Raw genomic sequence first — 57,671 nt, forward strand, 5'->3', positions numbered from 1 at the left:
TCGATCCATCTCACCGTTCTCGTCAATAGCTTCGTCTCCAAACACTGCTCTTACTTGTTCTAAACCTTTAGATCCTTTCTTAACAGCTTGGCGAGAAGCAATATCAGCATCGACGATTTTAAATCCATGAGCTGATAATAATTTTGAAACGGTAGATTTTCCTGTAGCAATTCCACCTGTTAATCCTATAACTTTAGGCATAATTTCCCTCTTTCTCTATGATTGACATGTGGGACAAAAATGTGAGTTTCTAGTAGCGATAACTTGAGTTTGAATACTATGTCCACATACTTTACATATCGTTTGTTTATATACATTGAGATGTAATTGCATCTCACCACGTGCGCCATCAGCATGTCTGTAACTTGAAACGCTAGTACCTCCATATCGAATTCCTTCTTCAAGAACTTCTCTAATATAGTAGAATAACATCTTTTGCTCTTGAAAATTTAGAGATTCAACTTTTCTTGCTGGATGAATGCCTGCTCTAAATAGTGCTTCACAAGCATATATATTTCCGCACCCTGCTACGACTTTATGATCTAGAATCACATCTTTAATAGGCTTTCGTTGAAATTTCTTTAAAGATAAAATTGAAAGGAAGTGTTCCATTGCTGAAGAATCAAATGGCTCGGGTGCGATCTCTAAGATAGGCGGATAAGCTTCAACTTCAGGTACATTTCTTATTTCTCCAAATCGACGTATATCAGAATACACCAGCATTTTCCCATTATTTAGGTAAAATATTACGTGCCAATGCTTTCTGTAATTTATATCTGCAATGTCATCTAAACTATTAACAATAAAAAAGCCTCCAGCCATGCCTAAATGACTAATTATTATTCGATGGGTGTCATGATTACAAATATTAAATAAAATATATTTACTTCTTCGTTCTATTCTATCGATTGTAAAGCCTTCCGTAAACGTCTTAAAAGTCTCTAATTCGAGACCTTTTATGATCGTTTCTCGTCCTTCACGTTTACCTTCAACTACTTTTTTTGAGAACTCCACTTGATTAATAGTAGCACCTTCAACTTCGGGTACAATGCCCCGCTTAACATGCTCTACTTCTGGTAATTCAGGCAAGACAACACCTTCTTTCTATTTAGCATCATACCACGTGGAACCATAACTTGATTCAACTTTAAGTGGTACATCTAAGTCCATGGCATGTTCCATTATATCTTTGACAAACAAGCTAAACGCTTCTACTTCATCCCTTGGAATTTCAAAAATAAGCTCATCGTGAACTTGAAGTAATAAAGTAGCATTGAACTGAGTGTTTTTAATTTCTCGATCAAATTTCACCATTGCTAGTTTAATTATATCCGCCGCACTTCCTTGTATAGGGGTATTCATCGCAGTTCGTTCAGCAAAACTACGAACGTTGAAATTTCTACTTGTTATATCAGGTAAATAACGACGTCTATTTGATAACGTTTCAACAAATCCTTCAGATTTGGCTTGCTTCTTAATCACACTCATATACTCTTTAACTCCAGGGAAACTGTCTAAATAATCATCTATAAATTTCTTAGCTTCCTTACGACTGATATTTAAACTCTGGCTCAAACCATAATCACTAATACCATATACAATTCCGAAGTTAACCGCCTTAGCTTGGCGGCGCATTAAACTATCAACTTCATCTGCTTCGACATTAAATACCTTCATAGCTGTAGCAGCGTGGATGTCATGATCATTTATAAAAGCATTTTTTAGGCTCTCGTCTCCAGTAATGTGCGCTAAAACGCGTAATTCTATTTGAGAATAGTCAGCGGAAAAGATCACGCTTTCTTTACTTGTAGGTTTAAAAGCTTTTCTAATTCGCTTGCCTTCTTCTAATCTCACCGGTATATTTTGAAGATTTGGATCAACAGATGACAAGCGACCTGTTTGAGCAAGTGTTTGATTAAAGCGAGTATGAATGCGATTGTCTTCACTGATAACTTTTTGCAGCCCTTCAACATAAGTGGATTGCAATTTAGCTAGCTGGCGATATTCTAAGATGTGGTCAATAATAGGATGTTCTCCCTGTAGTTGTTCTAGAACGTCAACTGCAGTAGAATATCCAGTCTTCGTTTTTTTAATTACTGGAAGCTCTAACGTCTCGAACAACACTACTCCCAATTGTTTAGGTGAGTTGATGTTGAATTCTTCTCCAGCCGCTTCGTAAATTTTGTTTACAAGCGCAGTTAGTTTTTCCTTTATTTCTTCTTCCATTTTCTGTAAATCAGCTTTGTCAGTATATATACCTATCTCTTCCATTTTACTTAAGGTATATGCTAAAGGAAGCTCCATGTTATTCAATAAGTCCAATTGATCATGTGATTCTAACTCTTCGACCATCTTTGGTTTAGCTTCTGCTATGCTGTGAAGTATTTTTGCAACATGTTGCGTCAATACTTCGTCGTTCGGCACTGCTCGCTTTTTACCTTTTCCATAAATTTGAATATCAGTATCAACATAATTAAGGTCATACTGACTTACCACTGAACTGACATCATCGATTGAACGAGAAGGATCTATAATATAGCTAGCTAACATGATATCAAAATCGACATTTTGTATATTAATGTTTAAACGGTGCGCAACTACAAAAGTCTTCTTAGCATCATACACTATTTTTTTAGTGTCCTTACGCTCAAGCCAATCGATGAGTCCTTGATGTTTAGTCAGCTCCTCTATACCAACTACCAGATGTTTATCTTTAGCGTAAATACCAAATTTCAGAATGTCATCTTTCAAATAATTCCCGCCGTCTACTTCAAAGTGAATAATGGCGTCATCAAGATTCGAGAATTCTATACCTTCTATTGAAGTAGTTGGATTAATAGTTATGTCAGCAGATGAACTATCACTTGAATGCTCATCCAATTGGTTAAGCAATTGTTTAAACTCTAATTCTTTAAAGAGTTCTATCTTATCTGTTTCATCCTTCTCTTGAGGTAAGAGCGTGTCATCTAAACGTACTTCAAGTGGACTATCACAATTAATCGTCGCAAGTTTCTTACTCATTAAAGCATCATTTTTACTTATTTCAAGCTTCTCTTTTAGTTTTTTTCCTGACACGTCATTCAGATGCTCATATACATTTTCAACTGTCTGGTATTGATTAAGTAACTTAATTGCTGTTTTCTCACCAACTCCGGCCACGCCTGGAATGTTGTCAGAAGTATCCCCCATTAAACCTTTCATATCGATGATCTGAGAAGGCGTTAAACCATTGTATTTTTCAGCAATGAATTGAGGTGTATAATAGTCAACTTCAGTCACACCTTTTTTAGTATAATAAATTGTTACATTATCAGTGGCTAATTGAGTTAAGTCTCGATCACCAGTAACTATAATGGTTTCTAAATTACGCTTGTCAGCTTCTTTACTCAGTGTCCCTATTATGTCATCAGCCTCATAATGTTCAAGCTCATAATGTTTGATTCGATAAGCATCTAATAACTTTCTTAAATAAGGTAGTTGTTCACTGAGTTCAGGCGGAGTTTTTTGACGTCCGCCTTTATATTCTTTATACGTTTGGTGTCTAAAAGTCGTTTTGCCTGCATCAAATGCTACTAAGAAGTGATCCGGTTGTTCCTCTTTCAGAATTTTCTCAAGGAGCATGGTGAATCCGTAAATAGCATTTGTGTGTATTCCGGCTTTGTTCTGCAATAGAGGTAAAGCATAAAAGGCCCGGAAGCTTAAACTATTACCGTCTATTAAGACTAATTTACTCAATCTTTAAACCTCCAACATGGATTTACTTTCATTTTACCATAAACGATAACATGACCGAATACTTTAGCAATTGTATACACTAGTATCTAAATGATAAGCAGTTAAGCCTGGCTTTAAGATAAGATGTAATCAGTAACTAAGTTTAACCTGAAACCTATAAATAGGAGTGAAATTAAGAATGCCAACCATTCAATTCACTCCTATATACTAATATGTTATAACTGCTATTCGTTTTACTTAACTGTTTAACTTCTAAAAGTTACAGATCTCCAAACTTGTAATTGCAGTTCATTTAATAAATTTATTCAATCTCTAATGTTACTCTAAAGGTAGTACCTACTCCGAGTTCGCTTTCTACTTCAATTTGACCATTGTGAGCCTCTACAATATGCTTAGTAATAGACAGACCTAATCCCGTGCCTCCAGAGTCTCGACTGCGTGCTTTATCCACCCTATAGAAACGTTCAAAAATGTGGGCTTGATCCTCTTCGCTAATACCTATCCCTGAATCTCTGACTTCTAGTTTACACTGGTTGTCTTCAGTATAAAGGCTTACTACAACTTCACTGTCCTCTCTAGAGTAACTTATCGCATTGCTAAGCAAGTTGACTATGACCTGAGTTAGCTTAGATTTATTCCCATTAATAATGAGCTGTTGTTCAATATCTTCTTGTAGATGTATGTCCTTTTCCTCAGCTAAGTGTTCAAGGTTCATCATCGTCTCAAGACAGAGTGCTGAAAAGTTAAACTTCTCTTTCTTAATAACATTTTGTTGTTCTATATGAGATAAATCCAATAAATCAGTCACTAGTGATTCTATCCTATCTGACTCTTTATAAATAATACTTAAAAATGAATCTAATGATGTCTCATCATTTTTAGCTCCATCAAGTAATGTTTCTGAAAACCCTTTGATAGAAGTGATAGGCGTTTTAAGCTCATGAGAAACATTCGCTACAAATTCTCTGCGCAAGTTTTCTAATTTTTTGAGGTGAGTAATGTCATGTAACACTACTATCAAACCATATAGATGTTTTCTCGTCGATGAAAGCACAGGCACACATGCCATATCAAAATATTTTTCATGAACTTGAGTTAAATTAAGCTTAATTTGTTTATAAATAGACCTTTCTGTCTTAAATCCTTGAGCGATGTAGCTCTGTAATTCTGTATCTAAATAATCAGTATAACGCTCGTTAATAATATAATTTTTAGGTTTAAAATTATCATAGTACGCTTGATTGGCGACTACAATTTCTCCCTTATTGTTTATCATTAAGATAGAACTCGGTATATTCTCAATTGTAGCTGTTAACCGATGGGCTTGTAACTTTTGTTCATGATTTAAAATTTGCAATCTACGCGCTAAATTATTGGTGGTCACAAAGAGTGCTTTAGTTTCTTTAACGTTACTTTCAGGGATTCTAATATGGTAATGTCCATCTACTAGGAGTGACGTCGCGTAAGTCACTTCATTTATCGGCCGGATATAAGTTCGATGGATATGGCGCACCACGAAATACAGCATAACAAGCACAAACAAGCCAATCATACCGATATACTTCCATACTGCAATCTTTAAATTGTGTATTTTTTCGTCAGTACCACTAATAATTACTTCATAATTTCCTCTAAAAGTTTTTGAAGTAAACCGGTGATTTGAATGGTATTTATCATATAGATAAGTTGAAGGATTCGCTTCATTATTGATTTCTGGATTAACTTTTACCTTTCCTTCCGTGGTAAAAATATCTTTTCCATTTTTCTCAATGTGTATAGTTAACTCTTTATTTTTAGCTATGTTATGTACTTGATTAGTTTTATTATCCTTCACTAAGTCAATATAATGCTGGGCTTCATGATCAAGTTCCCTTTCATGACTATCAGCTACTGTTTGTGAGACAACATGTGTAATGATGAAACCGAGTAAAAGTAAACTTACAATGGTTAATGACCAAAGTAGTATAAGTAAACGCTGATGAAACTTAAGCATTAATTTTTAGGCCTTTCCAATTTGTAGCCAAGTCCTCGCACTGTTTTAATTAAGGTTGGTTGCTTTGGATTTTCTTCTAACTTATCTCTTAAATGACTAACATGTACATCCACGATTCTCGAATCCCCTGCAAATTCATAATTCCATACTGAGTTCAACATATGTTCACGCGTGATGACACGCCCTTGTCGTTCTATTAAATATAGAAGTAACTCAAACTCTTTCGGAGTGAGTTCTAAAAGTTCATCATCTTTGTATACTTCAAAGAAATCAGGTCTAATTCTAATAGAACCTATGATTATATCTTCATCATCATCGTTGTTCTCCATCTCTTTGATCATAACAGCACGCCGTAATATCGCTTTTACTCTAGCAACTACTTCTCTAGGAGAAAATGGTTTAGTCATGTAATCGTCAGCTCCTAATTCTAAGCCGAGAACCCGATCAAATTCATCTTCTTTAGCTGTAAGCATTAAAATTGGAACTAGATTTTTATTAGTTCGAACGTTCTTACATACTTCAATGCCATCCTTTTTGGGTAACATAACATCTAATACTACTAGATCAGGAGCACTGTCATCTATTTTTTTTAACGCTTCTTCTCCGTCATATGCTACTTCCACCTGATAACCTGCTTGTTCCAAGTTATACTTTAAAAGTGTTACTATAGATTGCTCATCATCAACTACTAGAACCTTCTGTGTCATAAGTTACCTCCAAAATTTAAAAATTCTACTATAAGTAAATTTTAATTCAAATTCTGATTACTTAAAATACTATTTACATAATCTTAACAAATGATTATAAAAATTTTATGAGAAAGTTCACATAATATTAATTAACTCCCTCATTAAAGCATTTTAACCTATTTTTAAAGAGAGAACTTATATATATCATTAGATCTTAACACTTTCTTAACAATACATTCGCAATATTAACATTTTTGTATGGATCGTCCCTCTACGGTAGAAGTACATTCTTGAAAGATTAATATTTTTAATATTCTAGTTACCAATCATTTCTGTAGTGAATTGATAAGACCTAAATAGTTCTATACTTGCAGCTTATTTAAATTTTCAAGAAGTTAAGATGAGGTTGAGACATAGGTTTCTGTGCTTTGGGAAAGCAATTAACGGCGTTCCAAAAGCTTGTTTGTCGACAGAAACTTTCACGATGAGATAAAATTTGGACAACAATTTTGCTCATCGTTCAGTTCTACTTAACCCCTAACCGCTCTTATCCCGACCTCGATATGAATATAACTTTTCACAACGTCTTAGCATTTTTTTGTAGTGGGACCCAACTCGCATTGCTTGGCGAAACTGATAAACCAGTTTCTCTGTGTTGGGGCTCCACCCCAACTCGCTTTGCTTGTGGAAACTGATAAACCAGTTTCTTTTTGTTGGGGCCCCACCCCAACTCGCTTTGCTTGTGGAAACTGATAAACCAGTTTCTTTTTGTTGGGGCCCCACCCCAACTCGCTTTGCTTGTGGAAACTGATAAACCAGTTTCTTTTTGTTGGGGCCCCAAACCAAAAACTTCGAGATTTTCGCAATTTTTACGAAAACCTCGAAGTTTTTTCTAATGAGGAGGCTGGGACATAATATAATGTCTCAGCCTCTTCAACATCTTTGCCGGGACGGGACTACGAAATCATTTTATTCAAATTAGATTTCTGCCCCGCTCCCTTTATTATAAACATTGTTATTTAATATTTTTGATTAATGCATCAGCAAATTCTGAAGTTGATACTTCTTCTGCACCTTCCATTAAGCGTGCAAAATCATAAGTAACAACTTTTGAAGCAATAGTAGTCTCAATTGCTTCTGTAATCTTATCAGCAGCTTCTTGCCAACCTAGATGTTCTAACATTAATACTGCACTTAAGATTTCAGATGAAGGGTTAACTTTATTCATATTCGCATATTTAGGAGCTGTACCGTGAGTCGCTTCAAAAATAGCATGACCCGTTTCGTAGTTAATGTTAGCTCCAGGTGCAATTCCGATACCGCCAACTTGTGCAGCTAAAGCATCAGAAACGTAGTCACCATTTAAGTTCATAGTAGCTACTACATCATGATCAGCTGGACGAGTTAAGATTTGTTGTAAGAAGATATCAGCAATTGAATCCTTGATAATTATTTTACCTTCTTGTTCAGCTTTACTTTGCGCTTCGTTTGCAGCTTCTTTACCTTCTTGTTCAACGATTTCATCGTATTGTTGCCAAGTGAAGACTTTATCGCCGAATTCATTATGAGCTAAGTCATAACCCCACTGCTTAAATGCACCTTCAGTAAATTTCATAATATTACCTTTGTGCACTAATGTAACGGATTTACGATTGTTTTCGATAGCATACTTGATAGCAGCACGGACTAAACGTTCAGTACCTTCTTTAGATACTGGTTTAACCCCTATACCTGAAGTTTCAGGGAAACGAATATTAGTCGCGCCCATTTCATTTTGTAAGAAATCAATTAATTTCTTAACTTCTTCAGTACCTTCTTTAAATTCAATACCTGCATAAATATCTTCTGTGTTTTCACGGAAGATAACCATATCTGTGTCTTCAGGACGTTTAACTGGTGAAGGAACACCTTTGAACCATCTCACTGGTCGTAAACATGTAAATAAATCTAATTCTTGTCTTAAAGCCACATTTAAAGAACGAATGCCTCCACCAATTGGAGTAGTTAAAGGTCCTTTAATAGCAATTAAATACTCTTTGATCGTCTCTAATGTTTCGTTAGGCAACCATTCACCTGTTTCATCGTAAGCTTTTTGACCAGCTAGCACTTCTTTCCATTCGATGCGCTTTTCACCGTTGTATGCTTTCTCAACCGCTGCATCGATAACACGACTTGCAGCTTTCCAAATATCCGGTCCAATTCCGTCGCCAATGATAAATGGAATGATTGGTTCATTTGGTACATTTAAACCATTATTTTGCTTAACAATTTTGTCTCCTGCCATGAGTTAAACCTCCACTTTAAATAATTAAAAATCTAGATTAGAGTTATATATTACTTAACTAGCTCTTATTCACGTTCGTCAATTGGTAAATAAGTACGTTCAGTTTCACCAATGTATTGAGCACGTGGTCTCATGATGCGATTATCTCTATATTGCTCTAACATGTGAGCTATCCAACCAGAAGTTCTACTTACTGCGAAGATAGGTGTAAACAAATCGTGTGGAATATTAAGGCTGTGGTAAACTGTCGCACTATAGAAGTCAACGTTTGGTATTAACCCTTTTTCTTCTTTCATTTTATCAGCAATTTTAACTGAAATATCGAAAAGTTCACTTTGATTTGTTTCTTTAGTTATTTTCTTACTCATTTCTTTAAGATACTTAGCACGAGGATCACCATTTTTATAAACTCGGTGACCAAAGCCCATGATCTTCTCTTTATTCTTAATTTTCTCGTCGATGTAGTCATCAACAGCGTCTACAGATTTCACATCTGATAACATGTTCATCACTCGTTCATTCGCCCCACCATGCAATGGTCCTTTTAAAGAACCTACTGCTGCAACTATACCAGAGTACATATCTGATAATGATGAAACAGCACAGCGGGCAGTAAATGCTGATGCGTTTAATTCGTGATCAGCATGTAAGACAAGTGCTTTATTGAATGCTTCAACTTCAACATCTGTTGGAAGTTCTCCATTTAACATGTAAAGGAAATTACCTGCGTAACTTAAATCTTTATTAGGCTTAACTGGTTCTTTACCTTCACGAACGCGGGCGAATGAAGTGACAAGCGAAGCAATTTTCGCTTGGATGCGAATTGCTCTTTCAAATTTCTTATCTTCTCCTTCATCTTCTGCATCAGGATCGAAATGTGCAATATAAGATACTGAAGTACGTAATGCCGTCATAGGGTGCACATGATCTGTGGCATATTCCTTAAAGTGATTATAAACGCGTGAATTTAACGTCATATAATCAAATAACTTATCTTTAAGCTCTTTAAGTTCTTCCTTATTAGGTAATTTATAATGCCATAATAAATAAACAATTTCTTCGAATTGTGCATTTTCAGCTAAATCATCAATATCATAGCCCGCATATGTTAATTGACTATCAATGATTGAACTTACTTTCGTTTCTGCTGCAATTACCCCTTCTAGGCCTCTTTGTAATTCTGCCATGATAAATTCCCCTTTTCTATTTCATAATGAAATGGCTTTCAAACTTATTATATCGAATAAATGCCATTATTGAAACCTTCTTACTTACAAACATTAATAGAAGAATGATTTTTCTCACTTCTTTAAAAGTAAGTAATATCGCTACTCCAGATATACTATATGATAGTTTAAGAGCAATTTATTATGAAATTTTATTTTAAAAGATGGCATTGACTACATATATGTAGCTAGCTATAACTACATTTTAATAGTTCTATACGCTTTGTTCAATTTATCTTCTGTTTTTAATTTATTATCGCTAGTAATAATTAAATCCGAATGTTTAAAAGTGGAATTTTACTCCTTAGTTACAGAAATGATTGTCATATCAACTCAAAAGTATATAATAGAAATAATTACGAATAGATTGAGATTAACTAATAGTTATAGTTTAAATAATTAGTGATTATAATAATTCATAAATCAAGAAATATTACTCTATTCTAGTTATTGATTTAGCTATTAGCTGTTAGCTACTCATTACTATTACACTGTACGTAAACGATTTAAGGGGAGTTTATTTACGGTAAATCTATAAACAAAGGAGATTGCTAAATGGCAAAACAACAGTTACAACGAGAATTAAGTAGTCGCCATGTGCAACTGATTGCAATTGGGGGAGCAATAGGTACAGGGCTATTCTTAGGGGCAGGACAGACGATTAACCTCACAGGGCCTTCCATTCTACTTACATATATCATTATAGGCTTTGTGCTATTTATGTTTATGCGAGGTTTGGGAGAAATTATGGTCGAAAATACGCATTTCAAATCATTTGCAGACGTCACAGGTCACTATTTAGGACCATTTGCCGGCTTTATTACTGGTTGGACTTACTGGCTAAGTTGGGTTATTACCGGAATGGCTGAAGTCACAGCGGTAGCTAAGTATGTAAGTTACTGGTTTCCTGATATACCGAACTGGTTGACTGCGCTATTCTGCGTCTTATTCTTAATGTTCTTAAACTTACTAAGTGCTAAATTATTTGGTGAATTAGAGTTCTGGTTCGCGATTATCAAAGTCGTCACTATTATCGCTTTAATAGTGATCGGTATAGTCATGATCGTATTTGCTTTCAAAACGCCTTTTGGTCATGCTTCATTGGCGAACATTTATAAACACGGTTTCTTCTCAGATGGCTTAAATGGTTTTATGATGTCTTTCCAAATGGCTACATTCTCATTTGTAGGGATAGAACTCATTGGTGTAACTGCTGGAGAAACTAAAGATCCGAAAACGATTATCCCTAAAGCTATTAACAGCGTACCAATAAGAATATTGATATTCTATGTTGGATCGTTAGCTATTATTATGTCAATCATTCCCTGGACTCAAATCAACCCTGATGACAGTCCGTTCGTAAAGCTTTTTGCTTTAATTGGCATTCCATTTGCAGCTGGAATTATCAACTTTGTAGTGCTAACTGCAGCAGCTTCTTCTTGTAATAGCGGTATTTTCTCTAACAGTCGCATGTTATTTGGGTTAGCTAAAAAAGAACAAGCACCTCCTATTTTTGAAAGTACAAATAAAAATGGTGTGCCTAATATTGCAATTATTGCTTCATCATTACTATTATTTATAGCAGCATTTCTAAACTATGTGATACCCAACTCAACATTAGTATTTACTTACATTACGAGCTTATCCACGATCTTATTTATCATCGTTTGGATGATAATCACTTTAGCGTATATAAAGTACCATCGTACTAACCCGAAAGCTCACAAACAAGCGAGATATAAACTGCCGGGTGGTAAGTATATGGGTTATCTCATACTACTGTTCTTCTTAATAGTATTTTGCTTGTTATTTGTGAATCATGACACGCGTATTGGTATTTATATCGCTCCGATATGGCTCATTATTCTAGGTGTTATGTATCTCAGATACAAGAGAGTCAATTCTAGTAAATAAATTATTTAGAGTAATTGTGATTTACGAAATACTCTTGATCCAAGCTCATACTACTGAGCCGATATTGTAGCAAGCTTTAAAAGTTATATCTTAATTTCATTCAGCATATTCTAATACCCATTAGCTAAATTTAAGCCAGCATCCAGTTAGAATGCGAGAGTTCAATTTACTCTGTACACTAACTAAATGCTGGCTTTTATATATATTTTAAATATAGAAAGCTGTAGTATGGATATGACAGTAGTAAATATTGACTAAAATAAAAACCCCTACTTAGACAACTTCTATTCATTATCTAAGCAGGGAGAATTATATAATATCATCCGTTTATTTAAAGCACATTAGCGTAACCTTCAAACACTTTACCTTGGTTAGCATCTACAGTAACAAGTGCGTCAGCATCAATAATCTCTATTGCATTGTTCACTCCTACTACAGTAGGAATGCCTTTTTCTAACCCTATTATCGCACTTGGTGAAGTAATACCATTTTCTTCTGTAACTAGTCCTTTCGCTTGTTCAATATATGGCACTAGTGATTCATCTACCGAAGTAGTCACGATTATAGCATCCGTTAAATCTTTATTTTCAAGGTCACTTGCATCTCTAGCGATTACAGTGCGACCTACTACCGAACTACGACCCACACCTTGACCGCTAGCTAATTCATCGCCAACTAAATGAAGCTTCATCATGTTCGTAGTACCCGGCTCACCAGTCGGTACTCCGGCAGTAATAATGATAAGGTCACCATTTTTAACGCGCTCAGTTTCTACCGCTGTAGCGACTGCATTATTGAGTAGTGAGTCTGTTGTTTTACGACCTTCTTTAACTACAGGATGGATACCCCATACAATGGCACTTTGACGTGCTGTCTCGGGATGAGGTGTTACTGCAATTATATCTGAATGTGGTCTGTATTTTGAAATTGTACGTGCCGTTGAACCACTTTCAGTAGCTGCCACAATTGCCTTAACATTAAGATTAAGCGCAGTATGAGCAACAGAAACACCGATTGCATTAACTAAAGATGTTTCTACTAATTCAGTTCTATCGGATAATAGCTTTCTATAATCCTGAGCTCCTTCAGCTGAAATAGCGATGTTGCGCATTGTTTTAACCGCTTCTTCTGGATAGTCACCAGCAGCTGTTTCCCCAGATAGCATAACTGCGTCAGTACCATCATATATAGCATTGGCTACGTCACTTGCTTCTGCGCGTGTTGCTCTTGGATTATGTTGCATGGAGTCTAACATTTGAGTCGCAGTAATGACAGGCTTACCAAGTTTATTACATTGTCTGATTAAGTCTTTTTGAACCATAGGAACAGATTCAGGTGGAATTTCAACACCCATATCACCACGAGCTACCATTAAGCCATCTGAAACTTGTAAGATTTCTTTAATATTATCTATACCTTCTTGATTTTCTATCTTAGGTATAATACTAATTGTGTTACACTCACGGTCTTCAAGAATTTTACGAATATCTAGCACATCACTTGGGCGGCGAACAAAGCTTGCTGCTATAAAATCAACGCCTTGCTCGATACCGAAATGAATATCATCAGCGTCCTTATCTGTGATACCAGGTAAATTCACTTTAACACCTGGAAGATTGACACCTTTTTTATTTTTTAATTCTCCTGTATTCAAGACATCACATAGTACTTCCCCGTTGTCTTTATCAATAGCTTTCACTTGTAGTTCAATTAATCCATCGTCTAAAAGAATGTAGGAACCTTCTTCAACGTCATCGATTAGATGATCGTAAGTAACAGAAATTTTTTCTGGCGTTCCTTCTACTTCAGTCATACTAACCTTTACTTCGGAACCTTTCGTTAACTCGATAACACCATCTTTCATGTTATGTGTTCGTATTTCAGGCCCTTTAGTATCTAATAAGATTCCTACTGTTTTACCTAAGCGTTGCGCTACTTTACGGATAGTGTCTATACGTGATTTATGCTCCTCATGATCACCATGAGAGAAATTTAAACGCGCAACATTCATGCCAGCTTTCATTAATTTTTCTATCATTTCTTCAGATTCTGAAGCTGGACCAATTGTACAAACAATTTTTGTCTTTCTCATTCCTAAATACCTCCTGCTAACTTAAATTGAAAGTTCTTTTGTTAATTCGTACATGCTGTAATCAAATTCGTGCTCGTTATTTCTAAAGATTTCCTCAAATGGTGTATAAGTTAAATTGTTATTTCTTATGCCGACACCTTTAGCTGTGTGGCCCTTTATTAATAAGTCTACGGCATAGCCGCCTAAACGTGAAGCGAGAACTCTATCCTGACCGGTCGGGCTCCCACCTCGTTGGATATGGCCAAGCACAGAAACTCGCGTATCGACGTTGATATATTTTAATAACTCATCAGCACACGCCTCTCCTGTCATACATCCCTCTGCAACCATGATTATAGAATGTTTTTTTCCTCGTTTAATCCCATTTTCAATGCGCTCTGCAATTTCTTTGATATCTGTGTCTACTTCGGGAAGAATTATCGTTTCAGCACCCACAGATAAACCTGCCCATAGTGCTAAATCGCCGCAATCTCTGCCCATAACTTCTATGATGAAAGTTCTAGCATGACTCGAAGCTGTATCTCTGATTTTGTCCACTGACTGTATAATAGTATTCAAGGCTGTATCAAAGCCGATCGTGAAATCAGTTCCATTAATGTCATTATCGATGGTACCTGGTATACCGATAGTTTGTATATCCTTACATTCTTCGCTAATACGCTGCGCCCCACGATAACTGCCATCACCACCGATAACTACTAGTCCTTCTATTCCCCGTTGCTTTAGGTTCTCAATCCCTTTTTCTCTGACACTTTTTTCTTTGAATTCAGGGCAACGCGCTGAATATAAAAAAGTGCCTCCCCGCTGAATAGTATCCCCTACTGAGCCAAGTTCCAGTTTATGAATATCGTCGTTAATTAGCCCTTGGTATCCTTGGTAGATTCCATATACTTCAATCTCATTATAAATAGCTGTACGTACGACTGCTCTTACAGCTGCATTCATCCCTGGTGAATCGCCGCCACTTGTCAACACTGCAATTTTTTTCATGAAAACTTACCTTTCTACCTTAATCTCTTAGTCCTAAAATACCACAAAAACAGCTCAACCGCTATGATTAACGGTTTATTTGAGCGATGAAAACGTTTAAGGTTATACTATTGATTTCAAGTTAGCAATTATGATGTTTTAAATTCGACAATTAATAATTAAGTATGTCATATTTAATCAGAAGTATGCATTTAAGTTATAGGATCAACCATCGTTTGAGAAATAAAATCTCACAAATATTCTTATGCAGCTATGTGAATAGAAAAGGGAGCGGGACAGAAATCTAATTTGAATAAAAAGATTTCTGTCCCGCTCCCTTTCTCTCTAGTCAAAGACCTTTATGTCCCAGCCTCCTAGAGTTGCCTCAATTTATTTATAGAAAGTTGTCAGTGCAATGAGCAACTAGCTAATCACACATTTTTACATCGATATCGAGTCACAACTTGTCATTGTTTCAAACGCTCTATTCTTTTATTTCACCTATATTTCTAAATTTATCATATCTTTGATCAATTATTTCTTCGGGGCTAAATTGAGTTAGTTCAGCTAAGTGACGTTCAAATATAGATTTTATACTTTCAGCTTGAGCTTCGACATCTTTATGTGCACCACCAAGAGGTTCACTAATAATCTCATCAGCAATATTTAAGTCTTTTAAATCACCAGCTGTTATTTTCATAGTCTCCGCGGCTATCTTAGCTAAACTGCTATCTTTCCATAGTATGCCGGCAGCACCCTCAGGTGAAATAACTGAATATGTGCTATTCTCGAGCATTAATACACGGTTAGCTATACCTAAGCCTAAAGCGCCCCCACTACCGCCTTCTCCAATAACTATGGAAATGACAGGCACATTGAGTGAAGCCATTTCAACTAGATTGCGTGCAATCGATTCACTTTGACCACGTTCTTCAGCCGCCTTACCTGGGTATGCGCCTTTTGTATCGATAAAAGTAAATATCGGACGGCCAAATTTCTCAGCTTGTTTCATTAAACGTAGCGCTTTGCGATAGCCTTCTGGATGTGCCATACCAAAGTTACGATAAATATTATCTTTTGTATCTTTCCCACGCTGCTGTCCTACAACAGTTACAGCTTTACCATTTAAATAACCTATCCCGCCGATCATAGCAGGGTCATCTCTAAAAGTACGATCCCCGTGCAATTCAATAAAAGAATCGAAAATATATGGGATGTAATCTAATGAGGTAGGTCTTTCTTGAAGACGTGCAAGTTGTACGCGGTCCCACGGCTTTAAATTTGTGTAGACCTTCTCTGTTTCACGAGCTAGTGATGCTTCCAACATATCGATTTCTTCTTGTAAATCTACATCATTTTTTTCTTGAGATTCTTTTAAAGAATCTATTTTTTTTCTAATTTCATATAAAGGCTTTTCAAAATCAAGCATTTTTATTCACCTCTTGATGCATTTTAAGCAAATTAGATAAAGTATCTCTCATATCCTTACGATGAACGACTTTATCTAATTGACCATGTTCTAATAGAAACTCAGAAGTTTGGAAGTCATCAGGTAGCTTTTCATTAATTGTCTGTTCTATAACACGACGACCAGCAAAGCCAATAAGTGCTTTTGGTTCACTAATGTTGATATCACCTACAGATGCAAAGCTTGCAGATACGCCACCAGTTGTAGGATTAGTTATATATGAGATATAAAGCAAACCGTTATCCATATGTCTCTTGAGTGATACACTCGTCTTGCCCATTTGCATCAAGGAGATGATACCTTCTTGCATACGAGCACCACCACTGGCAGAGAACAAAATAAACGGTAGGTTATGTTGAGTTGAATGTTCAATGATACGACATATTTTTTCTCCAACTACAGAACCCATACTGCCCATTCGAAAGCGTGAATCCATCACAGCTACGCCATATTTAACACCTTCGAGTTCTGCTGTACCCGTGACTACAGCTTCACTTAACCCCGTCTTTTCTTGATCTTTTTGTACTTTCTCTTCATAGCTAGGAAAATCTAATGGATTAGCTGAAGTCATTCCTTTATCAAATTCTTCAAATGTATTTTCATCTGAAATAGCTGCTATTCTATCGTGAGCAGTTAATATCAAATGGTGATCGCAGTTGAAACAAACATTTAAATTTTCGGCTAATTCCTTGGTGTACATTATCTTTTTACATTTAGGACATTTGGTCATTATCCCAGCTGGAACGTCGTTTTGTTTTGAATCCGAGACTGTAACATATTTTTTCTTTTTACTGCTTCGATTAAAAAAGTCTTTAAACATTAGTAAACCTCCACGTTTAAATTGGACGTACATCAACATTAATTGATAGTAAATATATAATATGTATTAAAGAGAGTGGAAATTGCAGTAACACTTACCACTCTCTAAGGGTAGATAGTAAATAAACGAATCGTTATTTAGAAATCTCGTTATTTACTACAAATATGTGAATAAAAATAAAAGTTCATTCAACTAAACCCTTATTTTTTAATTAATTATTTATCATTTAGGTCTGTAAGTTTCATCGTGTTATTATAAATATCCTCTGGGTCTAATTCAATACGAGCTACACCTGAGTCCATGGCCGCTCGAGCTACTTCTCTTGCCACAGATGGCGCTACACGAGAATCAAATGGGCCAGGGATGCAGTAATCTGGTTCTAGTTCACTAGGATCAATGAGATTAGCAATAGCTTCAACTGCAGCTTGTTTCATTTCTTCATTAATATGAGTAGCTTCCACATCTAATGCGCCTCTAAAAATACCAGGGAAGGCTAACACGTTGTTAATCTGATTAGGATTATCAGAACGACCTGTACCGATAACCTTAGCTCCAGCCTCTTTAGCATCATCTGGGGTTATTTCAGGGTTTGGATTGGCCATAGCAAATATAATAGGATCATCAGCCATAGAACGTACCATGTCTTGAGATAAAATGTCAGCGACTGAAACACCAATAAATACATCAGCATCTTTAATAACATCTTCTAAGTTTCCTTCTGTTTTATCTCGGTTAGTCCATTTAGCTACTTGATCTTTCGTTTTGTTCATTCCGTGTGGTCTACCTTCATAAATAGCGCCTTTTGAGTCACACATGATCATATTTCTAATACCATATGAATATAATAATTTTACTATAGCTATACCTGCAGCACCAGCCCCATTCAATACAACCTTAATATCAGACATATCTTTATCTACAATACGTAAAGCATTGATAAGACCTGCTACCGTAACTATAGCTGTACCATGTTGATCATCGTGGAACACTGGAATATTTGTTTCTTTTTTTAATCTCTCTTCAATTTCAAAGCAACGTGGAGCTGAAATATCTTCTAAATTAATACCACCATAATTCGGCTCAAGTAATTTAACTGTATTAACAATTTCATCTGTATCATTCGTTTTCAACGAGATAGGAACCCCATCAATTCCGGAGAAGCTTTTAAATAGAACAGCCTTTCCTTCCATAACTGGAATGCTAGCTTCGGCACCGATGTTTCCTAGTCCTAGAACTGCTGTTCCATCACTAACTACTGCTACAGTGTTACGCTTCATAGTATAGTCAAAAACTTTTCTTGGATCTTCATGGATTTCTTTGCAAGGCTCAGCAACACCAGGAGAGTAAGCTAAACTTAGCTCTTCTTTATTAGTAACTTTAACTTTAGGCGCTACTTCTAGTTTACCTTGATTTCTTCTATGCATTTCTAATGCTTCATCTCTTAATGTCATATGAAAACTCCTTTACCTAGCGATTACGAGTTAATCATCAATATACACTTTTATTACATTACTATCCAGAATTTTAGTTGGTTATTTTAAGCCATGTAATAAAAATATATACTAATTTAAAAACTGATGGCTATACCTAATTAACCATCAGTTTACTATATCATAATTTATTTAGGTCATAAAGTTATATAATCCTAATATCCCTTGGTGAAAATTGTTCAATAAACGAATTGATAACATCCGTTGCATATTTAATATGACCTTCTGGAACTAGTTGCTTCTGATTCGCGTCATAATAATAAATCATTACTTTGTACTCCGACATATGAGGATCAATTAAGAATTGCTTCGTTTCATCTGTTAAATGCTTTCTAACAACAATGTAGTTGAGACTATTTAGCTTTTGCTGTTCAAACTGATCCAAAGTTTCACATTTATTCACTATAAGTTGTAATTTATTTCTTCTTTCCTCAAATTTACCATACACAATCAGTATATTATCAATCTTTAAGTCTAACTCATTTCGTTTATATACATTTGGAAATATTACTCCATCCACCGTTTTTATACCATCATTTAAAGAAGTAAAGGCCATGTTTTGACCATTTTTAGTTCTGATACGCTTGATATCTTCAATTTGGATTAAAATCGGTTGGTGATTTAAAGCTTTACCTAATTGATAAATACCTAAATATTGCTTTTGGTCAAAAAGTTTTTCCATCGGGTGTTTAGTAATGTAAAAACCGAGATAATCTTTTTCGTACTTACTTAATAATTGATCAGGTAGTTCTTTTTTTTCTTCATACTCTTCTTTAGGTGTTAAAGTTTTAAAGATAAATCCATCTTGTTCAACATCACTTACATCATCCATCACTCTATCTATCGTACTGAGTAGAGTTGCTCTCGTGTGACCAAGGTGATCAAATGCCCCTACAAGTACTAGCGCTTCAAGTAATGAGACTGTCTTAACTCGCTTTGGCAATCGCCGAGTAAAGTCCATAAAATCTTTATAAGGGCCATTCTTCTTACGTTCTTCAACTATTACTTTAACACTTTGGTAACCAACTCTTTTTACTGTCCCTAAAGAGAGATAAATTGCTTTCTTAGTCGGTCTATAGAACCAGAAACTTTCGTTAATATTAGGTGGAAGTATTGTAATATTTTGTTGTTTAGCTTCATCAACAATCATTTTTGTCTTTTGTTCACTGCCAATTGAATTAGTAAGTATATTAGCGTAAAAGTAATTTGGATAATGAACTTTAAGATAAGCCATGATGTAAGCAATTTTAGAATAGCTAACTGCATGAGCACGGGCGAACCCGTAATTAGCAAACTTTAAGATTAAATCAAATATCTTTTTACTTACTTCAGCACTATATCCTCTCTCAACAGACCCCTCTATAAAATGATGACGCTCACTTTCGAGAACTGCCCTATTTTTTTTGCTCATCGCACGACGTAGTATATCCGCTTCGCCAAAGTTGAATCCTGCAAACTTATTAGCGATTTGCATAATTTGTTCTTGATAGATGATAACGCCATACGTGTTGTGTAATATAGGCTCAAGGTCAGGATGTAAATACTGGACTTGTGAGGGATCATGGCGCCGCGTGATATAAGTGGGGATCTCTTCCATAGGTCCCGGTCGGTATAGAGAGGTGACAGCGACAATATCTTCAAAATGCTGAGGTTTCAATCGCTGTAATACATCACGAATCCCCTCTGATTCAAGTTGAAATATTCCTGTAGTATTCCCACTTGAAAGCAAGGAAAATACTTTAGGATCATCGAAAGGTATAGATTCCACATCTATCTGCTCTTTTTGATGATAAGCTACTTGTTTAATAATATTTTGTATGATCGACAGATTTCTTAATCCAAGAAAGTCAATTTTCAACAGTCCCAGTCGCTCATCTTCAGTCATAGTCCACTGGGTCAATAATCCATTATCACCTACCGTAAGCGGCACGTATCTAACCAACGGATGATTATTGATGATAATTCCTGCAGCATGTGTAGAAGTATGTCGCGGTAGACCTTCTAATTTCTTACTGATCTCAAACCATTTCTCATGTCTGTAATTGCGTCGGACAAATTCTTGAAATTTCTTATTGTCGTAGGCTTGATTAAGCGTGATTCCTAATTTATGAGGAATTAATGAAGAAATCTCATTCAAAGTAACTTCATCAAAGCCCATAATTCGCCCAACATCCCTCGCAACGGCTCTCGCTTGTAAATGCCCAAATGTCACGATACCTGCTACGTGAGAACTGCCGTATTTCTCTTGCACATATTCTATCACACGATCGCGTTTGCTATCTTCGAAATCTATATCAATATCAGGCATCGTTACACGTTCAGGGTTCAAAAAACGCTCAAACAATAAATTATATTTTAATGGATCGATAGTGGTAATATCTAACAAATAACTAACTAAAGAACCAGCTGCTGATCCACGTCCAGGCCCCACCATTACATCATGTGTTTTAGCAAAATAAATAAGATCACTTACAATTAGAAAGTAATCCTCAAAACCCATTTCAGTGATAACTTGATATTCGTGCTCTAGTCTTTCCAGGTATTGGGGATTATCTAAATTTTTCTTTTTTAATCCTTTTTGAAGTAGTTGCCATAAATAGTGTTTAGAACTTATTTGGTCAGGCGTTTGAAATTTGGGCAATAAAGACTGATGATAGTGCAATTCGGCCTGACATTCAGCTACTATTTGTTCTGTATTCTTCCAGATCATGTCATCTATATTTAATTGCTGAATTTCATTCCTGCTATAAAAATACTGATCTAAGTCTTGAACATCATTAACTAAATCTAATTTTTGATTATCTCTTATAGCATGTAGCGCTGGTATAGTATCAACATCTTCTTTATTTAAATAACAGGCACTTTGCGCCCATACTTTAGGAATTTGATAGGAAGCAGAACTCTCATGGTTTTGATAAATTCCATCTAGCTGAGTGAAATGTTTTAAAATCGTCTCATTGTTAGAATTGAGATTTTTTAAAATCAACGCAAGGTCTTGCGTTTGACTGCTAACCCAAGATATAGGCATTTCCGTTAAGTCTTCTAGTTGCAAGTTTGTAGACAGCTCGTAAAGTAATTGAAGCCCTGAGTTATTCTTAGCTAGTATAAGCGTTTCAACTGACGTTAATCCGTCAGTCAAATAGGTAGTCATTCCAAAGATGGGATGTATGCCTGCTTCTATGCAGGCATCATAGAACTGTGGGTAACCATAGAGTACATTTGTATCGGTAATTGCAAGCGCTTGATATCCTTCTTTAACCGCTTTACTGACTACCTCTTTAATTCGAATACTTGAATTTAATAAATCGTATGAGGTATGAATATTTAAATGAGCTTGCATACTACCTGACCTCCTATTAGAGCTTACTATCTAACGCTTCAGCTAACTCATTAAACCTCTGCCAATCTCTAACTGAAACCCCTGAAGCATTTGGATGGCCTCCCCCACCAAAGTCATTGGCTACATCATTGATAATAATTCCTTTAGAACGTATCCGACAGCGAATTTCGGAACCCTCATCGACTGCAAATACCCAAATCTTTAAACCTTGTATATCAGCTATAGTATTTACAAAGAGTGATGCTTCATTGGGAACTAATTGATATTTTTTAAGTACATCTGAAGTAATTTGTACCTTTGCAAATCCTTTATCATTTAAAGTAAAGTTTTGAAGAACATAACCTTGAAACGGTAACAACTTCGGATCTTTTTCAGCTAATTGATTGAGTGCGTTCATATGATCAAACTCGTAATTTAATAGACGTGCACCAATTTCCATAGTATGAGGGGTTGTATTATTAAATAAGAAACGACCCGTATCACCTACTATACCTAAATAAAGTAATCGAGCTACCTCTTGGTCAATCATCGTAACGTCATTAAAGTAATCAATCATATCAAAGATAATTTCACTAGTAGAAGAAGCAGTGACATCAACATAATTCACTTCGCCATACTGATCAGTTGGAGGATGATGATCAATTTTCAACAGATGTTTACCTAGATTAAACCGTCCATCACTAATTCTAGGAGCATTTGCAGTATCACAGACGATAACGAGCGCTCCTTGATACACATCATCACTAATATCATCAGGGCTACCCATAAATTCCAAGGAATCCTCAGTTTCACCTACTGCATAAACTTTTTTCTCAGGAAATTTAAGTGTTAAATAGCGTTTTAATCCCAATTGTGAACCATACGCATCAGGATCTGGTCTAACATGTCTATGTATAATAATTGTTTGTGCTTCTTTAATTCTATCCATAATAAGTTCGAATTCTTTTGCCATATTTGTATAATCCTCTTTCCACATTAATTAAACTCACCTCAAGGCGTGTAATATTATTCTAATCAACCCTGAGGTTACTACTAATCTAATAATTGGCACATAATCATGGCGCTAACTACTCGTTCATTATTACTGTGCATGGTTACTTCCACCTTAGCGAAACTTCTACCGATATCTAACATATCATAACTAACTTCTATATCTGATTCAATAGGTAGTGATTTGATATAAACGATATTTAAGCTCTCTATCATAACTTCTAATTTTTTAAACTTATGAAATTCATAACGTATTGTTTCTTCAATGATAGCTACAATAACCGACTTACTTAACATCCCAAACTGATTAGTAAGTAACGGAGAAACGAGTAATTTAATCTTGTCATTTTTTAATGTAATATGTTTAGCAATTTGGTCGTTAATCGTCTCCCCGACATGTGGCTGTTGGCCGATTACATGCATGGCTTTCAAGACATCTTCCCTAGTAATTACTCCAACTAACTTCTTACTCGGAGAGACAACGGGTAGTAGCTCAATACCTTCCCATATCATCATATAGGCACAACTTGCAATCGTCGTGTGTAATTGAGCATAAATAGGCGGTGTAGACATATGCAATTTGACAGAATCATTTTCGCCCATATTTATTATTTCTTTACTAGTCACTAATCCTGTAAGACGCCAGTTATCATCTATTACTGGAAATCTAGAATGACCGGTAGCAGTTGCCCTTTCTTTATAATCACGAAGCGTCATATTCTCTAAAAGCACGCAAGTTTCATCGATCGATTTGGCAATATCCTCCACGACGAGTACTTCCGTTCGTATTTTTTTATTATAAAGTGAGCGATTAATTAAATTTGCCGCCATATACGAGTCATAATTACAAGAGATGAGAGGAAGTTCGTGTTTGTTAGCATATTGAATGATCTCTTTAGAAGTAGAAAACCCACCGGTGATTAATACAGCACTTCCTTTTTTCAACGCGTTATACTGTACTTCTCTTCGGTTACCAACAATTAAGAGCGTATGTTGACTAAGATACTTCAATACATCTTTAAGTTCCATCGCTCCAATAGCAAATTGAGAAAGCGTTTTAGACAAGCCGCCTTTTCCACCAAGGACTTTGCCATTGACAATCTGTACGATTTCGTCGTACGTAAGTTGTTCAATGCGATCCCGGGATTTTTTCTCTATTCTCACCGTACCAACACGATCTATAGTAGCTACGAGACCTAAGCGGCTAGCGTCTTTAATCGCTCTATAAGCGGTTCCTTCAGAAACGCGAAGCACTTTAGCTATTTTACGCACAGAGATTTTAGACCCAATAGATAAAGTTTCAATATAGGCTATAATTTGTTCGTGTTTCGTCATGATATTTCCCTCATCTTATTTCTTTTCTCTTAAGAGACATTATAACTTTTTCTTAGATAAAATGCGATTCATCTAGCTAGAATCTACTTCACTTTAAAGAAAAGTAAAAAATCTTAATGCCGTCGTTTTACATACTCGAGACTAATTATCCTATAAAGGTTTAAAACAGCTTGCTAATACGAGGCTGTGACATACAGTTTCTGTGCACTGGGAAACCGATAAGCGGTGTTCAAAAACCTGGATTTTGACAGAAACGCTCGCGAGTCGGGAGCGGAACAGAAATCTAACTTGAACAAAATGATTTCGTAGTCCCGCCCCGGCAAGGATGACTAGAATTGAAAAAAGCTTGATACAAGCGCATTTTCAAATCAGTCATCTACTGCCGAGATGTTGAAGAGGCGTGGATTTATCTCCCAGCCTCTTTCTCTCTAGTCAAAGACCATTATGTCCCAGTTTCTCTTTGTTGGGGCCCCACCCCAACTCGCTGTGCTTGTGGAAACTGTAGTCCCCGTTTCTCTTTGTTGGGGCCCCTGCTCACACCCTAATCGCTTTTGTACCCACCTCCGTCCAATGTCAATCATACTAAAAAAGTTATGACTCGTTATTATTAATATATTTATTTGAAAAATTTTAAAATTAGATTGAAATACAACTCCTTATTTTATTAAAATATAAGTAAGGAGGGATGATCTATGTATAAAAATATACTGCTGGGTGTAGATACACAATTGAAGAATGAAAAAGCGTTAAAAGAAGTTTCAAAATTAGCGGGAGAAGGCACAGTAGTAACGATTTTAAACTCAATTAGTGAGCAAGATGCTCAGGCCTCTATCAAATCCGGCGTACACATTGATGCGTTAACAGAAAGACGGAGTAAAGCGTTAGAGCCCACTCGTAAAGCATTGGAAGACTATGGTATCGACTACCAAGAAATTATCGTCAGAGGTAATGCGAAAGAGAAATTATTGAAACAAGCTAATAGTGGCAAGTATGATATTGTAGTACTCAGTAACCGTAAAGCTGAAGATAAGAAGAAATTTGTATTAGGTAGTGTCAGTCATAAAGTAGCGAAGCGCGCCCACATCCCTGTACTTATCGTTAAATAATGCTAAGTTACGTCTCGTTTTATATGACTTGATTAAGCTTGCATAAAAGCAATTAGCGCATGATATCATAGTAGTTACACAATAAAGGTGCCCCTTTCAAAGTTCTATTAAATCATAGCTAACTTGAAAGGAGCTTGTTAGTGCAATTAACTTTTTATCCAGAGATACAAGTAAATGCGTAATATCTAAGTGAATATAAATGCTAATAATTGGGAGCGAGACAGAAATCTAATTTGAATAAAAAGATTTCTGTCCCGCTCCCTTCACTATTGAAGAACATTTATTAATTAAATGTTACTTCTTCACCCGGTTTTAATATTTGAACTTCACCTTTTTTAACTGCAGACTTGAAGTCTTCTGGATCCTGTTCAATGTATGGGAAAGTATCATAGTGAATTGGTACCGTAATTTGTGGTTTAATAAATTCATTAATAGCATAACTAGCATCTTCAATCCCCATTGTAAAGTTATCACCGATTGGTATGAAGCATACATCTACGGGATGACGGTCAGCAATTAATTTCATATCACTAAACAATCCAGTATCTCCAGTATGATAAATAGTGCGGCCTTCTACTTCGAGTATCAATCCCATAGGCATACCTAAATAAACTGGTATACCATTATCATCTGTTAGACTTGAACTATGAAACGCTTGAACAAATTTAACAGTTCCAAATTCAAATTCTGCTTTACCACCGATATTCATCGGTCTAACATTCTCATGTCCCTTATTTGTAGTTAGATAATCACCCACTTCAGCTGAGCCGATTACCATTGCATTATTCTTTTTAGCGAGCTCTATAGTGTCGCCAAAGTGATCACCGTGACCGTGAGTTAATATGATATAATCTACTTCAACGTCCTCCACATTTAAATCAGATAATTCATTACCGGTAATAAATGGATCTACAATTACTTTTTTATTATTTGCTTCAAAATAAATTGTTGACTGTCCATGAAAAGATAGTTTCATGATAAATCCTCCCCTAATATATTCTTGTTAATAAATATACCACGTAATGGCTTAGATATAACGTAAAACAATTTTTTCTAAACCTTAAACTATGCTTCATATTAATTATTTTAATCAATGGAGTTGCAAATTGACTTTGAAATATTTTAAAATTTATTATACTAAAAAGGATGTGAAATTTATGAAAATTAAAAGAATTATTGAGTCAATTAAAGCACAAGACGCTGATGGAGCTTGGATTACTCGCCCTATTAACATCTATTATTTAACGGGCTACTATAGTAATCCTCACGAAAGACTCTACGCCTTATTAATTAAACCAAATGGAGAACAAATTCTATTCTGCCCACAACTAGAGGTAGAAGATGTAAAACTTTCACCATTTACTGGAAAAATAATAAGTTATTTAGATTCAGAAAACCCTCTGCTAAAGGCACGTGAAAGTTTATCAGTCTTGCTAGTTGAAGCAGAGCACCTTACATTACAGCGCCAACGTGAACTCAGACAGCACTTTGATACACAACAATTTGGTGACATCGATGAAACATTAAAACACCTACGCAATATCAAATCATCAGAAGAAATTGAGAAATTAACAAAAGCTGCAAATTTAGCAGATCGATGTGTAGCTATTGGCGTGGACTATTTAGAGGAAGGACGTACTGAACGAGAAGTTGTAAATCATATTGAAAACGAAATAAAGAAATATGGTATTAATGAAATGAGTTTTGATACGATGGTCTTATTTGGAGATCATGCAGCATCTCCCCATGGTGTACCTGGAGACCGCAAGTTACAACAAGATGAATATGTCCTGTTCGATTTGGGTGTGGTATATAACCACTATTGCAGTGATATCACTCGTACGATAGCTTTTGGCACCCCTGATAATCAAGCTCAAAGAATTTATGAAATTGTAAAAGAAGCTCAGACACAATCAATCAAGGCTATTAAACCTGGAATTGAAATTAGTGAAATTGATAAGATTGCTCGAGATATTATTACCCAACATGGATACGGAGAATATTTCACGCATAGATTAGGTCACGGTATAGGTATAGAAGCTCACGAATACCAAGATATTTCTGGCGATAATCACAATGTTCTCGAAGAAGGTATGGTTATAACGATCGAACCAGGTATTTATGTTAAAGGCGTTGCTGGTGTGCGCATCGAGGATGACATACTTGTGACCAACAATGGAGCTCAAATACTTACCACCTATAGCAAATAAAAAAGAAAAATGAGCAGTATAAATGAGTTAAAATCTGTTATTAAACGCATAAATAGCTTAAAGTAAGGGAGCGGGACAGAAATCTAATTTGACTAAAAAGATTTCTGTCCCGCTCCCTTTTATACTGCTAATTCGTCTTAAGTGCTTATAAATTATTAAGCTGATTTACTCTAACCTGTACAGCACTAAAGAAAATGTCAGGTTAGCGCAATCCTTCCTCGACAGTAATATATTCTATATCTAAGGCTTCACCAACAGCTTTATTCGTTAGCTTACCGTCAATCGTATTTAAACCTAAAGAGAGCGCTTTGTTATCTGCTAAAGCTTGCGCATATCCCTTATTAGCGAGTTGCAAAGCATAAGGCAATGTCGCATTATTTAATGCAATAGTTGAGGTTCTCGGTACTGCGCCAGGCATATTTGCTACTGCGTAGTGAACCACACCGTGTTTTTTATATGTAGGATCATCATGGGTAGTGATCTTATCAGTCGTTTCAAATATACCACCTTGATCAATAGCTATATCCACTATGACTGCCCCATCCTTCATTTGTTTCACCATTTGCTCAGTAATGAGATTAGGCGCTTTGGCACCTGGTATGAGGACAGCGCCTATTACCAAATCACTTTCTTTAACGCATTCTTCTATATTTAAAGGGTTAGACATTATAGTGTGAACGCGACCTCCAAATAGATCTTCTAATTCTTGTAAGCGTTTAGGATTGACATCAAGAATCGTTACGTCTGCTCCTAGACCTAATGCTATCTTAGCAGCATTCGTTCCCGCTTGTCCTCCACCTATAATAGTTACACGACCTTTAGCTACACCTGGTACGCCTCCAAGTAAGATTCCCATACCACCTTTATATTTCTGTAGGAATTCAGCTCCGATTTGAGAAGCCATTCTTCCAGCCACTTCACTCATAGGTGTTAACAATGGTAATGAGCGGTCGGGTAATTGAACCGTTTCATAAGCTATACTAACCACTTTATTATCTAAAAGTGCTTTAGTGAGCTCACCTTCATTGGCTAAATGAAGGTATGTGAAAAGAATCAACCCTTCTTTAAAATATTGAAATTCTTCTTCCAAGGGTTCTTTTACTTTCATAACCATTTCAACATCCCAAACTTTAGCCTGAGAATCTACAATTTTAGCGCCAGCTTTTTCATAATCTTTATCCTCAAAATAAGATCCTAATCCAGCAGACGCTTCAACTAAGACTTCATGCCCTTGATCTACGAGTGCATGAACTCCACTAGGTGATAAGCTCACCCGGTTCTCATTATTTTTTATCTCCTTCGGAATACCAATTAGCATGTTCTCCACCTCCAAATTTATATTAACGTGGAAGTAATGAAAGCGCAATCATAAAAGTTAAAAAAATTTCAAATATTTGTATCATATGAAAATTTCTTAAATGTGGTATAATACAAGTGAATAAGAGTTAAGGGGGTAAAAGCGATGTTAACTTATAAGAATATTTTAATCGCTGTAGATGGTTCGCATGAAGCTGAATGGGCTTTTAATAAAGCTGTAGAGGTGGCTAAACGTAACGAGGCACAGCTCACTGTAGTTAACGTTATTGATTCAAGAACTTATTCCTCATACGAAGTTTATGATGCTCAGTTTACCGAAAAATCAAAGAACTTTTCAGAAGACTTACTTAACGGCTACAAACAAGTTGCTACGGAAGCCGGAGTTAATCAAGTTACGACTCGCCTAGAATTCGGTTCACCTAAAGCAATTATCCCTAAAAAATTAGCAACAGAATTAGGTATCGATCTAATTATGTGTGGTACATCAGGACTTAATGCTGTAGAACGATTTATAGTCGGTTCAGTTTCAGAGTCTATTGTGCGCCACGCACCGTGTGATGTCCTCGTTGTCCGTACTGAAGAAATGCCTGAAGATTTCCAACCTCAAGTTGCTACTAATGAATTCAGAGCTAAATACCAAACGCACTAAATAAAATAAATACGTAGTGTATGATAAGTCCGGGAGATTAATCCCAACTAAAAAGGGAGCGGGACAGAAATCTTTTTATTCAAATTAGATTTCTGTCCCGCTCCCTTTTTAACTAATATAACTCACTTTTCGTGAAGCCAACCTCACTATTCCGCCTTATATCTTCGTTAGACGAATGATTGTTACATTTCAGGAAAATAACTTTTCTTATCACTTTTAGCGACTAATAAATGTATCAAAAAATAAGACACTACGGTTAATTTAATGACAAATTTCATTAAATCGACGAGTGTCTTATTTCATAATATTCACTATTTAAATCTTATAAGCCAATATAGCTCAAGTTAAGTTAATCTATTTAACTTACACATTACCGTATTTTATGACATCTCTTGCAATCATAACTTCTTCATTCGTAGGTATAACTAGGACTTTAACCGCTGAATCATCAGTACTAATAATTGCTTCACCGTCATCAACCAAATCATTTTTTTCAGGATCGAGTTTAACCCCCATAAACTCTAAACCTTTTAATATGCGAGCACGCATACTAGCTGAATGTTCACCAACACCAGCTGTAAAGACGATTGCGTCTGTTCCTGACATATGCGCAGCGTAAGCACCGATATAGCCGTGAATTCTTCTTGCAAAGACATTCAGTGCAAGTTCAGAACGTTCACAACCTCCCGCTGCTTCTTTTTCAACATCACGAACATCACTCGATTTACCCGTAAGTCCAAGTAAGCCTGATTCCTTATTCAGAGTATATCTTACTTCTGCAGCATTTTTACCTGTCTTCTCCATAATATATGGTACGAGTGCTGGGTCAATGCTACCAGATCGAGTTCCCATAGTGACACCAGCTAGTGGCGTAAAGCCCATAGAAGTATCTATAGATTCTCCCCCACTCACAGCGGCTAGAGAAGCTCCATTACCGATATGACATGTAATTAATCTCAAGTCTTCGATCGGCTTATCTAATAGACTAGCTGCTCTTCTACTCACGTACTTGTGGCTTGTACCATGAAAACCGTATTTACGGATACCGTAATCCGTATAGTAGTTATAAGGAAGACTGTACATGTAAGCTTCCTGAGGCATTGTTTGATGGAATGATGTATCAAATACGGCCACGTGCGGTAACTCAGGTAATAACTTTCTGAAAGCACGTATACCCATCAGATTCGCTGGATTATGTAAAGGTGCCAAATCACTTAATTCATCAATTTTTTCTTCAACTTCATCTGTAACATATACAGAATTAGGAAAAGCTTCACCACCATGCACGACGCGATGTCCTGTTCCATCTAAATCGTTAATATCACTGATGACACCATGATCAATTAAACTATCAAGCATAATATCTACTGCTTCTACATGATCCGCTATATCTTTGACATCTTTAAATTTCTCCCCGTTGGCCTCGATTGTAATAACAGAATCGTCTAAACCGATACGTTCTATTAACCCTTTTGAAATTAATCTTTCTTCTGGCATTTCTATAAGTTGAAACTTTAAAGAAGAACTACCAGCGTTGATTGCTAAAACTAACTTTGACATACCCGCGACCTCCAATTAACATTTCTCTTTAATTATATTTAACCATTATCACAGTTAATTATCAAGAATAATACAGTTTCAATTAAGAGTGATTTTGCCCCATCCATTCGTTTAATTCTTGCATAAAACCTTTAAATTGTTGAGGATTTTTAAAATCCGGAATGTTTGCTAATAAAACCTCTACAGGTCTAGTTACATTGGCTTTCTTCTTCTGTAGAATCAACAGTGATTTACGCGCTTGTTCGTTTTTGAAAAGTGTTTTCGGTAAATGTAAGAATGCCTGCATTTCTGTTTCTGTTGCAATATAATTCTGCAACTGTTTCACATTATGTCCTTCAAATATTTGACTTGGCACTACTAAGAACGCATATCCAGCTGGTTTGAGTGTCTGAATAGCTTGTTCAATAAGTAAATAATGAGAAAAACTATGTCCTTTTTTAAAACCAAGTTTCATTTGCTCACTGCGTTCATCTACTGGATAATACCCTATCGGTAAATCACTGATAACTACATCCGCTTCTTCAAACGGAAGAGGATTAATAGCATCTTGAGGATAAACATCAAACGGTATTTCCAAAAAGTTAGCTAAATGCACGCTCACTCTTGATAGTACAGGATCCACTTCTACTAAATGATGCATCAGTGTGGTATCTGTAAGAACTTCATGAACTGAAGCACTCAAATGACCTGCACCACTAGCTAAATCTACGACATGCATCTCATCATAATTAGACATAAATCTCTGAACGAGAAAACCAAGTATTAGTCCAATGGAATCAGGAGTAATTTGATGATTGGCTTGAACTTGCTCTTCTTGTAGTAGACTTAGGTAAGCAAACTGAAAAGCCTTTCTCCGATCTTGAAGGGTCGCCTGTTCAAGCAGCTCTCTATCTTGTGTATACACGAACTCCATCGCTAACCCTAGATTTTCAACTAAGCTTTGTCCATTTTCTTCATGTAGAGATTTAGTTTTTTCATCTAACACTTTAAAAAGTTTCTCCATGATAGATTGTTCTTCAGTCATAATATTGTCCTTTCTATAGTAAAACTGTCCATAAGAGATTACATAGATGAACAAGGTAAGTTTTTACGAAATGATTAAGGTGCCTTGCTTAAATATGTATTCAATCATTATGGACAGGATAATATGTGTTGTCAATATTAGCGTTTTTAAACTGATTGTAGTTAAGTGGATAACGGAAATATCATTGGTATCGTTATCTAAAGGTCCGATAACTGACTACGAATATTTGAAATTAATTATTAACCGTTTAGAATCCAGTCACCAACTACTTTTATACCTCTTTTACAAATAACCCTCAGTTCAGGTTTTATGAATTCAAGCGGATTGAATTTGTGTGATGGTACATTACTGAAGTCGAGACAAAAGTGTTTAGGATTTGAAAATGCGCTTGTATCAAGCTTTTTTCAATTCTAGTCATCCTTGCCGGGCCGGGACTACGAAATCTTTTTATTCAAATTAGAGTTCTGTCCCGCTCCCGAATCATGAGCGTTTCTGTCGTCAATCCTGTTATTGGTACGCCGTTAATCGGTCTCTCAGAGTTCAGAAACTTTATGTCTCAACCTCAATATAACCTATTTTTAAATACTTTCTACAATAATGTAAACTTTATATTACTCGAACATTTCTTATCCTGTATCAAGATTTAAACGAACAGAATTCCACCGAGAAATGGCAAGCTATTTTTTGATTTTGAAATAACTATCATTCCTCTTATTTTTATTATAACGCTTACATTATATTAATAACAACGTTCAACCCTAACTAAACTCATTTTTTCAAGTAAAATACTGATGCAAACTTATTTCTAATAACGACTGTATTAGCGAAATAATCATGTATCCCTCTATGTTTAGGTGTAAATAGAACTACGAGGTAAGGCAAATTAAAGCAAACACCGCTAATAATCCGTCCTATCCACTCTCTAAAAAGAATATCAGACCATTTCAGATCTGCACGATCCACTCTTTCTACTCTAATATTGCATATCATTTTGCCTAAGGTTTGTTTAAAATATTTAGTCATCAATACAAAGTAGAGATAAAAGACTAAAGCAGTAATTAAATGATCAATACTGAAATAATTAATCCATAATTTGACTTCATCTATATGAGTGGCATGATAAATAGGTTTAAATACTAAACCTTGGAAACCACTTATAATGAGACAATCTATTACAAAGCTGACAAAGCGAATTCCAAAGCCAGCGTACACTTGATTTATTATACTTTCCTTATATATCTCATCAACTTCTTGCTGCTCATTCCTATCGAGATCGCTGTTGGTAATTTCAGGCGAAGAAATGTCACTCATTATATTCACCTACCCTTCATACAAGTATTCTGGTTTAGCTTTTGAGTCATTATGAATAGCAGATTTTAGCTCTTCTATACTGTTTTTAACACCATTGATTGAGGTTTTAGCACTAAATATAGAAGATAAAAATCCATTATCAGCAGAATAAGTAAAGACTTCGGGTTTTTTAACACCGATATCCTTGCTTAATGCATCCAGCGCATTGTTTTCATAACCGATTTGGTCAATTAAACCATTCTTTTTAGCTTGTTGTGCGCTATAAACCCTACCATCTGCTAACTTTCTAACTTTAGATTCAGACATGTGTCTACCATTTTTTACTACATCAACGAAACGATCAAAACTATCATCAATAACAGATTGCATGATGTTCTTCTCTTCAGGAGTCATATGGCGCGAGCTACTTAATATATCTTTATGTTTACCTGACTTAATAACATTTTCTTTAATACCTAATTTCCTTTGAAAATCTGAATAATCGACATTAGACATAATTACGCCAATAGAACCTGTCATAGATTGTGGTCCAGCGTAAATTTTATCTGCGGGTGACGATATGTAATAACCACCAGAAGCTGCCATATCTTTAATTTGAACATAGACTTTTTTATCCTTCTGTTTAATCTGCTTAATCTTTTGATAAATTTCGTCACTTGGATATGTGCCACCACCTGGAGAATTCACTGTTAATAATACACCTTTGACTGAACTATCTTTTTTCACATCATCGAGTTGCTTTAGGAAAGAGCTATGGTTGTATCCGCCATTTCCTCCTAATAAACCACCGCTTTCACCATCTTGAGTTATCTCACCATTAAGAGTCAGATGCGCTATCCGCTTACTACTGTTCCCACTCTTTTCTACTTCTTCTGTAAATGGATCCAACGCGCTATCAGAATTATCATTAAAAATGGTCGATACCACTGCGGATATAGAACTCATTACTATACCACCTAGTATAATGACTACAGCTAGAATAATAGCGATTATTCGCTTTTTTGACATTACAGGTCCTCCTTTTCATACAGATATTTATTATTTAAACATAAGCTGTGATATCTGTATAGTTATGAATAATAAAAGAAAGATTAATGTAGCACCTGTTAATAGATTGATGAACGCTATATTGGATTTCATTCGACTGTCGGTTAGAGTCATCAATAAAGTTAAGAGGAAATTAGCTTTGTAATAATGGCAGTTGATATAAGAAAAGTACGAGACGAGGGAGCGGGATAGAAATCAAAAAGATATCTATCCCGCTCCCTCCGGCTTCGCTTTTGTATGGCCGCCCCAACTTACATTGCTTGGGGAAACTGATTTACCAGTTTCTCTTTGTTGGGGCCCACCCCAACTTGCTGTGCTTGTGGGAGCGGGACAGAAATCTAATTAAATAAAAAGATTTCGTCGTCCCGCCCCGGCAAGGATGACTAGAATTGAAAAAAGCTTGATACAAGCGCATTTTCAATTCAATCATCTACTGCCAAGATGCTGAAAGAGGTTGGGACATTACATTATTTACCAGTTTCTCTGTGTTGGGGCCCCTGCTCAAATCCTAAACGCTTTTGTCCCGACCTCTTATCTCATTTATCCAAGCACTTTATATCCTGACACTTACTTACTTTCATAACCCATAATTAAAAGTTAGATAACTTCTCATATCTAATGTTATATTAACGAACTTTAAAATAAATCATCAGCTAATTCTTCTGTTAATGAATTAGTTTCACTTTGATAACTTTCATTTATGTTTAAAGTCTCAATATTCGCAGTGGCGCGCTCAATCATTTCATCAAAATCATACACACTTTCATACTGTTCTACTTTAGCGAACTTAGGTTCTGTAACTGGATTCTTAGGTGTAAAGATAGTGCAGCAATCTTCATAAGGCTCAATTGAAATATCAAAAGTGCCGATAGCTCTTGCTTTCTTAACGATATCTTCTTTATCTAACGTTAATAGTGGTCTCAACACTGGCGTAGACGTTACGTGGTTGATAGCATACATACTCTTTAACGTTTGACTCGCAACTTGACCTAAGTTCTCACCGTTTACAATTGCGTCAGCTTCAATTTGATGCACGAGTTTATCAGCGATGCGCATCATCATTCTACGAGTAGAAGTCATTGTGTAACGCGGATGAATGACTTTATTAATTTGCTTCTGTATTTCAGTAAATGGAACGATATGCAACTTAATCGTTCCTACACGTTTAGACATTATACGAGTTAGTTCAATCACTTTTTCCTTGGCTTTTTCACTTGTAAAGGGTGGGCTATGGAAATGGATCGCTTCCACCGTTACGCCACGACGCATTATTTCAATCCCAGCAACCGGCGAATCTATACCACCAGACAGCATCAACAAGGCTTTTCCACCTGTACCTACAGGTAAGCCACCCGGACCATCTACAATTTCATCATATACATAAATTGCATCATGACGAACTTCTACATGAATATTGTGATCTGGCTCATGTACATCTACAGTAAGATCCTCTGTGTTCTCTAGTACGGCTGCTCCTATTTTTCTTTGCAATTCAAACGTTTCCATAGGAAAACCTTTATCCGAACGTTTTACGTTAATTTTAAATGTCTGATTAGGTTGGTAGGCATTCGCTAAAGCAACCGCTTGTCTATTTGCCGCTTCTAACGTTTTATCTATTTTAAAAACAGGGCTGACTGATTTTACACCAAACACTTGTGTCAGACGTTGAATGATAGCGGATGTGTCCGCTTCATCGCTGAGCTCTATATACATGCGATCTCGATTAGCCTTCAGTTTAAAGCCATCTAAATTTGAAAGCGCACGTTGGGCATTGACCTTTAATTGATTAACAAAACTCTTTCTGTTAGATCCTTTGAGCGTAAGTTCACCATATCTAACTAGGATATGATCAGCTATCATAGTAACATCTCCTTAACTTCGTCATAAACATTCTTAAAAACTGATTTAAATTCTTGAATATCATTGCAAGTTGTCGTATTTCCAAATGATATACGTATAGATCCTTCAATGCGTGCATCATTAATCTTCATACCTAATAGGACCTCATTTAACTTCGCTTCTTTAGAAGAACAAGCGCTGGTAGTAGAGAGCATTACATCATACTTTGAAAATGCATTGACTACTACTTCTCCTTTTACCCCTGGGAGAGCTATGTTCAGAATGTGAGGCGCCGCATTATGAGGAGAATTAATATATACCCCTTTGTAGTTGCTAAGAAATTCTCGTAAATCTTCGTTAAAACGTTTTATTTTCGTATAGTTTTCATCTAACTTCATAACGTTAGATCTTAGCGCTTTGACTATTGCAATATCGAGAGGTAAATTAACGGTGCCACTTCGTAAACCGTACTCTTGCCCTCCACCGTGAATCGTAGTTTGAAGATGATGCAAATTTCTAATAAATAATATACCTTGACCTTTTAAACCGTTAAATTTATGTCCGCTTAAACTCATACTATCAATATTGGTGTAATTTAAAGGAATCTTGCCGATAGCTTGTACAGCATCTACATGAAGGTGTGCTTTAGGATATTGTTTAACAATAGCTCCTACTTCCGACACGGGTTGAATTTGCCCCATAATATTGTTTACATACATACAGGTTACTAATCCTACTGAATCTGTCATTAAAGATTGTAAATGACTGAGGTCAAGCTTACCTTCAGAAGTTACCCGACAATACTTTACTTTAAATCCTTCTTCTCCTAAGGCTCTTACAACCTCTAATACTGAAGGGTGCTCTAAGACGGAAGTAATAATTTCCGGTGCGGCGTCACGTTTATGGTACGCAATACCTTTCAGAGCTATATTATTAGACTCTGTAGCACCACTAGTAAACAGGATGTTAAACTCATCATTAAGTCCTAGAATATTATTAATTTGTGATTTAGTTCGCATAAGTAATTGTTCAGCTTGATTTCCTGCTTTATGAGGACTATTAGGATTATAGTATAACGATTGACTCGCTTTAACAAAAGATTCCAAGACATCGTTATTAGGTTCTGTTGTTGCTGCATTATCTAGATAAATCACATTAGTTCCTCCTTATAACGTAACAATCTTATCATACTCATCTTTCAGTTGCCTATAACAGATTGCCATAAATCATACAGAATAACATTTTAAAAAATTTAATAACATCACGTGTATATCGTATATGGTAGCGGGACAGAAATCTAATTTGAATAAAAAGATTTCGTAGTCCCGCCCCGGCAAGGATGACTAGAATTGAAAAAAGCTTGATACAAGCACATTTTCAAATCAGTCATCTACTGCCGAGAAGTTGAAGAGGCTGGGACATTACATTATGTCCCAGCCTCTTTCTCTCTAGTTAAAGACCTTTATGTCCCAGCCTCCTCCTTTGAAGGAAGTTATTTGGTTCAGTGCCCCAAACACTAAATCACAGATCCTGTTCTTCGGTCACTCGGGCTTCTATTTGTTTAGTTATACCTGGCTCAATAGATTCAAGTGATTGCTCAGCGATTTCGATAGCACGTTTATAACGATTATTCTTAAATAATCGTTCTGCTTCATTGAGGCTCTTATCTACGTTTGTATCATCTTTACGGTAACGGTTACCGTATTGAATGATTCGCTCAGCATAGACTGCATTTACTAGTACATCGTTCGCTTCATCTTCGAATTTATTCATTTGTAATACGACTTTAGCTACTTTATCTTTAAGCTGTTTGACATGAATAGGTCTAACGCTAAATTTTTTGTTAACCTCACGCACTTCGTAATCAATCTCGTTTTTCATAATAATAAAACGTTCAGGCACACTCGTTAAATTGGAAGCTAATAATCGTCTATACACTTCTTCTTTCTTGCCTTGTACACGAAGAATATTTTCCTCTGCTTCAGCTTCGTCTTCACGTAATTGAATGAGATGATTCTGAAGTTTTTCTTGTTTTTCGTTTATGACATTCACATGTTCTTCTATGTACTTAAGGTTGTCTTCAACCTCACTATAGCGAACAGCTGATTTAGCCATTTCTCTAAGAATTTCATCATAGACTGAAATAAGATTTTGAATTTCATTTTCAAATTGTCTTACGTTCTGTACGTCACTCTCGTTGATATAATAATTTTCACGTACATATTCAATTTCAGTACGTAGTGTATAATTCGTGTCTTTCGCCTTAAATAGATTGTCCGTTATAACCTCTTTTGATTCTTCGACGTTATTTTTAGATTTAACTTCGTGTTCTATCAGCTCATAGATCTCATCTAACTTATCGTTTATCGCATTGAGCTTGTCATTAGCTTCTTCTAATTCAAGACGACTAATCATCGGTTCAACAAAGCTCAATTCAGTTTTAAGCGTTTGAAGATTACTATCAACTTTCACATGATCTAAGTCATAACCTTCAACTTTAAGATCTCGGCAACCATACTTAAGATCTTGAAATTGACCGGGAAGTTCTTTCTGTGCTTCTTTAATTAATTCGGGGATTTCTTCCATATTAGCCTTTAAGTATTCCATATCATCGTATAGCGCTTTGATATGAGAATGAGCTTCATTATAATTTCCACTTTCTTTTAATTCGTTATAACGCTCGAGCTCTGGTGCAAATGATTCTATTTCATTTTCAAGGGGCTCTGCTGCTTCACCGAATTGGTGACGATTAGCTAATACATCTCTTTTCATCTCACGATAATTTGTTTGACAGAGATTATATAATTCATCATTTTCCCTATGTACAGAGAAGACTTCTTCAACATCTGAATTTAAAGAATTATAATTCTCCTCATATTTATCCATGAGTTCGTGTGCTTCATCAATTTCAGTCTGTGCTTGAGTGAAACGAAACTTGTCTAGATGTACTTCAGCTTGTTGAATCTTATCTTCAACAGGAATGAGATAGTGATTCTTACTTTCAGTCGCTTGGTGTTTCAATAAATCATAGCGATCTCTTGTCTCGCCAGTCAATTCTAGTTCAGACAATTGATTTAAACTTTTGTCATAAGGTAGTTGTTCAATTTTTACTTTACGTTCTTCTGCTTGTTCAATCGTGCGCGTTTTTTGTGAACGCATATAGAATAAGATCCCGATAGCAATAACTATTAAAATGAGTATCGCTAACACTATATACAAGATTACCATTCGCCTTCTCCTCCTATTTAATCACTCTTCATTATAACGTAAGTCGCCTGTCAATTTAAATAGATAAAAGAGGTTAATATGAGAATATATTAAATTAAATAATACCTTTTAGGCTTTCACAGACGAGTGATCCATGTGAAAGTCACGTCTTCACTGAAATTAGAGCTAAAAATTGTCATTAATAAGTATACTTATTATACTATACAGAAAAAAGGAAAGAGGTAAAGCAATGACTCAAGTTCAACCTACTAACTATCGAGCACTGAATCAACAATTAAATGCACTTCTTGAGGGTGAGAACCACTTAATCGCTATTTTAAGTAATAGCTCTGCACTTATAAACGAGCATTTAAATCAAATTAACTGGGTCGGTTTCTATTTGATCGAGAATAACGAGCTAATACTTGGACCCTTTCAAGGTCGACCTGCATGTGTTCATATTAAAATAGGTTCAGGCGTGTGTGGAATGGCAGTTAAAGAGAAGCAAATCCAACGTGTTGCAGACGTGACTCAATTTAAAGGTCATATCGCTTGTGATGTTAACAGTAAATCAGAAATAGTACTACCCGTTAGAAAGAATGGAGAAATTATCGGGGTATTAGATATTGATGCGCCTATTACTGATCGCTTCACCCAAACAGATGAAGAAGGTCTAAGTGAAACAGTAAAGGTTATAGAGCGCTTTATTTAAAAGTGGAAATAAGCATTTACTTAGATCTTGACAGGATATCGTTTCATGGTACAATGAAGTTTGTGTGAATTAACGAAAATAGCAGTTGTATATTGAATCGCTCTATGTTGTTCCCAAAGTGGACGTGCCGTGTAACCGTAGCTATGAGGCGAGGACACATAAAACAATATATCGATTCAAGCATACAACACTCTTTTTTGTTATTCATAACAACAAAAAAGAAAAGGAGGAGTCAATTTATGGCTCGATTCAGAGGTTCAAGTTGGAAAAAATCTCGTCGCTTAGGAATTTCTTTAAGCGGTACTGGTAAAGAATTAGAAAAGCGTCCTTACGCTCCAGGACAACATGGTCCTAATCAACGTAAAAAGATTTCTGAGTATGGACAACAATTACGTGAAAAACAAAAGTTACGTTATTTATACGGCATGACTGAAAGACAGTTCCGTAACACATTTGAATTAGCAGGTAAAAAACATGGTGTTCACGGTGAAAACTTCATGCAATTATTAGCATCTCGTTTAGATGCTGTTGTCTACTCATTAGGTTTAGCACGTACTCGTCGTCAAGCACGTCAATTAGTAAGCCATGGTCATATTGAAGTAGATGGTGGTCGTGTAAACATCCCATCTTATACATTAAAACCAGGTCAAGAAATTGCTGTACGTGAGAAATCTCAAAAACTAACAGTGATTAACGAATCAGTAGAAATTAGTAACTTTGTACCTGAATACTTAGAATTTGACGCTGATAATTTAACTGGTAAATTTGTGCGTGTCCCTGAACGCAGTGAATTACCAGCTGAAATCAATGAACAACTTATCGTTGAGTACTACTCAAGATAATATTTCTCCTATTATTATCCCGAGCAACCCACACAAGTGGTTACTCGGGATTTTTACTGCCAATTATATTGGGAGCGGGACAGAAATCTAACTTGAATAAGAAGATTTCGTAGTCCCGCCCCGGCAAGGATGACTAGAATTGAAAAAAGCTTGATACAAGCGCATTTTCAAATCAGTCATCTACTGCCAACATGTTGAAGAGGCTGGGATTTATGTCCCAGCCTCTTTCTCTCTAGTCAAAGACCATTATGTCCCAGCCTCAATTATATTATCTTTAATATCAATCATTAATTCCGGCCGATCGGAGATAATACCATCGACTCCGTAGTTAAACATTTTCAAACCAGTTTGAAAGGTATTTACCGTGTATGGGAAGGTCTTAAACCCTAGTTTATGTATCTTCGCTATCCATCTGCTATTCACGCTTTTATAATGTGGATTGATAAAGTCTACTATCTTTCTATAACGCTTAAGCTTCAAATTTTGTAACCAAAAGTTTCTTCTCTTAACTAATAACCCTAACGATATTTGAGTGTCAAACTGAGCGATCTGAATTAAGCTTTTGACAGAAAATGATTGAATAATAACTTGATTTTTAGGAAAGCTAGAGTGCCCTATTTCATCTAGTAAGATGCTTACTATATTTGGATACTTGTGAGGACATTTGAGTTCGATAAGTAGACAAATATTTTCATTAGCTAGATAATTAAACACCTCTTTAAGCGTCATAATATGTTGATTACTGAAGTGAGCACCTTTCCAGGTACCAAAATCAAACGTTTTCAATTCTCTTAATGTATAGTCTCTCACACGACCTTTTCCGTTACTCGTTCTATCAATCTTTTCATCGTGTACAACTACTAGCTCGTGATCTTTAGTCATGTGAATATCAATTTCTATCATTGACACTGAGCTTTTTACAGCATTCTTGATACTTAACATTGTATTTTCTGGATAATAGTAAGAATTTCCTCTATGAGCTATAATAGCATATGATGGTAATAAGAAAGTCTTACCCATTCGCACACCACCTTTCTAATTTTCATTCAATTTTAAAGGTTAATAATAAGACAATTGGAGGGTCAGCCCACATGGTTTCTCATCAATTTAAAGTAAGTACTAATTGGAATGGCGGTCGAAACCAGATCGGTACTGTTACAGGCGATATTATTAAGGAAGAGATATCTATACCTAAACAACTCGAAGGCATGGGTGTAGGCACTAACCCAGATGAATTATTAATATCAGCAGCCTCTTCTTGCTACATTATTTCTTTAGCAGCAGTTCTTGAACGTACTCATTATCGAGATGTGAACATTAGATTAACTACCATTGGTGAAGCAGAGTTTAAAAATGGTAAATTTCGGATGAATCAAATCATTCATTATCCAGAAATTACTTTACCACCAGTTTATCAGCAATCCATTGAGCGTAAATTAAATCGTCTTATTGCTTTAGCTGACTCGAATTGCATGGTATCTAACTCACTTCGTGGCAATGTCGATATTAAAATTATTCCTAAACTCAAATTTGATAACTAACATTTTGATTAAACTTTTTTAGGGAGCGGGACAGAAATCTAATTTAAATAAAAAGATTTGGTAGCCCCGCTCCCGAATCGTGAGCGTGTCTGTCGAAAATCCTGCTTTTGAGACGACGTTACTCGGTTTCGCAGAGCACTAAAATTTTATATCTCATCCTCTTATTCATTTAATCTGTCTTCCATCTCATCAGCAATATGCTGGACTTGAGGCCCTATTACTACTTGAATATTATGCTTCCCATTTTTATTTATACCTATAGCTCCTGAATCTTTAATTTTCTCTTCATTTACTATGCTAGTATCGTTTAACTCCATACGTAGGCGTGTAGCACAATGCGTTAAACTCTTAATATTTTGTTTACCACCTAACCCCTCTAATATGTCGGAAGCTATCTTTGAATACTGATTAGTAGTAGACGTGTCCCCAGCAGTGGAGGATGACTTATCAACTGCTGGGTCTTTGAGTAAGTTATCTCCTCTTCCAGGTGTGTTTAAATTAAATAACTTAATCATCAATCTGAAGAGCACATAATAAATTATGAAAAACACTAAACCTTGGACCAATAGCATTAATGGATGATTAGCGACTGGATTGACTAATGATAGGAGATAATCTATTAAACCTGCACTAAACGCAAATCCAGATGTCCAATGAAATAATGCTGCAATAAATAGAGAGAGACCTGTAAGTAATGCATGAACGACAAATAGGATTGGAGCTACGAACATAAATGCAAATTCTATAGGCTCAGTAACACCCGTAACAAATGCAGAAACTGCTCCTGCTAAGATAAGTCCATACACACGTTTTTTCTGCTTAGATTCAGCGGTGTGATACATGGCTAGAGCTGCAGCTGGAATACCAAACATCATTATTGGAAAGAAACCAGCCTGATATCGTCCTGTGATTCCCTTGATCGCGCCGTCACCACTTTGAAATTTGTGTATGTCGTCTATACCTACTAAGTTAAACCAGAATACTGAATTAAGTGCATGGTGTAAGCCTGTTGGAATGAGTAAACGGTTAAAGAAGCCATACAGGAATGCACCAACTGGTCCAAATCCAATCATCCACTTAGCAAATGCTACGATTGCTCCATAGAAATAGGGCCAAACTAGAAACATTATTCCAATAAGTATTAAAGAAAAGAAAGCCGTAATGATCGGTACTAAGCGTTTACCACTAAAGAAAGAGAGCGCCATAGGTAATTCTGTATGACTAAAACGATTATACGTAGCTGCTGCAATTAATCCTATAATTAATCCGATAAATACATTAGAGTTATCCATTTGATTAAAAGCGGTATCGACATCTTGTTTATTAATATTGCAGAGTACAGCTAACTTAGAAGGACTTAGGACTCGAGTTGTTAAAAAGAAACCTATCGTAGCTGCTAAGGCAACAGATCCATCATTCTTTTTTGCCATTCCTAATGCTACACCAATAGCAAATAAGATACCTAATTGATCAAGTACAGTAGTACCAGCGATAGTAAAAAATTGGGCAACATTAGGCAATATATGCATGGCATTGAGCGCGTTACCTATACCTGTAATTATTGCTGCAGCAGGTAGTACTGCGATAGGAAGCATAAGCGATCTTCCTAAACGTTGTAAAAAGCTATACATTTTTTTCTCCTCTTTTCTGTTTATTGAGATAGAATTGAATGGTTATTAAACTGTGCTTAACGATAAACTTATCTCTTTGAGTAAAGCATACCACTGTAACTATTCACTGTCTGTAATCTACTTGTTAAAGTCTAATAATAAGTCAAATAATCATGCTTAAAAAAAGCTCTTAAATAACATTATGACAACATTATTTGAGAGCTTGCAATTTTAATCTCTTTGAGTTTAATCTTGACCGTACGCCTGAACGAGTTCTTCGTGTAAAGCTTTAGTACGTTTTTCTAATTCTTGAGTAAGATAATTTAACTTCTCATTACGTTTCATGGAGTTCGGAAGCGATTTTGTATCGATCGGTTCACCAAACTTAATATGAGCAGTACCCAAGAATAAACCTTTAAGGTCTTTAGGACCAACATATGCAGCGGGCACTATCGGCGTTTTAGACATCATAGCAATAGTGGCCGCTCCTCTTTTAAGTGGCGCATCTTCATTTTTCTTCGTTCTATGGCCTGCTGGAAACAAGCCTACGGTTTTATTTTGCTTCAATAATTTAATAGGTTGTTTAAGCGTGCTCGGTCCAGGATTTTCGCGATCTACCGGAAACGCATTTAATGATTTTAAAAAGGAACCGATCAGCTTATTAGTAAACAATTCCTTTTTTGCCATATAGTGTATTTGGTTTGGACTAATAGCTAAACCTAGCATGATCACTTCATTATAACTTTCATGGGTACAAGTTACTACGTAACGGTAAAGTTGAGGTATATTTTCCTTCCCATGAACTTCTAAACTTTTACATACTTTAATAAGTATAAAGCTTAAGATTCTCCGACAAAAATTATACATGTCTTCACCTACTTCAATTTCTTTAATATAATAATTAATTCTACCATTTCGCTTTGGGACTCTCAATACAATAAGATTTCACTTATTTAATAGTAATTTACTAGAAAAAATGTATTAAAACTCTCATAATAATAAGTAAGAAAGTTAATGGAGGTTCAACATGTCTGAAAATAATTATAAAGAAAACACTAATTACTCTGTCTCCTCCCCTCATGCTAGGAGATATCGACCTAAATTTCCGTGGTTTAAAACTATTATTGTAGCTCTAATAGCTGGAATTATTGGTGCTCTAATAGTATTTGGTATTGCTAAATTCATAGATCACACGCTTCCTGAAAAGGATGGAGCAAAAGTGAACCAATCTCATTCGAACAGTGGTGGTAACACTCTTGATGGCAAAAGCGACAAGTACAATTCTGTAAATCAAATGATTCACGATGTTTCCCCTGCTATAGTTGGCGTGGTAAATATGCAAAAAGTTAACAGTTTAGAAGACTTCTTAAAAGGAAGAAAATCTAAATCGCAAGAAGCAGGCGTCGGCTCGGGAGTTATATACCAAAAGAACAAGAACAATGCGTATATAGTTACTAACAACCATGTCATCGACGGCGCTAATAAAATTAAGGTTCAGTTACATAATTCTAAACAAGTGGATGCTGAACTTGTAGGAAAAGATGCCACTACTGACCTAGCTGTGTTGAAAATAAATAGTACGAGCGGCATTAAAGCTATACAATTTGCTGATTCAACTAAAGTAAAAACAGGTGATAGTGTCTTTGCTATGGGCAATCCACTTGGCCTTGAATTCGCTAATTCAGTGACTTCTGGAATTATTTCAGCTAATGAAAGAACGATTGATGCTAATACTGCGAATGGGTCTCATAAAGTGAATGTTATACAAACCGATGCTGCGATTAATCCTGGTAACTCAGGTGGCGCATTGGTAGATTTAAATGGTAACCTTGTCGGTCTTAACTCAATGAAGATTGCGAATGAGCAAGTTGAAGGTATAGGATTTGCAATACCTAGCAAAGAAGTAGAGCAAACAATCAAGCAACTCGTTGAAAAGGGTAAAATCATTCGTCCTTCTATCGGTCTCGGGTTAATCAATTTAGAAGAAATCCCTGAAGATTACAAAGATCATTTACATGTTGATAAAGATAAAGGAGTTTACGTAGCAAAAGTTGATAACGCGAATGGTATCAAAGAAGGCGATATTATAACTCAAATAGATGGTAAGAAAGTTGAAAAAGATACCGACATACGTTCTTACCTATATGAACATAAAAAACCTGGTGAAAGTGTTAAGTTGACAGTAGAACGGGATGGCGAGACTAAGACAGTTTCAGTCAAACTTAAAGAGCAAAAATCTCAAAATCATAAAAAGTCATTTACTGAGGACCTAAACCCTTTTGAATAATGACACTAAGATGATAACGACGGATACCAGTGCTACTCCGTTAAGTCACTAGTAGAGCACACTCACAAACGCTATCTAAAGTGTGATGATACCAGTAAATAGCACTTTAGAATATACTTGAGTTTTAAGCTCAAGCGTCTATGAAATTAAATATCAAGAAATGTGTAGCGCGTTATGCTACTCGAGGTATCAATAAAGTAAAAACTTCGAGGTCTTTCGTAAATTGTGACGAAACCCTCGAAGTTTTTCAGCTATTGAGCTATTCATTCCGGTCTTTCTAAAAAGCCTTAATTTAAATGATCTATTGGGAGCGGGACAGAAATCTAATTTGAATAAAAAAAGATTTCGTAGTCCCGCCCCGGCAAGGATGGCTAGAATTGAAAAAAGCTTGATACAAGCGCGTTTTCAAATCAGCCATCTACTGCCGAGATGTTGAAGAGGGAGCGGGACAGAAATCTAATTTGAATAAAAAAAGATTTCGTAGTCCCGCCCCGGCAAGGATGGCTAGAATTGAAAAAAGCTTGATACAAGCGCGTTTTCAAATCAGCCATCTACTGCCGATATGTTAAAGAGGCTGGGATATATGTCCCAGCCTCTTTCTCTCTAGTCAAAGACGTATATGTTCCAGCTTCTTTTTGTGTCATTTTAGTTATAAGTTACCATGAAGTATTTCTTTTTACCGCGTCTTATAATCGTAAATTCGCCGTCTATTTTGTCTTCCTCGCCAAGTTCATATTTCAAATCTTGCTTGCGTTCGCCATTCAAATAAATCGCGCCATTATTAATGTCCTCTCGCGCTTGTCTTTTAGATGAAGAAATACCTGTTTCTACGATCGCTTCCACGAGATTAGTAGTCGTATGAGACAATGACACATGCGGCACGTCTTTAAATCCAGCTCTTAATTCATCAGCAGATAATGTTGTCAAGTCACCACTGAATAAAGCTTGTGAAATACGTTTTGCATCATCTAAAGCTTCTTGACCATGAATGAAACGTGTGACATTTTCAGCCAGCGCTTTTTGAGCTTCCCTTAAGTGAGGAGCTTCTTTCACTGATTGTTCAAGTTCAATTATTTCTTCTCTGCTTAAAAATGTAAAGAACTTCAAGAATTTAATAACATCATCATCTGTCGTGTTAATCCAAAATTGATAGAACTCATACGGGCTTGTTTTCTCTGGATCTAACCATACTGAACCGCTCTCGGTCTTACCAAACTTTTTGCCATCTGCCTTCACTACTAACGGTATAGTGAGACCATATGCTTCAGTTTGACCATACATACGTCTCATAAGCTCTATACCACTAGTGATGTTTCCCCATTGATCGGATCCACCTACTTGAATTTTACAATTTAATTCCTTATTAAGATGGCCAAAATCAATAGCTTGTAAAATGGTATAAGTAAATTCAGTAAATGAAATACCATTTTCTAATCGTGTTTGAATAGAGTCTTTTCCTAACATATAGTTAACGCCAACATGCTTCCCATAATCTCTTAAGAAACGAATGAGTGATATTTCACTTAACCAGTCTTTGTTATTGACTAACACAGCTCCCTGGTCTGTCCCAAATTCAAAGAGTTGATGCATTTGTTTACTTATTCCTTGAACATTCTTTTCGATTTGTTCTTCAGATTGTAGCGTTCTCTCCTCTGACTTACCTGAAGGATCACCTATCATCCCTGTGCCCCCACCGATAAGCACTATCGGACGGTGCCCATGTTCCTGAAAGCGACGCAATGTCATAAACGGCAAGAGATGACCAATATGTAAACTATCAGCTGTAGGATCAGCTCCACAATACAGCGTGACCTGTTCTTTATTAAGAATTTCTTCAATTTTTTCTTCATCTGTTTGTTGATATATAAGACCTCTCCAGGTTAACTCTTCAATTAGTGTATTTGACATTATTTACTTCCTCCTCTAACAATTCTTGTCACATAAAAAAACCCCTACTTGACGTAAGGGCGCATAGCTGCACGGTACCACCAAACTTAGCTCAAAAGAGCTCTCTTTAATAACGATACGTTCATTATCAAACGTTGGATTATTGTAGCTAACTACAAAGTAAGGTGTATTCGTCAAAGTATATGGTTAGTTCACAGCACCCACTAACTTTCTGAATCAATCTACCTTAACTACTTCTCCTCTAATCCAGTACTATTTTGAATTGATTTTTATTATAAGTAACTATAGTTAAAAAGTCAATTTCCCGTTTGATGTGCCAACAGTACTCAATGAGGAAGGTCCACTCATTGATAAAGCTTCAACCGCATTAAATATATAACAGAATCTTTTAACTCTTATCCTTCTTTAAAAGTTGTTCATCATGAGCACTTCACTAGTAATGAAATTAAAACGACGCGACGAGTGATAATAAAGAGTAGAACGACAAGTTAATAGGTTCTTAATGTGTGTCGTCCTACTCGCAAAGTATACATGCTTAGAGTATTCAAATTTGAATATTAAACTCTCGTTTCTTCAAATTAGAATAATCCGATCGCCTGTCCATCATCGGTAACATCCATGTTTAAAGCAGCCGGTTTCTTAGGAAGACCAGGCATCGTCATTACGGCACCAGTTAAAGCTACTATAAATCCTGCTCCTGTTTTAGCCTCAAGTTCACGTACAGTAATTTCAAAATCTTCAGGTGCTCCTAATAGAGAGGCGTCATCTGAGAAAGAATATTGAGTTTTGGCCATGCAAACTGGGTAATTATCCCATCCATTTTCCTTGAAGCGTTGGAGTTGCTTTTGAGCCTTACTACTGAATGTCACTTTTTTACCACCGTAAATTTCAGTGACGATTTTTTCTATTTTGTCTTCAATAGGCAACTCTAAATCATAAAGATGGTTAAAACTTTGTGGTTCATCGATAATTTCTAATACTTGATTAGCAAGATCGATGCCACCTTCTCCACCTTTTTCCCACACTTCAGTTAGAGCTAAACGCACGCCATTATCTTTGGCCCATTGCTTAACAAATTCTGTTTCAGCTTCAGTATCATGAACAAATGCGTTAAGTGCTATCACTGGCTCTAAACCATATTTACGCACATTATCTACATGTCGTTCTAAGTTTACAATACCTTTCTTTAACGCCTCGACATTTTCTTCTTTTAGCTCTTCTTTAGATACGCCACCATGCATCTTTAATGCACGAATTGTAGCTACTACTACGACCGCAGAAGGTTCAAATCCTGCTTCACGAGCTTTAATATTTATAAATTTTTCAGCGCCTAGATCTGAACCAAATCCCGCTTCGGTAACTACAATGTCAGCCAATTTACGTGCAGTTTCTGTAGCAAGTACTGAATTACAACCATGAGCAATATTTGCAAACGGGCCACCATGTACTAGCGCAGGTGTACCTTCAATAGTTTGAACCAGATTAGGTTTAATCGCATCTTTCAAAATCATAGCTAAAGCGCCTTGCACCTCTAAATCTGCAACGGTTACTGGTTTACGTTCGCGCGTATAGCCAATCGTTATACGTGAAATCTTTTCTTTTAAATCTTTGAGGCTAGTAGCCAAACACAAGATAGCCATAATTTCTGAAGCTACTGTTATATTGAAACCATCTTCACGTGGTATACCTTGGGTAGGGCCACCTAATCCTACTACCACGTTTCGTAAAGCTCTATCATTCATATCAAGTACACGTTTCCATTCGATTCGTCGTTGATCAATACCTAATGTATTACCTTGATGGATGTGATTATCTATAAAGGCTGATAAAGCGTTATTCGCAGTAGTTATAGCATGAAAGTCTCCATTGAAATGAAGGTTGATATCTTCCATTGGTAATACTTGAGCAAAACCGCCACCAGTTGCTCCACCTTTAATACCAAATGTCGGTCCTAGCGCAGGTTCACGCAAAGCTACCATTACGTTCTTCTTCAAAGCATGTAAAGCGTCCGATAAACCAACAGTCACAGTGGATTTACCTTCTCCAGCTGGAGTTGGGCTCATTGCTGTCACTAATACTACTTTACCTTTATCTCCATTATCCTTAACTTGATTGATATCAATTTTAGCTTTGTAGTGACCATAAGGTTCTAGTGCACTTTCTGGAATACCTGCTGTTCGCGCTATGTCATTAATAGGTTTTAGTTTTGATTGATTTGCAATTTCTAAGTCCGATAAGTGTGCCAACTTAATCCGCCCCTTCTTTAAATAATCCTAAACTACAATAAACTTGATAAATCATTGCTACCTTAAAACCTTTACAAGTTTATCTTAACCGACTTGATGGGGCTTGTCGATTATTTACAATAACGCTTTCATTTATTTTTATACCTATACACTTTTTAAATTATTATTTATAATCTGCTTTACATTTCTGATTAACAAGCCAGGACTAAGGAAGTGAGAATAGCAAGGGCACACCACCCTAAAGCATTCTACTGTTCTAGAAATTGAGCAGGCAGTTAGCTCCTAAGCATTCTGTTCTTGCCCACGTGGAAAGAAATTATTTATCCCTATGAGACGCTATGGCTCATTACTCAGTTATCAATCTAAGAATGAATTATTGAGTTGTACCACGATACTCGATACGATGAGGTAAGATCATATTCTCATCTTCAATTTCTTCATCCTTCATATACTTAGTCAGCAATCTCATTCCTACAGCTCCGATATCGTATAAAGGCTGAATGACACTAGACAATTGCGGTCTTACCATTTCAACTAAGCGCGTATTATTAAAGCTGATTACCTGTAAATCTTCTGGCACATTAATTTGTTGATCTTGCGCACTATGCACAATTCCGATAGCTTGTTCATCGCTGATAGATAATAGAGCATCGATTTTAGAGAAATCTAATTCTTTGAATGCCTTAACCCCGTCTTTGTATGTTTCATTTCCATGATAAATATTCTCCTCTGCTAGCGATAAATGATTATCATTTAAAACTTCTTTCAACCCTTTTAGGACTTCTTCTTGAGCTTTTTTAGAATAATATCCACCTACAAAAGCAAAATTCTTTGCACCACTCTGTATTAGATGATCAGTAACCTCTTTAGCTGCAGCTCTGAAATCAATATTTACTGAAGCTATATTATCATCCTTACCATTCGTTCCAGACACGACTACAGGCACCGAGGAGTTACTAATATTTTCCTTCATTTCTTCTGAGATAGTTCCACCTAAAAAGATAATTCCATCTACTTGCTTACTTAACAAGTTATTGAAAATTTCTTTTTCTTTATAGGGATCATTATCAGAATTAGAAATGATAGAATGATATTGATACATCGTAGCAATGTCTTCTAAGCCACGAGCTAATTGAGAGTAATAGATATTAGAAATATCTGGAATGATTACCCCTACTGTAGTAGTTCTCTTGCTTGCTAATCCACGAGCGACTGCATTAGGTCTATAATTTAACCTTTTTATAACGTCATTAACTTTATCCCTCGTTTCAGGTTTCACGTTTTGGTTACCATTCACTACTCTTGAAACAGTAGCCATTGATACACGAGCTTCTCTCGCAACATCATAAATTGTAACAGTCATAAGCGACCTCCTTGTATACGGCTTTAACTTGATTCTGCTTTGTTTTCATAACTTTTTCATAGTTTATCATAAAAACATTGATTGAAAAATATAAATGTCTTCTTTGTCACAATGATGTCAAACACAGTTTATAAATAAAATATAACAAATTAATAGTAGTTTTAAACTATTGTTATATAATAATCAGCTCAATTTCTTATACTTTTTCATTTGATTACTTAAAAAAGTAGAAAGATATCACCTTAACGCCAGTAAAATCCAAATAAATAAGAAAAAAAGGGATGAGGGAGCGGGACAGAAATCTAATTTGAATAAAATGATTTCTGTCCCGCTCCCTTTTAATCCCATGTTAAGCAAATTTTTAAGATTATATAGTTAAACTTTAACTGTTATAATTCGTTGGTATTATATTTTTTACTTAAAGGGCTTAATGAATTATAAAACTCATCAAACTCTTCTAAATCCATTTGCTGTCCGCTGTCACTCAAAGCTACTGACGGATCAGGATGCACTTCAGCCATTACTCCGTCCGCTCCGACAGCTAAAGCTGCTTTAGCTGTTGGTAACATAATATCTTTACGACCTGTACTGTGAGTAACATCAACCATAACTGGTAAATGCGTACCTTGCTTTAGAATAGGTACTGCAGAAATATCTAATGTATTTCGCGTAGCATTTTCGTACGTGCGAATACCGCGTTCACATAAAATGATATTATTATTGCCCTCTGATGCAATGTACTCAGCTGCTTTAATAAATTCTTCTATAGTAGCTGATAACCCTCTCTTTAATAAGATGGGTTTGCGTGTACGTCCAGCTTCTTTTAAAAGTTCAAAGTTGTGCATGTTACGCGCTCCAATTTGGAATACATCGACGTACTTATCAGCCATTTCGAAATCAGCAGGATTAACGATTTCACTGACGATATTTAAATCATATTTGTCTTTAGTTTTCTTTAAAATTTTTAAACCTTCTTCTCCTAAACCTTGGAAATCATAAGGTGAAGTACGCGGCTTAAATGCACCACCTCTTATGAACTTTTCACCCTTAGAAGCTAAATTTTCTGCTACTTTATCGACTTGTTCTTGGGATTCAACAGAACATGGCCCGAAGATAAACGATTTCTTGCCGTCACCTATCGCACCACCGTTGTTAAATTTCACAACTGTATCTTCAGGCTTTAGTTTACGTGAAACATATAAATGCTTTTCATGATCTCCTTTTTGTAAATCAGTTGAAGCTTTAAATATTTCTTTAAATAACTGTTTGATTACACTATCTGAAAAAGGACCTTTATTTTGATCGATCAATGTATTTAACATTTCTTTTTCTCGTTTAGGATCATATACAATAATCCCTTGTTTGCGTTTGACTTCACCAATTTTTTTGGCTACTTCCCCTCTTCTCGTTAACAGTTCAAGAATTTGTTCATTTAATTTAATTATTTCTTCTCTGTGTTGTTCTAGTTCATCAGCCATATGGGACACCTCTTAGTCATTCTATTATTGTCTTGCTTTAAAGCGATAAAATAATGATTGATAGTTATTGTAACAATTCTACTAGCTCATTTCAAGATTACGCTATATTATTAGTTTGACAATTCGCACTTTTCCGTCAAAAATTAAATTGATGTATTTAATCATACACAACCCACAAAGTTTTTTCAACAACCTAATTAAAAACAAATAATAATATTCGTTTCTATTCTACTTTTATGTATAAGGAAAAACTTCGAGGTCGAGGTTAAGAACTAAAGTTTCTGTGCTCTGAGGAACTGATAAACGGCGCCCCAAAAGCAGGATTTCTAACAGAAATACGCACGACTCGACAAAATTTGAGGCTGGGACATAAATCCCAGCCTCTTCAACATCTCGGCAGTAGATGACTGATTTGAAAATGCGCTTGTATCAAGCTTTTTCAATTCTAGTCATCCTTGCCGGGGCGGGACGACGAAATCTTTTTATTCAAATTAGATTTCTGTCCCGCTCCCTTCAACATCTCGGCAGTAGATGACTGATTTGAAAACGCGCTTGTATCAAGCTTTTTTCAATTCTAGTCATCCTTGCCGGGGCGGGACGACGAAATCTTTTTATTCAAATTAGATTTCTGTCCCGCTCCCTTCAACATCTCGGCAGTAGATGACTGATTTGAAAACGCGCTTGTATCAAGCTTTTTTCAATTCTAGTCATCCTTGCCGAGGCGGGACTACGAAATCTTTTTATTCAAATTAGATTTCTGCCCCGCTCCTATCGTCCGTTTCTGTTCAAATTCTAAATGCTTTAGTCCCTACCTCTCTCGAAGTTTTGGTTACTGAGATATTAAAGTTCTAGCCCCATCTAGTCGCGATGATCACTCAACTCGTTACTTATCACCGAAAGTGCGTTTATCTATTTTGCTCTTAGCTTTTTCGCTTTTAATTGGCTTTTGAGTTTTACTTTTTGAAGCCTTTTTACTACTTGTTGCAGGACTATCATCCTTTTTAATAGTGGTATGCTCTGTATTACTTTGAAGTTTATCTTGCTTGCTGTTCTTTTTACGACCAGAACCATTGTGGATGATATGCCCCTCTTTAAACTGCGCTCTCTCGTGAGTTTGCGGTGCTATTTTCTCTGCGTTTTTCGGCTTGCTTTCATTATCAGTTCTACTACTTGATCTATGTGTCTTAGAAGTATTTGTACTAGCTACTTTATCATTAGACTTTGAAGATTTAGAACTAGCTTTATTCTTTGCTGTCTTTTGTTCAACTTGACTATCAACTACACTTTGTTGTGCTTCTTGCTTAGTTTTGTTTAAAGAAGCTCGTTCTTCTTTTTTAATTTTACTTTCTTTAACCAAGACTGGAACTTCTCTTAGCTTAGTTTTAGAAATTTCTTTAGCATTCAATAACTTTTCAGTGTTGCCTCTAACTGTGGCGTTTTTCGCTATTAGATTCATTTTATCTCGAGCAGCTTGCGCAAGACTAAGAGCATTGACCGTACTTGATGATCTTCCATCTAAGCGTGGTACAACGAAATCAGCACCAGCAGATGATATCGGTTCACTGGCTAATAATTGTTGAGTACGTGCTCTCACATCACTATCATCGCTAAGTTGTTGAGACTTCGTTCGAGCTGCAGATGCTAAGCGTTGCGCCCTCGTTCCATTAGCTTGTCCTTCTTGGTTAGATGGAGATTGGTCCACTTCTTCTTGAATAGCTTGTTGTTGAGCTTCAATCTCCTCTTGTTTCGCTGCTTTAGTATCATCAATATGTTGTAACCCTGATGAAGATGTTGTCTCGCTTACTTTATCGTTCTCTTGACCGACAGGTGACGTATCTGCTAGCGAATGATTTGATACTTCTTGTTGTATAGCTGCTTGTTGTGCATTTAATTCTTGCTGTGAAGGTGTAACCTTTTCATCTACCACATTGTTAACTTCTCCACGAATTTTTTCCACACGTTCTTCTGCGATTGCTTGCTCTTCTCTTGTAGTATGTGATAGATCACTATCAAACTTAGTTTCAGATGATGGCACTTGTTCATTTAATTTTTTCTTATGATTAGCGAATAATCCTATGGCAGAACCAATTACTGTTCCAAAGACAAAACCAAAGACAAAGTGTCTTGGTTGGTAACGACTAACATGGTTCGCTTGAGTATAGTTCTCTTTACCTCTTTCAAATTCATCACGATTGTAATAGTGCATGATTACGCCTCCTATAACAAATGCACTTAAACAAAGTTTAATACCTCATTTAAGTGCACTATTGTGTTAAGTATAAATTATTTTTTTTCTACGTGTGTAGTGTAACTTGTATTACCATCATTTGCTACACTGTTATTCTTGTAGTTTGCACTTTCTCTGCGTTGTCTTCTATTTTGCCATTTGTCAGCAATTTCCATCGCTACATTTGACCATTGAACAACTTGTGAAATCTTATCTTCATTTTGAGAAATGTTATGCGTAATAGAGTTAGTTACACGATCTACTGAACCATTTAATGTTTGAACAGAGTCACCGATACCTTTAACAGCATCAACAACTGAATTTAAGCGCTCAACCTTACCTTGAATATCTTCAGTTAAGCGATTAACTTTGTGTAATAAATCTGTTGATTCACGAGTAATACCTTGAACTTGACCTTCAACACCATCAAGTGTCTTAGCTACGTGGTCTAAGTTTTTCTTAACTGAAACCAATACGACAACAATTCCAATACATAGGATTAAGAAAGCTATGGCCGCAATTATTCCAGCTATAGGTAGAATCCATTCCATTAAAAACGCCTCCTAAATTACGTATGTTGTTATTTATTTTTAATACCCTACTTATTTTAACATAAACATGCTTAAAAAATTATAATTCTGCTACTTTTCCTTCATGTGTTGTATAAGCGCGCAAGACTTTCTGAATATCTCCTGCACCCATAAACAATATTACAGCTGATGGATAGTCTTCTAACTGTGCCACCGTTTCTTCACTAATCAAGTCTGCTCCGTCAATTCGATTGAGAAGATCTTGAATAGATAGATCACCAGTATTTTCTCTTATAGATCCGAATATATCGCATAAATAAACGTGATCTGATTGACTAAGACTTTCAGCAAACTCTTCTAGAAAAGCTTGCGTTCTTGAAAATGTATGGGGTTGAAAAACAGAAATTACTTTCTTATTCGGATATTTTTTTCTAGCTGATTCAATCGTCGCATTTATTTCTCGAGGATGATGTGCATAATCATCCACGAGAACTTGACTATTTAACGTAATTTCGTTGAAGCGTCTTTTAACACCACCAAACGTCTCTAAAGCCTCTTTAATATTATCTACGTTGAGAGACTCAAAGTAACATATCGCAATGACCGCTAAGGCGTTGAGAATATTATGATCACCATATTGAGGAGATAGGAAGGTGTCGTAATATTCACCTTTAATATAGACGTCAAATTGAGTACCTTTGTCGCTATAAGTAATATTATTAGCATAAATATCATTATCTTCAGTTAAGCCATAATAATAAATTGGTACATTTGCTGTTAACTCGCGTAAATATCTATCTCCACCCCAAGCTATGATCGCTTTCTTAACATTATTCGCCATCGCTTGGAAAGCATCACAGACATCATCGATATCTTTAAAGTAATCTGGGTGATCAAAATCTATGTTTGTCATAATAGCATAATCAGGATGATAACTCAGAAAGTGTCTTCTGTATTCACAAGCTTCAAATGCGAAGTACTCACTTGAAGGTATGCCTAATCCTGTTCCATCACCAATGAGGAAAGAGGTTTTTTTATCTCCATTCATAACGTGTGATAAGAGTCCAGTAGTGGAAGTTTTACCGTGAGCACCAGTGACTGCAACTGATATATATTGATTTATTACGTAAGCTAAGAAATCATGATAACGAATTATTTCCAATCCTAATTTCTGTGCTTGCACTACTTCTTCATGGTCATTTGAGAAAGCGTTCCCTTGAATGACAACCATGTCTTCTTCCACGTTATTTCTATTAAAAGGTAAGATCTTAATACCTTTATTCTTCAAAGCTTCTTCTGTAAATACATATTG

General features: G+C 36.0%; 45 protein-coding genes (2 of these 45 cut by a window edge). 9 read left to right on the forward strand and 36 right to left on the reverse strand.

Going from position 1 to position 57,671, the window contains the following annotated elements:
- From coaE to N9R04_RS05355, 8 genes are all read right to left on the reverse strand, one after another.
- Positions 1 to 201 carry the beginning of a dephospho-CoA kinase gene (gene coaE, locus N9R04_RS05320; protein WP_262855533.1) on the reverse strand. Its footprint begins 423 nt before the window's first position, so the window shows 201 of its 624 coding nt (coding positions 1-201); it begins with the start codon at positions 199 to 201; its stop codon lies beyond the left edge, outside the window.
- A 15-nt stretch (positions 202 to 216) separates the two neighbouring features.
- Entirely contained in the window at positions 217 to 1,089 is an 873-nt protein-coding gene (mutM, locus tag N9R04_RS05325; protein ID WP_262855535.1) for a bifunctional DNA-formamidopyrimidine glycosylase/DNA-(apurinic or apyrimidinic site) lyase, read from the reverse strand.
- A gap of 15 nt (positions 1,090 to 1,104) precedes the next feature.
- Positions 1,105 to 3,735 carry a DNA polymerase I gene (gene polA, locus N9R04_RS05330; RefSeq protein ID WP_262855536.1) on the reverse strand — a complete coding sequence of 877 codons (2,631 nt, stop codon included), beginning with the start codon at positions 3,733 to 3,735 and terminating at the stop codon, positions 1,105 to 1,107.
- Positions 3,736 to 4,036: 301 nt separating this feature from the next.
- A complete protein-coding gene (gene pnpS / locus N9R04_RS05335; protein WP_262855537.1) occupies positions 4,037 to 5,728 on the reverse strand; it encodes a two-component system histidine kinase PnpS in 1,692 nt (563 codons plus the stop codon).
- A complete protein-coding gene (locus N9R04_RS05340) occupies positions 5,728 to 6,435 on the reverse strand; it encodes a response regulator transcription factor (protein ID WP_262855538.1) in 708 nt (235 codons plus the stop codon). Before N9R04_RS05340 ends, pnpS begins: the two co-directional genes overlap by 1 nt.
- A 559-nt stretch (positions 6,436 to 6,994) precedes the next feature.
- On the reverse strand, positions 6,995 to 7,258 hold the full coding sequence (locus tag N9R04_RS05345) for a hypothetical protein (RefSeq protein ID WP_262855540.1): 264 nt from the start codon (positions 7,256 to 7,258) through the stop codon (positions 6,995 to 6,997).
- A gap of 174 nt (positions 7,259 to 7,432) precedes the next feature.
- A complete protein-coding gene (gene icd, locus N9R04_RS05350) occupies positions 7,433 to 8,701 on the reverse strand; it encodes an NADP-dependent isocitrate dehydrogenase (protein WP_262855541.1) in 1,269 nt (422 codons plus the stop codon).
- A gap of 65 nt (positions 8,702 to 8,766) precedes the next feature.
- On the reverse strand, positions 8,767 to 9,888 hold the full coding sequence (locus N9R04_RS05355; RefSeq protein WP_262855542.1) for a citrate synthase: 1,122 nt from the start codon (positions 9,886 to 9,888) through the stop codon (positions 8,767 to 8,769).
- 594 nt (positions 9,889 to 10,482) lie between these two features.
- Between N9R04_RS05355 and N9R04_RS05360 the strand changes: the two genes are divergently transcribed.
- Positions 10,483 to 11,841 (forward strand): amino acid permease, encoded by a 1,359-nt coding sequence (locus N9R04_RS05360; protein ID WP_262855543.1) that lies wholly within the window; start codon positions 10,483 to 10,485, stop codon positions 11,839 to 11,841.
- A gap of 331 nt (positions 11,842 to 12,172) precedes the next feature.
- Here the strand turns inward: N9R04_RS05360 and pyk are convergent, their stop codons facing one another.
- From pyk to N9R04_RS05405, 9 genes are all read right to left on the reverse strand, one after another.
- Complete coding sequence (gene pyk, locus N9R04_RS05365) at positions 12,173 to 13,933, reverse strand: pyruvate kinase (protein WP_262855544.1); 1,761 nt, start codon at positions 13,931 to 13,933, stop codon at positions 12,173 to 12,175.
- A gap of 21 nt (positions 13,934 to 13,954) precedes the next feature.
- Positions 13,955 to 14,923, reverse strand: coding sequence for a 6-phosphofructokinase (pfkA, locus tag N9R04_RS05370; RefSeq protein ID WP_262855548.1), 969 nt, complete (start codon positions 14,921 to 14,923; stop codon positions 13,955 to 13,957).
- Positions 14,924 to 15,386: 463 nt separating this feature from the next.
- A complete protein-coding gene (locus tag N9R04_RS05375; RefSeq protein WP_262855549.1) occupies positions 15,387 to 16,331 on the reverse strand; it encodes an acetyl-CoA carboxylase carboxyltransferase subunit alpha in 945 nt (314 codons plus the stop codon).
- Entirely contained in the window at positions 16,324 to 17,190 is an 867-nt protein-coding gene (gene accD / locus N9R04_RS05380) for an acetyl-CoA carboxylase, carboxyltransferase subunit beta (RefSeq protein WP_262855550.1), read from the reverse strand. The genes N9R04_RS05375 and accD overlap by 8 nt, the downstream gene beginning before the upstream one ends.
- Before the next feature lie 215 nt (positions 17,191 to 17,405).
- Positions 17,406 to 18,641, reverse strand: a complete 1,236-nt coding sequence (gene ystJ / locus N9R04_RS05385) for an NADP-dependent malic enzyme (protein ID WP_262855551.1) — start codon at positions 18,639 to 18,641, stop codon at positions 17,406 to 17,408.
- Positions 18,642 to 18,825: 184 nt separating this feature from the next.
- Complete coding sequence (locus tag N9R04_RS05390) at positions 18,826 to 22,020, reverse strand: DNA polymerase III subunit alpha (protein ID WP_262855552.1); 3,195 nt, start codon at positions 22,018 to 22,020, stop codon at positions 18,826 to 18,828.
- A 16-nt stretch (positions 22,021 to 22,036) separates the two neighbouring features.
- On the reverse strand, positions 22,037 to 22,972 hold the full coding sequence (locus tag N9R04_RS05395; protein WP_262855553.1) for a DHH family phosphoesterase: 936 nt from the start codon (positions 22,970 to 22,972) through the stop codon (positions 22,037 to 22,039).
- Between the two features lie 80 nt (positions 22,973 to 23,052).
- Positions 23,053 to 24,345 carry a DRTGG domain-containing protein gene (locus N9R04_RS05400; RefSeq protein ID WP_262855554.1) on the reverse strand — a complete coding sequence of 431 codons (1,293 nt, stop codon included), beginning with the start codon at positions 24,343 to 24,345 and terminating at the stop codon, positions 23,053 to 23,055.
- 428 nt (positions 24,346 to 24,773) lie between these two features.
- The gene (locus tag N9R04_RS05405; protein WP_262855555.1) at positions 24,774 to 24,926 is read right to left on the reverse strand and encodes a hypothetical protein; all 153 of its coding nucleotides are present in this window, start codon (positions 24,924 to 24,926) and stop codon (positions 24,774 to 24,776) included.
- A 111-nt stretch (positions 24,927 to 25,037) separates the two neighbouring features.
- Here N9R04_RS05405 and N9R04_RS05410 point away from each other — a divergent pair, with 111 nt between their 5' ends.
- Positions 25,038 to 25,451: a universal stress protein gene (locus tag N9R04_RS05410; RefSeq protein ID WP_262855556.1), complete on the forward strand. Its 414-nt coding sequence runs from the start codon at positions 25,038 to 25,040 to the stop codon at positions 25,449 to 25,451.
- A 283-nt stretch (positions 25,452 to 25,734) separates the two neighbouring features.
- On the opposite strand, the gene N9R04_RS05415 is transcribed toward N9R04_RS05410, so the two are convergent.
- Positions 25,735 to 26,427: a metal-dependent hydrolase gene (locus N9R04_RS05415; RefSeq protein WP_262855557.1), complete on the reverse strand. Its 693-nt coding sequence runs from the start codon at positions 26,425 to 26,427 to the stop codon at positions 25,735 to 25,737.
- 181 nt (positions 26,428 to 26,608) lie between these two features.
- Here N9R04_RS05415 and N9R04_RS05420 point away from each other — a divergent pair, with 181 nt between their 5' ends.
- Positions 26,609 to 27,661 (forward strand): M24 family metallopeptidase, encoded by a 1,053-nt coding sequence (locus tag N9R04_RS05420; RefSeq protein WP_262855559.1) that lies wholly within the window; start codon positions 26,609 to 26,611, stop codon positions 27,659 to 27,661.
- Between the two features lie 202 nt (positions 27,662 to 27,863).
- Here N9R04_RS05420 and ald read toward each other — a convergent pair whose 3' ends face one another.
- Positions 27,864 to 28,979 carry an alanine dehydrogenase gene (gene ald, locus N9R04_RS05425; RefSeq protein WP_262855560.1) on the reverse strand — a complete coding sequence of 372 codons (1,116 nt, stop codon included), beginning with the start codon at positions 28,977 to 28,979 and terminating at the stop codon, positions 27,864 to 27,866.
- 144 nt (positions 28,980 to 29,123) lie between these two features.
- Between ald and N9R04_RS05430 the strand changes: the two genes are divergently transcribed.
- Positions 29,124 to 29,627 carry a universal stress protein gene (locus N9R04_RS05430; RefSeq protein WP_262855561.1) on the forward strand — a complete coding sequence of 168 codons (504 nt, stop codon included), beginning with the start codon at positions 29,124 to 29,126 and terminating at the stop codon, positions 29,625 to 29,627.
- 363 nt (positions 29,628 to 29,990) lie between these two features.
- Here the strand turns inward: N9R04_RS05430 and N9R04_RS05435 are convergent, their stop codons facing one another.
- Both N9R04_RS05435 and N9R04_RS05440 read right to left on the reverse strand, forming a co-directional pair.
- Positions 29,991 to 31,187 carry an acetate kinase gene (locus N9R04_RS05435; RefSeq protein ID WP_262855563.1) on the reverse strand — a complete coding sequence of 399 codons (1,197 nt, stop codon included), beginning with the start codon at positions 31,185 to 31,187 and terminating at the stop codon, positions 29,991 to 29,993.
- A gap of 82 nt (positions 31,188 to 31,269) precedes the next feature.
- Positions 31,270 to 32,211 carry a class I SAM-dependent methyltransferase gene (locus tag N9R04_RS05440; protein ID WP_262855565.1) on the reverse strand — a complete coding sequence of 314 codons (942 nt, stop codon included), beginning with the start codon at positions 32,209 to 32,211 and terminating at the stop codon, positions 31,270 to 31,272.
- 482 nt (positions 32,212 to 32,693) lie between these two features.
- Between N9R04_RS05440 and N9R04_RS05445 the strand changes: the two genes are divergently transcribed.
- A complete protein-coding gene (locus tag N9R04_RS05445; RefSeq protein WP_262855568.1) occupies positions 32,694 to 32,858 on the forward strand; it encodes a hypothetical protein in 165 nt (54 codons plus the stop codon).
- 121 nt (positions 32,859 to 32,979) lie between these two features.
- Here the strand turns inward: N9R04_RS05445 and N9R04_RS05450 are convergent, their stop codons facing one another.
- The 5 genes from N9R04_RS05450 to ezrA all read right to left on the reverse strand — a co-directional run bounded on the left by N9R04_RS05450 (position 32,980) and on the right by ezrA (position 39,636).
- On the reverse strand, positions 32,980 to 33,522 hold the full coding sequence (locus N9R04_RS05450) for an RDD family protein (RefSeq protein WP_262855569.1): 543 nt from the start codon (positions 33,520 to 33,522) through the stop codon (positions 32,980 to 32,982).
- Between the two features lie 9 nt (positions 33,523 to 33,531).
- The gene (sppA, locus tag N9R04_RS05455) at positions 33,532 to 34,530 is read right to left on the reverse strand and encodes a signal peptide peptidase SppA (RefSeq protein ID WP_262855570.1); all 999 of its coding nucleotides are present in this window, start codon (positions 34,528 to 34,530) and stop codon (positions 33,532 to 33,534) included.
- A gap of 675 nt (positions 34,531 to 35,205) precedes the next feature.
- A complete protein-coding gene (gene thiI, locus N9R04_RS05460; protein ID WP_262855571.1) occupies positions 35,206 to 36,429 on the reverse strand; it encodes a tRNA uracil 4-sulfurtransferase ThiI in 1,224 nt (407 codons plus the stop codon).
- Positions 36,426 to 37,562: a cysteine desulfurase family protein gene (locus tag N9R04_RS05465; protein ID WP_262855572.1), complete on the reverse strand. Its 1,137-nt coding sequence runs from the start codon at positions 37,560 to 37,562 to the stop codon at positions 36,426 to 36,428. The genes thiI and N9R04_RS05465 overlap by 4 nt, the downstream gene beginning before the upstream one ends.
- A 367-nt stretch (positions 37,563 to 37,929) precedes the next feature.
- A complete protein-coding gene (gene ezrA, locus N9R04_RS05470) occupies positions 37,930 to 39,636 on the reverse strand; it encodes a septation ring formation regulator EzrA (RefSeq protein ID WP_262855575.1) in 1,707 nt (568 codons plus the stop codon).
- 229 nt (positions 39,637 to 39,865) lie between these two features.
- On the opposite strand from ezrA, the gene msrC reads away from it, so the two are divergent.
- Positions 39,866 to 40,327, forward strand: a complete 462-nt coding sequence (gene msrC, locus N9R04_RS05475) for a free L-methionine (R)-S-oxide reductase MsrC (RefSeq protein WP_262855576.1) — start codon at positions 39,866 to 39,868, stop codon at positions 40,325 to 40,327.
- Positions 40,328 to 40,566: 239 nt separating this feature from the next.
- Entirely contained in the window at positions 40,567 to 41,169 is a 603-nt protein-coding gene (gene rpsD, locus N9R04_RS05480) for a 30S ribosomal protein S4 (RefSeq protein ID WP_262855577.1), read from the forward strand.
- A 246-nt stretch (positions 41,170 to 41,415) separates the two neighbouring features.
- On the opposite strand, the gene N9R04_RS05485 is transcribed toward rpsD, so the two are convergent.
- Positions 41,416 to 42,189 (reverse strand): glycerophosphodiester phosphodiesterase, encoded by a 774-nt coding sequence (locus N9R04_RS05485; protein ID WP_262855579.1) that lies wholly within the window; start codon positions 42,187 to 42,189, stop codon positions 41,416 to 41,418.
- Between the two features lie 71 nt (positions 42,190 to 42,260).
- On the opposite strand from N9R04_RS05485, the gene N9R04_RS05490 reads away from it, so the two are divergent.
- On the forward strand, positions 42,261 to 42,710 hold the full coding sequence (locus N9R04_RS05490; protein WP_262855581.1) for an SACOL1771 family peroxiredoxin: 450 nt from the start codon (positions 42,261 to 42,263) through the stop codon (positions 42,708 to 42,710).
- A gap of 161 nt (positions 42,711 to 42,871) precedes the next feature.
- On the opposite strand, the gene nagE is transcribed toward N9R04_RS05490, so the two are convergent.
- Together nagE and N9R04_RS05500 are read right to left on the reverse strand one after the other, a co-directional pair.
- Complete coding sequence (gene nagE, locus N9R04_RS05495; protein ID WP_262855582.1) at positions 42,872 to 44,341, reverse strand: N-acetylglucosamine-specific PTS transporter subunit IIBC; 1,470 nt, start codon at positions 44,339 to 44,341, stop codon at positions 42,872 to 42,874.
- Between the two features lie 225 nt (positions 44,342 to 44,566).
- Entirely contained in the window at positions 44,567 to 45,187 is a 621-nt protein-coding gene (locus N9R04_RS05500) for a lysophospholipid acyltransferase family protein (RefSeq protein WP_262855663.1), read from the reverse strand.
- Positions 45,188 to 45,347: 160 nt separating this feature from the next.
- Here N9R04_RS05500 and N9R04_RS05505 point away from each other — a divergent pair, with 160 nt between their 5' ends.
- Positions 45,348 to 46,607, forward strand: a complete 1,260-nt coding sequence (locus tag N9R04_RS05505; protein ID WP_262855585.1) for a S1C family serine protease — start codon at positions 45,348 to 45,350, stop codon at positions 46,605 to 46,607.
- 645 nt (positions 46,608 to 47,252) lie between these two features.
- On the opposite strand, the gene tyrS is transcribed toward N9R04_RS05505, so the two are convergent.
- From tyrS to murC, 7 genes are all read right to left on the reverse strand, one after another.
- A complete protein-coding gene (tyrS, locus tag N9R04_RS05510; protein ID WP_262855588.1) occupies positions 47,253 to 48,515 on the reverse strand; it encodes a tyrosine--tRNA ligase in 1,263 nt (420 codons plus the stop codon).
- A 578-nt stretch (positions 48,516 to 49,093) separates the two neighbouring features.
- Positions 49,094 to 50,761, reverse strand: coding sequence for a formate--tetrahydrofolate ligase (locus N9R04_RS05515; RefSeq protein ID WP_262855590.1), 1,668 nt, complete (start codon positions 50,759 to 50,761; stop codon positions 49,094 to 49,096).
- Positions 50,762 to 51,134: 373 nt separating this feature from the next.
- Positions 51,135 to 52,124 (reverse strand): catabolite control protein A, encoded by a 990-nt coding sequence (gene ccpA / locus N9R04_RS05520; protein ID WP_262855598.1) that lies wholly within the window; start codon positions 52,122 to 52,124, stop codon positions 51,135 to 51,137.
- Between the two features lie 389 nt (positions 52,125 to 52,513).
- A complete protein-coding gene (locus N9R04_RS05525) occupies positions 52,514 to 53,602 on the reverse strand; it encodes a bifunctional 3-deoxy-7-phosphoheptulonate synthase/chorismate mutase (RefSeq protein ID WP_262855602.1) in 1,089 nt (362 codons plus the stop codon).
- 883 nt (positions 53,603 to 54,485) lie between these two features.
- Positions 54,486 to 55,808, reverse strand: coding sequence for a hypothetical protein (locus N9R04_RS05530; RefSeq protein ID WP_262855608.1), 1,323 nt, complete (start codon positions 55,806 to 55,808; stop codon positions 54,486 to 54,488).
- Positions 55,809 to 55,885: 77 nt separating this feature from the next.
- Complete coding sequence (locus N9R04_RS05535) at positions 55,886 to 56,380, reverse strand: DUF948 domain-containing protein (protein ID WP_262855616.1); 495 nt, start codon at positions 56,378 to 56,380, stop codon at positions 55,886 to 55,888.
- A 79-nt stretch (positions 56,381 to 56,459) separates the two neighbouring features.
- A protein-coding gene (murC, locus tag N9R04_RS05540) for a UDP-N-acetylmuramate--L-alanine ligase (RefSeq protein WP_262855623.1) crosses the window boundary here: on the reverse strand, positions 56,460 to 57,671 show its 3' portion. Its footprint extends 102 nt past the window's final position; the window shows 1,212 of its 1,314 coding nt (coding positions 103-1,314); its start codon lies beyond the right edge, outside the window; the stop codon is at positions 56,460 to 56,462.

This window comes from Staphylococcus marylandisciuri (genome assembly GCF_025519785.1).
Taxonomy (GTDB): domain Bacteria; phylum Bacillota; class Bacilli; order Staphylococcales; family Staphylococcaceae; genus Staphylococcus; species Staphylococcus marylandisciuri.

Bases quoted from the DNA above. Each gene is read 5' to 3' on its own strand.
- pnpS (WP_262855537.1), bottom strand. From the start codon at position 5,728: ATGCTTAAGTTTCATCAGCGTTTACTTATACTACTTTGGTCATTAACC.
- N9R04_RS05340 (WP_262855538.1), bottom strand. From the start codon at position 6,435: ATGACACAGAAGGTTCTAGTAGTTGATGATGAGCAATCTATAGTAACA.
- icd (WP_262855541.1), bottom strand. From the start codon at position 8,701: ATGGCAGGAGACAAAATTGTTAAGCAAAATAATGGTTTAAATGTACCA.
- N9R04_RS05355 (WP_262855542.1), bottom strand. From the start codon at position 9,888: ATGGCAGAATTACAAAGAGGCCTAGAAGGGGTAATTGCAGCAGAAACG.
- N9R04_RS05360 (WP_262855543.1), top strand. From the start codon at position 10,483: ATGGCAAAACAACAGTTACAACGAGAATTAAGTAGTCGCCATGTGCAA.
- pyk (WP_262855544.1), bottom strand. From the start codon at position 13,933: ATGAGAAAGACAAAAATTGTTTGTACAATTGGTCCAGCTTCAGAATCT.
- pfkA (WP_262855548.1), bottom strand. From the start codon at position 14,923: ATGAAAAAAATTGCAGTGTTGACAAGTGGCGGCGATTCACCAGGGATG.
- N9R04_RS05375 (WP_262855549.1), bottom strand. From the start codon at position 16,331: ATGCTTGATTTTGAAAAGCCTTTATATGAAATTAGAAAAAAAATAGAT.
- accD (WP_262855550.1), bottom strand. From the start codon at position 17,190: ATGTTTAAAGACTTTTTTAATCGAAGCAGTAAAAAGAAAAAATATGTT.
- ystJ (WP_262855551.1), bottom strand. From the start codon at position 18,641: ATGACATTAAGAGATGAAGCATTAGAAATGCATAGAAGAAATCAAGGT.
- N9R04_RS05390 (WP_262855552.1), bottom strand. From the start codon at position 22,020: ATGCAAGCTCATTTAAATATTCATACCTCATACGATTTATTAAATTCA.
- N9R04_RS05395 (WP_262855553.1), bottom strand. From the start codon at position 22,972: ATGGCAAAAGAATTCGAACTTATTATGGATAGAATTAAAGAAGCACAA.
- N9R04_RS05400 (WP_262855554.1), bottom strand. From the start codon at position 24,345: ATGACGAAACACGAACAAATTATAGCCTATATTGAAACTTTATCTATT.
- N9R04_RS05405 (WP_262855555.1), bottom strand. From the start codon at position 24,926: ATGATTGACATTGGACGGAGGTGGGTACAAAAGCGATTAGGGTGTGAG.
- N9R04_RS05410 (WP_262855556.1), top strand. From the start codon at position 25,038: ATGTATAAAAATATACTGCTGGGTGTAGATACACAATTGAAGAATGAA.
- N9R04_RS05415 (WP_262855557.1), bottom strand. From the start codon at position 26,427: ATGAAACTATCTTTTCATGGACAGTCAACAATTTATTTTGAAGCAAAT.
- N9R04_RS05420 (WP_262855559.1), top strand. From the start codon at position 26,609: ATGAAAATTAAAAGAATTATTGAGTCAATTAAAGCACAAGACGCTGAT.
- ald (WP_262855560.1), bottom strand. From the start codon at position 28,979: ATGCTAATTGGTATTCCGAAGGAGATAAAAAATAATGAGAACCGGGTG.
- N9R04_RS05430 (WP_262855561.1), top strand. From the start codon at position 29,124: ATGTTAACTTATAAGAATATTTTAATCGCTGTAGATGGTTCGCATGAA.
- N9R04_RS05435 (WP_262855563.1), bottom strand. From the start codon at position 31,187: ATGTCAAAGTTAGTTTTAGCAATCAACGCTGGTAGTTCTTCTTTAAAG.
- N9R04_RS05440 (WP_262855565.1), bottom strand. From the start codon at position 32,211: ATGACTGAAGAACAATCTATCATGGAGAAACTTTTTAAAGTGTTAGAT.
- N9R04_RS05445 (WP_262855568.1), top strand. From the start codon at position 32,694: ATGAGCGTTTCTGTCGTCAATCCTGTTATTGGTACGCCGTTAATCGGT.
- N9R04_RS05450 (WP_262855569.1), bottom strand. From the start codon at position 33,522: ATGAGTGACATTTCTTCGCCTGAAATTACCAACAGCGATCTCGATAGG.
- sppA (WP_262855570.1), bottom strand. From the start codon at position 34,530: ATGTCAAAAAAGCGAATAATCGCTATTATTCTAGCTGTAGTCATTATA.
- thiI (WP_262855571.1), bottom strand. From the start codon at position 36,429: ATGATAGCTGATCATATCCTAGTTAGATATGGTGAACTTACGCTCAAA.
- ezrA (WP_262855575.1), bottom strand. From the start codon at position 39,636: ATGGTAATCTTGTATATAGTGTTAGCGATACTCATTTTAATAGTTATT.
- msrC (WP_262855576.1), top strand. From the start codon at position 39,866: ATGACTCAAGTTCAACCTACTAACTATCGAGCACTGAATCAACAATTA.
- rpsD (WP_262855577.1), top strand. From the start codon at position 40,567: ATGGCTCGATTCAGAGGTTCAAGTTGGAAAAAATCTCGTCGCTTAGGA.
- N9R04_RS05485 (WP_262855579.1), bottom strand. From the start codon at position 42,189: ATGGGTAAGACTTTCTTATTACCATCATATGCTATTATAGCTCATAGA.
- N9R04_RS05490 (WP_262855581.1), top strand. From the start codon at position 42,261: ATGGTTTCTCATCAATTTAAAGTAAGTACTAATTGGAATGGCGGTCGA.
- nagE (WP_262855582.1), bottom strand. From the start codon at position 44,341: ATGTATAGCTTTTTACAACGTTTAGGAAGATCGCTTATGCTTCCTATC.
- N9R04_RS05500 (WP_262855663.1), bottom strand. From the start codon at position 45,187: ATGTATAATTTTTGTCGGAGAATCTTAAGCTTTATACTTATTAAAGTA.
- N9R04_RS05505 (WP_262855585.1), top strand. From the start codon at position 45,348: ATGTCTGAAAATAATTATAAAGAAAACACTAATTACTCTGTCTCCTCC.
- tyrS (WP_262855588.1), bottom strand. From the start codon at position 48,515: ATGTCAAATACACTAATTGAAGAGTTAACCTGGAGAGGTCTTATATAT.
- ccpA (WP_262855598.1), bottom strand. From the start codon at position 52,124: ATGACTGTTACAATTTATGATGTTGCGAGAGAAGCTCGTGTATCAATG.
- N9R04_RS05525 (WP_262855602.1), bottom strand. From the start codon at position 53,602: ATGGCTGATGAACTAGAACAACACAGAGAAGAAATAATTAAATTAAAT.
- N9R04_RS05530 (WP_262855608.1), bottom strand. From the start codon at position 55,808: ATGCACTATTACAATCGTGATGAATTTGAAAGAGGTAAAGAGAACTAT.
- N9R04_RS05535 (WP_262855616.1), bottom strand. From the start codon at position 56,380: ATGGAATGGATTCTACCTATAGCTGGAATAATTGCGGCCATAGCTTTC.